We start from the raw sequence: 41,472 nt of genomic DNA on the forward strand, positions 1-41,472 counted from the left end.
AGGCTACCTGAAATTTTCAGGTAGCCTTTTTGTTGTTGGGACAATCCAGATAGCGTTACACAATAAAGGCTACCTGAAAATTTCAGCTGCAACAAAATTCAAGCCAAATAACAGGCAGCTTGTGCTTCCCGCACCTCAGCTGCAATTCAACGACAAGTTGGAACCACCTACTCCCAGTAACAAGTTGGCAAAAGGCTACCTGAAATTTTTAACTTCGCAGCAACTCGCATTGCCCGTTTCAACTGTGTTGAAGCTTATGCTTTCAGGTAGCCTTTTACCGACCGCATTACCAACGGCTGACCAACTCGCTCAAATCCGTATTTTTCGGGCCGCTGGCCTCTTTCTGTGCCGTGCCGATCATCAGCAGGCCGATGATTTTATCGTGTTCGCCGCAGCCGAAGGCTTCGCGCAGCGCGGCAGTATTAACCCACAAGCCGGTAATCCACACATTGTCGAAGCCTTGCGCCTTAGCGGCCAGTTGGGCGGCATAGGCGGCGCAGCCGGCGCTGAGCAGCTGCTCCCACTCCGGCTTCGGCTTGGGGCAGTCCAACTTGGGCTTGGACACCACGCCGATCACCATCGGCGCCATCTGCCCCACCACTTCGGCCTTGCGTGCCGCTTCGCCGCCGATTTCTTCGGCACACTGCTTCAAAATATGGCGGAATGCCTGCCGGCCGGCTTCGCTTTGCACCACCACAAAATGCCACGGCGTGAGGTTGCCGTGGTCAGGCACTTGCGTAGCGGCCTGCAAAATAATTTCCAGCTGGGCATCGTTGGGCGCGGGTTCGGCAAGGTGGCGCACCGAACGGCGGGTGGTAAGCAAATCGATTGCGTTCATGGGTTTAATCCTTAAAGTGTGCGTTGAAAACAAAACGCCGTGCTTATACCACACATTAAGGCTACCTGAAACACCCGCTCCAACCCAATCCCAACCATCCCCCCGTTGCCCGCCCCAGTTTAACGCTATAGTGAATTAAAATAAGAATGCTACCGCGTTGGCTTGCCTTGCCGTATTGCTCATACTGTCTGCGGCTCGCCGCCTTGTCCCATTCTTATTTTAATCCACTATATAATGCCAGCCGATTTCATCCCCTTAGGAGCCGACATGAGCACAAATTACCTTTTCACCCTGCCCGACCAAAACGGCAACGATTTCGCCGCCGCCGACCACCTGCCGCTGGTGCTGTATTTCTACCCCAAAGACAGCACGCCCGGCTGCACCACCGAAGCGCAGGAATTCAGCGCGCTTTTGCCCGAATTTCAGGCGCTCGGTTTTCAGGTAGCCGGCGTATCGCGCGACAGCGTGGCCAGCCACCAGAAATTCGTGTGCAAATACGCGCTGGAAGTGCCGCTCTTGTCGGATAAAGATGAAACCGTGTGCCGCCTGTTTGATGTCATCAAAGAGAAAAATATGTATGGCAAAAAAGTGTTCGGCATCGAGCGCAGCACCTTCGTTTTGGATGCGCAAGGCAACATCTCGCGCGAATGGCGCAAAGTGAAAGCCGCCGGCCACGCCCAAGCCGTACTCGACGCGCTGCGCGAAACGGCCTAGCGGAACACCGCCATGCAATACTGCTATCAAGCCCCCTTCGGCACGCTGCTGTGCCGCCTGCACGACGGCCTGCCCGCCGAAATCCTGCTGCAGCACAGCGCCGCGCCCTTCCTGCCCGCACTGCCAAACGACACCCCGCTGGCACAATGGCTGGACAGCTACTTTTCAGGTAGCCCCGCCCCGCTGCCGCCGTTTGTGCCGCCCGCAGGCACGGCGTTTCAGCAGGCCGTGTGGGCGCAGATTACGCAGATTCCGTTCGGCGAAACCCGCAGCTACCAATGGATTGCCCAGCGTATCGGCAGCCACCCGCGCCCCGTGGGCGGCGCCTGCGGCAAAAACCCGCTGCCGCTCCTGATTCCCTGCCACCGCGTGCTCTCGGCCAACGGGCTGGGCGGCTTCAGTATGGGCGGCGATGCCGAACGTAGCCTGGTAGTGAAACGCTGGCTGCTCGCACACGAAGGAGTGGCATGGTGAACCCGGCCGAACCGCTGCCCGCCGCCTGGCAAGAGCCCATCGAGCAAACGCTGGACGAGCTCTTCCTCACCCGCCGCCTCGCCGCCAACACCCTGGCGGGCTACCGGCGCGACCTGGAAAAAGTCGCGCGCCGCCTGCACGCGCAAGGTTTGGATTGGCAGCAGGCCGATGCCGATGCCTTGGCCAATGCCGTGTATGCCCCGGATGAAAAACCCGCTTCCCAAGTGCGCGCCCTCTCCGCCGTCAAACAGCTCTACGGCTTTTTGCAGCTGCAAAACCGCCGCAGCGACAACCCCGCGCAACACCTGCGCCCGCCGCGCCAAGGCCGCGCCCTGCCGCCACTGATCGGCGAAGCGCAAATCGACGCGCTTCTGGCCGCGCCCGACACGGAAACCATCTTCGGACTGCGCGACAAAGCCGTGTTGGAAACCCTGTATGCCACCGGCCTGCGCGTGTCCGAAGCCGCCCAAATGCAGCTGCAGGATTTAGACTTGCAGCGCGGCGTGGTGACCGTAATCGGCAAGGGCAACAAGCAGCGCATCGTGCCGCTGGGTGCCGAAGCCGTGTATTGGCTGGAACGCTACCTGAAAACCGCACGCGGAGAATTGCTCAAACACACCCCGTGCGATTTCGTATTCGTGGGGCAAAAACGCAGCGGCATCAGCCGCCAGCTGGTGTGGCAGATGGTGAAACGCTACGCCGCGGAAGCCGGCATCAGCGAGCTCAGCCCGCACGGCCTGCGCCACGCCTTCGCCACCCATCTGGTGAACCACGGCGCCGACCTGCGCAGCGTGCAAATGATGCTCGGCCACGCCAGCCTGAACACCACGCAAATCTACACCCACGTGGCCAACGAGCGGCTCAAACAGCTGGTGGCGCAACACCATCCGCGGGGGTAAACAAGATAGCGGATTCAAATGAAAATAGGGCAAGGCGGCAGGCTACCTGAAAGCTTTCAGGTAGCCTGCCGTGCCGTTTTGTGGGAAAATCCGTACGTTTAAAATTATTCAAATTGGGCGAAAAATATTATGTTGGACAGAGAAGGTTATCGCCCCAATGTCGGCATCATCATCACCAACCAGCGCAACGAAGTGTTCTGGGGCAAACGCGTGCAGGAGCATTCCTGGCAGTTTCCGCAGGGCGGCATCAAGCCCGGCGAAAGCCCCGAGGCCGCCATGTATCGCGAGCTGGCCGAAGAAGTCGGCCTTTTGCCGCACCACGTGAAAATCCTCGGCCGCACCCGCGACTGGCTGCGCTACGACGTGCCCGGCAACTGGGTGCGCCGCCAATGGCGCGGCGCGTATCGCGGGCAGAAACAGATTTGGTATTTGCTGCGGCTCACCGGCCGCGAAAGCGATGTGCACCTGCGCGCCAGCAGCCAGCCGGAATTCGATGCCTGGCGCTGGCACGACTATTGGGCACCCATCGACGAAGTAATTGAATTCAAAAAAGACGTATACACCAACGCCCTGCGGGAGCTTTCGCGCTTTCTGCACAATCTGGAAACCCTGGAGCAATTCAACCGGCGACACGCCGCCCTGCCCGAAGAGCACACCCACCGATGAGCGACATCCTCACCCGCATCCTCGCCACCAAACAGCAAGAAGTGGCCGCCGCCCAAGCCGCCCTGCCCTTAGCCGAACTCCGCGCCCGGGCCGCCGATATGCCGCCGCCGCGCGGCTTCGTACAGGCCATGCGCACCCAGCACAGCCAAGGCCGCGCCGCGCTGATTGCCGAAATCAAAAAAGCCAGCCCCAGCAAGGGGCTGATCCGGCCGGACTTCCACCCCGAGCAACTGGCACGCGCTTACGAAGCTGCCGGCGCCGCCTGCCTTTCCGTACTCACCGACGAACCCTACTTCCAAGGCTCGGCAGGCTACCTGAAAGCCGCCCGCGCCACCGTGGCGCTGCCCGTGTTGCGCAAAGACTTTATGGTGAGCGCCTATCAAATCTACCAATCCCGCGCCATGGGCGCCGATGCCGTGCTGCTGATTGCCGCCGCGCTCACCCCAACCCAACTGGAAGAGTTTGAAGGCATCGCCCACGAATCGGGCATGGCCGTGCTGTTGGAGCTGCACCACGCCGACGAGCTGGAAAAATGCCGCCGCCTCACCACCCCGCTGCGCGGCGTGAACAACCGCAACCTGCGCACCTTTGAAGTGAGCCTGCAGCAAACCCTGGATTTACTGCCAGAAATTGCCGGCGAAGGCCGCATCGTGATTACCGAAAGCGGCATCCGCAGCCGCGAAGACGTGCAATTCATGCGCAGCCACGGCGTGCACAGCTTTCTAATCGGCGAAACCTTCATGCGTACCTACGATGTGGGCGCGGAAGTGCAAAAACTGTTTGCTTGACTTTTCAGGTAGCCTGCCATGATGGTGCGGCTACCTGAAAACACTATCCCAATATTTCGTTTGTCTATTTTTCTCACGCAAGGAGTAGGCATGAAACGTTTAGTGATGATATTGGCCCTGCTGCCCCTGGCTGCGGCCGCCCAGCCCACCGCCCGGCAATGCCGGCAGATTAACCGCGACAGCATCGAAGTCATGACTTATCTGTTTGCCTGTACCGACAACGACACTTTCGCGCTCCCCCAAGCCGCCGAGCAGCAAGCCGACAAACTGATGCAGCTGAGCAAACCCTGCTCCAACCGCGACCAAGAAGCATGGTGGAGGCAAAACGGCGCACAGGTGGAAGCCGAGCGCAACCGTTACGACACCGGCGCCGATGCAGACACAACAGCAGTATGCCGGCAGCGCCGAGTATACATTCAGCGTCTCCTACGGCGCTACCGCTAAGCCGCCCCACCCTGCTGCGTTTAACCCCTATATTTCAGGTAGCCTGACTTACTGCCAAAGCGGGCAGAGGTTACCTGAAACAAGAAATCCTATCCAAATCCACACAGAGATACCGATATGACCAGCCCCGACAAAATCCTCATCCTCGACTTCGGTTCGCAAGTAACCCAGCTCATCGCCCGCCGCGTGCGCGAAGCCCATGTGTATTGCGAGCTGCACCCCTACGACATGCCGCTGGCCGACATCAAAGCCTTCAACCCGAAAGGCATCATCCTTTCCGGCGGCCCCAATTCCGTGTACGACAGCGAATATCAGGCCGACACGGGGCTGTTCGATTTGGGCGTGCCCGTGCTCGGCATCTGCTACGGCATGCAGTTTATGGCGCACCACTTAGGCGGCGAAGTGCAGGCCGGCAACCAGCGCGAATTCGGTTACGCGCAAGTGCAAACGCAAGACAGCGCCCTCACCAGCGGTATTCAAGACGGCGCACCGAACACCTTGGACGTGTGGATGAGCCACGGCGACAAAGTGTGCAGGCTGCCTGAAAACTTCCGCACCATCGGCAGCACGCCTTCCTGCCCCATCGCCATGATGGAAAACGCAGATAAACACTTCTACGGCATCCAGTTCCACCCCGAAGTCACCCACACCAAACAAGGCCGCGCCCTCATCAACCGCTTCGTGCTCGACATCTGCGGCGCACAGCCCAGCTGGACCATGCCGAACTACATCGACGAAGCCGTGGCCAAAATCCGCGAACAAGTCGGCAGCGACGAAGTGATTCTGGGCTTGTCCGGCGGCGTGGATTCCTCCGTGGCCGCCGCGCTGATCCACCGCGCCATCGGCGACCAGCTCACCTGCGTGTTCGTCGACCACGGCCTGCTGCGCCTGAACGAAGCCGAAAACGTGATGAAAATGTTTGCCGACAACTTAGGCGTGCGCGTGATTCATGTGGACGCCAGCGAGCAGTTTATGGCGAAACTCGCCGGCGTGACCGACCCCGAGCAGAAACGCAAAATCATCGGCGCAGAATTCATTGAAGTATTTGACGCCGAAGAGAAAAAACTCGCCAACGCCAAATGGCTGGCGCAAGGCACGATTTACCCCGACGTAATCGAATCCGCCGGTGCGAAAACCAAAAAAGCCCACGCCATCAAATCGCACCACAACGTGGGCGGGCTACCTGAAAACATGAAGCTGAAGCTGCTCGAACCGCTGCGCGACTTGTTCAAAGACGAAGTACGCGAACTGGGCGTGGCACTCGGCCTGCCGCGCGAAATGGTGTACCGCCACCCCTTCCCCGGCCCCGGCTTGGGCGTGCGGATTCTGGGCGAAGTGAAGCGCGAATACGCCGACCTACTGCGCCAGGCGGACGACATTTTCATTCAGGAACTGCGCAACCACAAAGACGAAAACGGCACCTCTTGGTACGACCTCACCAGCCAAGCGTTTGCCGTGTTCCTGCCCGTAAAATCCGTCGGCGTGATGGGCGACGGCCGCACTTACGACTACGTGGTCGCCCTGCGCGCCGTCATCACCAGCGACTTCATGACTGCACACTGGGCAGAACTGCCCTACTCGCTCTTGGGCAAAGTGTCCAACCGCATCATCAACGAAGTGCGCGGCATCAACCGCGTGGTGTACGACGTGAGCGGCAAACCGCCGGCCACGATTGAGTGGGAATAAACCTGGTTTGCAAACATCAGAAAGCCCTGCCAGATAATGGCAGGGCTTTGTTTGGGCTATGCTTGAGGCTACCTGAAAATCGGATTCTGTTGTTCTTGCTGGTCTAACTGGTACAGCAAGCTAGTGAAGTCTCCAGCAAAATCTTGTACTTCGTCAACATTTTCATGATCCCAAAGCACAACTGGGTAGTCGTGGTTAGCGATGTTTCGATTTGTATCGAAACAGAGATAGCCCCAGTCGCTCCAATGGGCAAAGGGAAGGTAACCCTTACCTAGCAAAAATGGTTGTGCATACTCAGAAAAAACCACTTCGGCAAGGCTTGCCTGCCAAGTATGAATAGGGTGTTCGAAAAACGATGCCTCCGAAATCGGTAATTCATAAAAATGTTTGTGTTTTAAAAATGTACGGTAGCTTTGGGAAAGAGGGTGTTTAGTCCTATCTTCCCATTGGGCAATTTCCTCATCACTCACTTTACTGGCAATGGGCAGCCAAAAAAACCAGTCTTCATCTTCACACACCTGATCCGATCGCATTTCGGAAGCGATGTTTCTAGGCAATGCGTTCAGTTGCCGACTAACGATTTTGTCTAAATGCTTATCAATTATGGTTGGTATGATTTGTTCGATCATGTGGATAACACTCAAATTACTTGGACGGTATTTTTGTGTAATAGCACAATCAATACTATCAATCTAAGCAATACTACTCTATATACACAAACAGCAGGAAACCCTGTTTCCAAGGTTTCCCGCTGTATTAGCTAAACCAACTTAGATTGACAACAGCCATTTCAGTGCCAGGCCGGTGCGGAATGGGCCTTCCGGTGCTTTTTGTGCATTGCCATCATCAGCATTGGCAAATTGCAGCGGATGCTGGCCGGAATAATTAGCATCTTCTGTATCGATCAGCAGAATCGGGGCTTTCCCATTCAGCTGGCTCTTCAAGAAGCTGCCACGGAAACTTTGTACCGTACCGGGCTGCACTGAGAATCTGTTGTTCAACAAGACTTTTTGGCCGTTTACTACGAGATAGAGTTTATAGCCCCAATCAGGTGCATTAGCCCAGCCTCGGTTGGCGATTTTTGCCGACCAGTGAACGATATTACTGTTTTGCTGGTCAACATAGGCACTGAGTTCTTCCACTACATAACGGTAGCCCATTCTCTTACGGACTTCTGTCATGCAGGAGCCGGATTCCCAATTACCGATAAAGGTTTTGTGGTAGTCGTAGTTCAGATACGACACATGGTATTCGGCGCCTTCCCTCAAAATATCGGCACAGCTCGTACGTGCTCCTGCCAGCGGTTTGCAGGTTTCACCGCCGAATACCTGATGTATGCTGTTTTCGCGAGCAAAGCTACGTAGCTCTTCGGATGAGCGCCCGCTGCCGCGCGGGTAATAGGTGCCCACATCGTCTTTGCTGGCCATAAAACAGTCGTTATGCATACCTAGGGAAGCGGCACCGCGAGGCAGACTGCTGTTATTGCGGAAATTCATCAAATCGCCTGGGTAACGCAGCTGAAGCTTGGCATAAATGCCGTTATTGTTGGCATTCAGCAAGGCCTTGATTACCTCGGCTTTATTTTGGTCTGTATTCAAATTATTGGCAGAGGAATGCCATTCACCCCATGCACCAATAAAGCCTGCCTGCCATACGAAAATGTTGTCACGGTTTTTAGCCAAAATCGGGCGCAGTTGCTCGATATGGCGACGAACCTGTGCCAGATTGGTATCTTGGCCGGCTGCTGTGTAGTCGTATGAAAAACGCAAAATGGCATTAACGTTTTTCATTTTAGATAAGCCCTGATCCAATGCATTGAGATACGACTGGGGCAAATCCTGATTCCGCCATTGAGATAAGTCTGCCGGCATATACATCAGGCGGTAGCCATCACGATAGGCTTTTTCCAAGTCAGCATCAGTAATTTGGGAAGGGTCTTTACCATAACGATAGAAACCGCGCCCATAACCAGGAACATCCCCCACTGCTTCTTTCAGGGAGACGGTTTTAACGTTGTTATTTCCATTATTATTGTTGCCATTATTGTTGTTGCTGGCATTGTTATTGTTAGTATTATTAGCAGCATTATTTCCAGAATTGCTGCCATTAGCAGCACCAGTATTATTATTGTTATTTGCACTGCCTCCTCCCGTACCTACGCTAATATTCCGGGTTCGGTCAGCGTTGCCTGATGTTCCCAGTTGGACTGTACCCTCATTTTGCTTTGCTGCGGTTTGATTTGCTTGCTGGTTGGAGCCGGCATTACTGGGCGTATCTGATTCGTCTTTTTTACAGCCTGCCAAAGCCACGGTACAAATCAGAACTGAAAGTAACGTTTTATTCATGATGACGATTTTCCTAAATATTTTCGCTAAATGGTCTACTTATAATATTAATACTGTGAAACATAGTAATCCTACAATGCTGTACACTTACTGTCAAAAAATTCAAAAAGATGTACGCCCTCTTTAAGAATGTGAATGCATCTGTAAGCAAGCCGTTCTGTCGAAAGAGTGCCAACCATCACTTGCTCTTTAAAACTAAAAACCGATAACGTTGTAATGCTCGGCACATCTTTCTAAATAAACTCAAACAGTTTTCAGGTAGCCTACTGCTTAATCCGTACCTTTTGCCCGATTTTCATGGAACTGTGCCTGCCAATCGGCAAATTTCCCTTGCTCGATGGCTTCGCGCATTTCGGCCATGATGGTTTGGTAGAAATGCAGGTTGTGGATGGTGTTCAACTGCGCGCCCAAAATTTCGCCGGCGCGGTGCAGGTGGTGCAGGTAGGCGCGGCTGAAGTTTTGGCAGGCGTAGCAGGTGCAGGATTCATCGAGCGGGCGGGTGTCGTGTTTGTGCTTGGCGTTTTTGATTTTGATGTCGCCGAAACGGGTGAACAGCCAGCCGTTGCGGGCGTTGCGGGTGGGCATGACGCAGTCGAACATGTCCACGCCGTGCGCCACGCCGTACACCAAGTCTTCCGGTGTGCCGACGCCCATCAGGTAATGCGGTTTGTGTTCGGGCAGTATGGGGCCGACGGCGCGCAGCATGCGGTACATTTCGGGCTTGGGTTCGCCGACGGACAAGCCGCCGATGGCGAGGCCGGGGAAGTCGAGCTGCTCCAGCCCGCGCAGGGACTGTTCGCGCAGGTCTTCGTACATCGCGCCCTGCACGATACCGAACAGGGCGTTGGGGTTGTTCAAATCTTCAAAGGCTTTTTTGCTGCGTTCCGCCCAGCGCAGGCTCATTTGCAGCGATTTTTTGGCCTGTTCGCGCGTGGCTTCGCCGGGGGTGCATTCGTCTAGCTGCATGGCGATGTCGGAGTTGAGCACGGTTTGGATTTTCATCGAGATTTCGGGCGAGAGGAAGAGTTTGTCGCCGTTAATCGGGCTTTTGAAGGTACAGCCTTCTTCGGTAAGTTTGCGCATGTCGGATAGCGAAAACACTTGGAAACCGCCGGAGTCGGTCAAAATCGGTTTGTTCCAGCCGATAAATTGGTGTAAGCCGCCGAACTGTTCGATGACTTCGAGGCCTGGGCGCAGCCATAAATGGTAGGTGTTTCCAAGGATGATTTGGGCTTTGATGTCGTGTAGATTTTGCGGGGTCATGGCTTTGACCGAGCCGTAGGTGCCGACGGGCATAAACACGGGGGTTTCGATGCTGCCGTGGTTGAGTTCGATGGTGGCGCGGCGGGCGTGGCCGTCTTTTTTGTGTAGGGTAAATTTGAGCATGGGGAGAACCCGTTATCAATAATGCGGCGATTATAGCTAAAGCATTTATTTCTTCCTACCGTGTTAGCCCGCCTTGCCATATTACCCATACTGCTGTGGCTCGCTGCCCGGCAAAAAATGATTGCTTTAACTGATACAGCAAACCGCTGCCAGCCCTGCGCTTTCTTTGCGCGAGGGGTGGGAAAACAGTATAATGCTGCCCCTTAAACAGGCACGTAGCTCAGTTGGTTAGAGCATCACCTTGACATGGTGGGGGTCGTTGGTTCGAATCCAATCGTGCCTACCAGAATTCGTGGGAACAGCAGGGGTTTCTGGGGAACTTCAGTTGTTCTTTTTTGTTTGGCCGCCCGCTATAGTTTTAACTTTGTAGCCACTCCGCTTCCTTCAGAAACATCGTTTCAGGTAGCCTCTTGGATTGCTGTTAAGGCTACCTGAAACTCCGGCCAAACCGCTGCAAGGAACCCGCCATATGCGCCGTTTACCTCCCGCGCTTGCGCTATTGCTCACATTGGCCGCATTAGCCGCCATAGCATTTGCCGGCCTGTTCCTGCTGTTTTACTTTTTCGGTTTCGCCTAATGCAACGATAAAGGCTACCTGAAACCCAAACCATTCATCCGTTTATCCATTTCAAAGAAAGACCAATCATCATGTCCCAAATCAACATCACCCTGCCCGACGGCTCCGTGCGCCAATACGAAGCCCCCGTAACCGTTGCCCAAATCGCCGCCTCCATCGGCTCCGGACTGGCCAAAGCCACCGTGGCCGGCAAAGTGAACGGCGTGTTGCGCGATGCGTGCGACCCGATTAGCGAAGATGCCGCCGTGCAAATCATCACGCCCAAAGACCCGGAAGGCGTGGAAATCATCCGCCATTCCTGCGCTCACTTGGTCGGCCATGCCGTGAAACAACTCTATCCCAATGCCAAAATGGTGATCGGCCCGGTGATTGAAGAAGGCTTCTACTACGACATCGCCACGGAAAAACCCTTCACGCCCGAAGACATAGCCGCCATCGAAGCGCGGATGAAAGAGCTGATCAATCAAGATTACGATGTGGTCAAAATCATGACCCCGCGCGCCGAAACCATCAAAATCTTCCAAGAGCGCGGCGAAGAATACAAACTGCGCCTGATTGAAGACATGCCCGAAGTGGAAGCCATGGGCATGTACCACCACCAAGAATACGTGGATATGTGCCGCGGCCCGCACGTGCCCAACACCCGGTTTTTAAAGAACTTCAAGCTCACCAAGCTGGCCGGGGCCTACTGGCGCGGCGACAGCAACAACGAAATGCTGCAGCGCATCTACGGCACTGCCTGGGCTAGCAAAGACGAACTCAAAGCCTACATCACCCGTATTGAAGAAGCCGAAAAACGCGACCACCGCCGCCTCGGCAAACAGCTCGACCTATTCCACCTGCAAGACGAAGCCCCCGGCATGGTGTTCTGGCATCCGCGCGGCTGGACGCTGTGGCAAACCATCGAGCAGCACATGCGCCGCGAGCTCGATGCCGCCGGCTACCGCGAAGTTAAAACCCCGCAGATTCTCGACAAAACCTTCTGGGAAAAATCCGGCCACTGGGCGAACTACAAAGACAATATGTTCACCACCTCCTCCGAGAAGCGCGACTACGCCGTGAAACCGATGAACTGCCCTGGCCACGTTCAAATCTTCAACCACGGCCTGCGTTCCTACCGCGATCTGCCCATGCGCCTAGCCGAATTCGGCTCCTGCCACCGCAACGAGCCTTCCGGCGCACTACACGGCCTGATGCGCGTGCGCGGCTTCGTGCAAGATGATGCCCACATCTTCTGTACTGAAGACCAAATCGCCGAAGAAACCCGCGCCTTCAACCAACTGGTGATGAAAATTTACAAACAATTCGGCTTCGAGCACGTCAGCATCAAACTCTCGCTGCGCCCCGAACAGCGTGCCGGCACCGACGAAACTTGGGATAAAGCCGAACAAGGCCTGCGCGATGCGCTCACCGCCTGCGGCGTGCAATGGGAAGAACTGCCCGGTGAAGGCGCCTTCTACGGCCCGAAAGTGGAATACCATATCAAAGACGCGCTCGGCCGCTCCTGGCAGTGCGGCACCATCCAGCTCGACTTCGTGCTGCCCGAACGCCTGGGTGCCGAATACGTTACCGAAGACAACGGCCGCGCCCGTCCCGTGATGCTGCACCGCGCCATTTTGGGCTCGCTGGAGCGCTTCATCGGCATCCTGATTGAAGAGCACGCCGGCTCCTTCCCGCTCTGGCTCGCGCCCGTACAGATGGTGGTGATGAACATCACCGAAAAACAGGCCGATTACTGCCTGGAAGTGGTCAACAAACTCAAAGCCGCCGGCCTGCGCGCCGAAGCCGACCTTCGCAACGAAAAAATCGGCTACAAAATCCGCGACAACAGCCAAATGCGCTACCCCTACCAAGTGGTGGTGGGCGATAAGGAAATGGAAAACGGCCAAGTGGCCGTACGCCGCAAAGGCGAGGATTTGGGCAGCATGCAGATAGAAGAGTTTATTGCCCGCTTGCAGCAAGAGCTGGCAGTGGTTTAAAGATTTTCAGGTAGCCTTTTATATGGCTACCTGAAAATCTTTGGGCACATAGGCCTGGCATTAATGCCCGACTTCTTCTGGAACATTGTGCCAAACATCCACGCCCTGACTGTGGCTTCCGTTGACAACCCACAAACGGAAGGCGGACAATTTTTCAGGTAGCCCTGGGCTGCATGAGGCTACCTGAAAATTCTTTTGGGCAGTATTTTAGAGGAATGAAGATGGGGCAGAAACGCTGGAAGAAGATAGCGCTGGCGGTGTTGATAGTGTTTGCACTAATCGGTATGGCTGCCACTGTGGCAGTCCTCCCGTTTGTTGGCAACTATATCAGCGATATGAATAGAGAAGTGGATACCACGCCGCTGGTTTCTGTGCCGTTCAGTACGCAGCAAGAAGGCTATCAACAGACGATGAACGATGTACCGATTCCGCATCGAGGGTTGTTTGCACTCATGGTGAGATTGAAGCCGAAAACCGGAATACATCTTTCAAAAGAAGAGATAGACAACTTGTTTTATCAGGCCAGGCATGTGCCTTTTGTGGTGAAGTATGAGGTGCAAACGGCGGGTAATCCCAGCTTGCTTTATGGGAAAGACACGGTTGTGGCTGATTTCTCCAAAGAGGAAAACGGCGATTTCATTTTCTCCGTTCACTCCGGATTTGTCCGCAAAGGGGATAGATTGATGATACGGGCGGAGAATCTTATCCAAGTGCCAGAGTTTGCGAAATTTGATGCATTTTTAGAGTTTAGAGAAAAGAGACCTGATAAATAAGTAGGCTTGGAGGGTTCTTCAGTCATTCTGCCCGCACATTAAAGAGGCTACCTGAAATACCGAAAATTTGATAAACCGTGTTCTTACCAAGGAGTCTTATCATGAAAGTTTTGGTTAATCTGTTCCATCCGCACCTTGAACGTTCTGTCGTAAACCACACTTGGGCGGAGCGCCTCGCCAACCAGCCCGGCATTACCCTGCGCAACCTGTACGATCTTTATCCCGACGGCAAAATCGACGTAGCCGCCGAACAACAGGCTTTGGCCGAACACGACCGCTTGGTGTTCCAACACCCGTTCTATTGGTACTCCACCCCACCGCTGATGAAGCAATGGCTCGACGACGTGCTAACCTACGGCTGGGCATACGGCCCGGGCGGCAACGCGCTGGCAGGCAAAGAGTGGTTGTCGGCCATTTCCACCGGTGGCCCGGCAGATTCCTACCAAGCAGGCGGCTACAACCGCTTTTCCATGAGCGAGTTTTTGAAGCCCTTGGTACAGACTGCCTCCTTGCTGCAAACCGTCTTCCTGCCGCCGTTTATTTTCCACGGCGCAGTGGTGGCCGATAGCGAAGCCATACGTGCTTCTGCCGATGCACTGCTGGACTATATCCGCAATCCGCTGCTCGACCCGCAGAAAAAGCTGGCAGCTTTGCAGGCCAAAATGGAAAGCGAAGGAGTGAAGCTGGAATAACAGCCGCAAGGAGCACCTGTTGCGCACGCAATTTGAGGCTACCTTAGAACTGCTTAATTGCATAATAAAGAGGCTACCTGAAATTTCAGGTAGCCTCTAATCTGTTTGGCAAACGGGATTACAAACCTGCTGCCGCCTTTAAAGCCGCGGCCTTATCGGTGCGCTCCCAAGTAAACTCGGGCTCTTCGCGACCGAAGTGGCCGTAGGCGGCGGATTTGCTGTAAATCGGGCGCAGTAGGTCGAGCATCTGCACAATGCCTTTCGGACGCAGATCGAAATGTTCGCGCACGATGGCGATGAGTTTGTCTTCGCTGATTTTGCCCGTGCCGAAGGTGTCGATGGCGATGGAAGTGGGCTCGGCGATGCCGATGGCGTAGGAAACCTGAATCTGGCATTGGGTCGCCAAACCGGCGGCCACGATGTTTTTCGCCACATAACGGCAAGCATAGGCAGCGGAACGGTCTACTTTGCTCGGGTCTTTGCCGGAGAACGCGCCGCCGCCATGCGGGGCTGCGCCGCCGTAGGTATCGACAATGATTTTGCGGCCGGTGAGCCCGCAGTCGCCCTGCGGCCCGCCGATCACGAAGCGGCCGGTGGGGTTGATGAGGTATTTGGTGTCGGTGGTGAGCATTTCGGGCGGCAGCACGGGTTTGATGATGTGCTCAATCACGGCTTTGCTCAGTTCTTCATGGCCGATAGACGGATCGTGCTGGGTGGAAAGCACCACGGTATCGATGCGTTTTACCTTGCCGGTTTCGCTGTCGTACACGGCGGTAATTTGCGCTTTGGCATCGGGGCGCAGCCAAGGCAGCTGGCCGCTTTTGCGCAGTTCGCTCTGGCGCTGCATCAGGCGGTGGCTGTAATAGATGGCAAAGGGCATCAGGGTGGGGGTTTCGTCGCAGGCATAGCCGAACATCAGGCCTTGGTCGCCCGCGCCTTGGTTCAGGTCGATACCTTCGCCTTCGTTCACGCCTTGGGCGATGTCGGGTGATTGCTGGTCGTAATACACGCCCACCGCGCAGCCGTTGGCATCAAAGCCGAGCTCGGAAGAGTTGTAGCCGATTTTAGCAATGGTTTCACGCGCCACTTTGATGTAGTCCACGTGTGCGGTAGTGGTGATTTCCCCGGCCAGCACGCACAGGCCGGTGTTCACCAGCGTTTCGGCAGCCACTCGGGCTTTGGGGTCTTGGGCGAGGACGGCATCGAGAATGGCATCGGATACTTGATCGGCCACTTTGTCGGGATGGCCTTCGGAAACAGATTCGGAGGTGAAGAGGTATTCGCTCATGATATGTCTTTCAGATAATAGATAAACCTTGCAGCCTAGCAAGGAGGGCTCAACGGGCAATAAAAAATCCCGCACCAGGCGGGAAGAGATATTGCCCGGCCTGATTCAGACGAGCCACATCGGCCTCTCGGCCGTCCACCTTACGCGCCGTTTGCGGCGGGCAGGTTGGCATGGATTCCCAACTCTTAATGCGCCACAGATGATAACAAATCCCGTCTGCAGCGGCAAGCGGCGGGATGGGTTTTAGGTAGCCTCGACAGGAAGCAGGCTACCTGAAAATTTGCAGGGGCGGATAAAACCAAACAGCGGCATGACCACACTGCTCTATCCCGCCAGCTCCACACACAAAAGGCTACCTGAAATTTTTAGCTTTGCAGAAACTCGGCCTTCCTTCGGAAACCTCGTTTTAACTTCGTTGAAGCTGCGCTTTCAGGTAGCCTTTATCAAACTCTGCCCTATTCACGCCATATCTTCCACCCGCTGGCCAGTGAGAGCGCGCTGGATGTTGCGGTCCATGCGTTTGGCGGCAAAATCGTCGGTGCCGGCGGCAAGGGCGGCGGTGGCGTTGCGGATGGGGTTGGCTTCGGCTTCGGGCAGTAGGCTTTGCAGGGTGGAGATTTGGGCGCGAATAGCGGCAAGGCTGCTCTCATCGAGCAGGTCACTATCCAGCTCCAACGCGGCCTCCACTGCATCAATCAGGCTTTCGGCTTCCACCACGGCTTCGGCACGGGCACGGGCGGCAGCATCGCCTCCGGCGTGGCTGATGCTGTCGGACAACATACGGGTGATGGTTTCGTCGTCGAGGCCGTAGGAGGGTTTCACTTCAATTTGCGCCTGCACGCCGGTGGTTTGCTCGCGGGCAGACACGGAAAGCAGGCCGTCGGCATCGATTTGGAAGGTAACGCGGATACGGGCGGCACCGGCCACCATCGGCGGAATGCCGCGCAGGGTGAATTTGGCTAGGCTGCGGCAGTCGGCCACCAACTCGCGTTCGCCTTGCACCACGTGGATGGTCATGGCGGTCTGGCCGTCTTTGAAGGTGGTGAACTCTTGGGCGCGGGCAGTAGGCAGGGTGCTGTTGCGCGGAATGATTTTCTCAGCCAGCCCGCCGTAGGTTTCGAGGCCGAGTGAGAGGGGGGTAACATCGAGCAACAGCCAGTCGTTGTCGCGCTTGTTGCCGGCCAGCACGTCGGCCTGCATGGCGGCGCCGAGTGCAACCACTTGGTCGGGATCTAGATTGGTGAGCGGGGTTTGGCCGAAGAAGTTGGCCACAGCCTGTTGCACATGCAGCATGCGGGTGGCACCGCCCACCATAATCACGCCGCCGATATCGCCTTTGCTGATGCCGGCGTCTTTCAACGCCTGCTTCACTGGCACAAGGGTTTGTGCCACGAGGTGCTGGGTGAGAGCATGGAATTGGGTACGGGTGAAGATGGTATCGATCGATGTACCATCGCTTAGCACGGCTTGGATACGGCTTTCAGGTAGCCTGCTGAGCTCTTCTTTGGCACGACGCACCAGGCTGAGCAGCAGGCGGCTGTCTTGGGCGTTGGTGATAGAAAGACGATTCACTTCAATCAGATGACACAGCATGCGGTGGTCGAAATCGTCGCCGCCAAGCGCAGAATTGCCGCCGGTGGCCTTCACTTCGAACAGTCCTTTGGAAAGCTGCAAAATGGATACGTCGAAGGTGCCACCACCGAGGTCGTACACCACAAAGGTGCCTTCGGCAGCATTATCCAGCCCGTAGGCGATGGCGGCGGCGGTGGGCTCGTTGAGCAGGCGCAGCACGTTCAGCCCGGCCAGGCGGGCGGCATCTTTGGTGGCTTGGCGTTGGGCATCATCAAAATAGGCCGGCACGGTGATAACCGCACCCACTAATTCGCCCCCAAGACTCTGTTCGGCGCGGGCTTTGAGCGAGCGCAGGATGTCGGCAGATACGTCGATCGGCGTTTTCGCACCTTGGCGGGTCTGCAGGTCGATTAGTTGGTCGGATTGGCCGAAACGGTAAGGCAGATGGCTGGTATCGATGTCTTCCAATTTGCGGCCGATCAGGCGTTTGGCGGAGCTGACGGTGTTGGCCGGGTCGGCAGTTTGGCTTTGCAGGGCAGCCCGGCCGGTGATGATTTGCCCATCAGCACCATAGCGCACCACCGAAGGCAGTAGGAAACGGCCTTCTTCATCGGGCAAGCAGGCAGCATGGCCGCTTTTCACGGTGGCTACCAAGCTGTTGGTAGTGCCCAAGTCGATACCGACAGCTAGGCGGTGTTTGTGCGGGGCGGCAGAGAGGCCGGGCTCGGCGATTTGTAGGAGTGCCATGGTGGTTGGTGTGTGTTTAAGTATGGGAATAAGCGGTTATTTTAACATATTGGCTGAGTGCTTCGGTCGGAATTAAACTTTTCAGGTAGCCTCAACCGGAATGGAGGCTACCTGAAAATCTTGCAGCCGACGCAAAAGCCGGCATCCACGATACCGGCTTTTAGTATGGGTAACCCCGCGAATGCCGCTTTGGCTCGATTCGCTTGAACCTTGAATCAAGGTTGGCCACTTCCGGCAGTTTCGGGTACGTCCACGAGGAACGCGCACGCCCACCACTCAATCTGCAGCCTGAAGCGAAATTATTGGTTCAAAGGAATAGTGTGCCTTCACAAACACCGCAGGGTTATAAAGAAGAATAATCGGTTTACTTTTCCAAATCAAGTGCTTTATCGCAACTTTCGATCATGGCGCTTATTCTACGCTCAATTTCGCCAATTGCCAAACCATCTTTCGCGCTCATTTTAAGCAGGTCGTGAGTGAGGTTCAGTGCGGCCATAATCACGATTTTATCGGTTTCCACAATCCGGCCGGAAGATTGGATCACGCCGATTTTCTGGTTCAGCATATGCACCGCCTGCAGCAAGGTTTCTTTCTCGCTGTTGGGCGTACCGATGTTGAACTGGCGCCCCAGGATATCCACATTGACTTGTTCGATACTCATACAACCTGCTCCTTAGCGGCGGGCACCGGCAAGCGTTGTAGCAAGGCGCGGATATCCGCGGCACTTTGCTCCAATAGCTTGCGGTAAGCGGCGTTTTCTTGCTGTAGGGCCTCAATCTGGCTGGTGAGCTCGCGCTCCATGCGTGACATTCTTTCACTATAGGCCAGTTGCAATCCATCCATAGTAGCACGATGATCATGGCGCTGTTTCTGCCAGGCCGCATCCATCTCGCTAATTTTTTTGCTCAGCGCCTGCTTTTCACGCACAGCAGCCTGATAACGGCTCCCCAGTGTTTCGATGGAGTTTTGCAAATGTTCAAGTTGATTATTCATGAATCTATCTCTTGCTAAATCTCTGGCTGCCAGAAGCAGCAACCTGGCCGCATTATACTGAAACTTGCGCCATACGGAACAAGCACTGGGAAAATTTATAATTAAATACCTTCTGTAAAATCCGCTCGCATTACGATGGCAAGATAGGTTCGGTGGTAATTATTCGCTGCGGATTTCGCGCAGCATCAGCCGCTCGGCCACATCATTCACATCAATACTGCCGTCTAAAAGCTCGTTCAGGATGCGCGTGATGGGCATTTCAATGCCGAGTTTGGCTGCCTGCGCTCCAGCTTCTCGGATGGTGTACACGCCTTCGGCCACATGGCCGAGTTCGGACAAAATCACAGGCAGTGGTTTGCCCTCGGCCAGTTTGAGGCCAACTTGTCGGTTACGCGAAAGCGAGCCGGTGCAGGTGAGGATCAGGTCGCCCATGCCGGCCAAACCCATCAGGGTGGTTTGCTTTGCACCCAAAGCCAGCGCCAGGCGGTTGATTTCGGCCAAGCCGCGCGTCATCAGGGCAGCACGGGCGTTAAGGCCGTATTGCAGGCCGTCGGCGATGCCCACCGCGATGGCCATCACATTTTTCACTGCACCACCCACTCCCACACCCACCATATCGTCGTTGGCATACAGGCGCAGCACGGCGGAGCTGAGCGCGGCGGCGAGTGATTCAATCCAAGCAGTGTTGTCGGAAGCGAGGGTAACGGCGCAGGGCAGCTGTTGCGCCAATTCTTGGGCAAAACTGGGCCCGGACAAAATACCGATGCGCGGGTTGTCCGGCAGCTCTTCACGCACCACTTGGTGCGGCAGCAGGCCGCTGCCTTGCTCGAAACCTTTGCAGGCAGTGAGCACGGGAATATCGCCCCAGCCCCATTGCCGCATGGTTTGCAGGCTGCCGCGCAAGCCGGCGGTGGGAGTGGCGATGATGACGAGCTCGGGCTTGGGCGGCGGTGTGTCGGCAATGCTGAGCGTTTCAGGGAAGGGAAAATCTTTCAGGTAGCCTGAGTTGATGCGCTCGGCACGCATGGCGGCAGCATGTTCGGTTTCGCGTGTCCACAGGCAAACTTGCTGGCCGTTTTGGGCAAAGTGGATGGCCAATGCCGTGCCCCAAGCACCGGCTCCGATGATGCAGATTTGCATGGTGTACTCCTGTGTTGATTGCTGGTGATAGAGCAAATTAACTTAACTTTCGCCACTGTGTTGGCCTTACCTTGCCGTGCTATCTGCACTGCCCATCGCTCGCTGTCCGGTATAGGCAGCATGTTAATTTGCTATAAAGGCTACCTGAAAAACGGCAAACGGGTTTTAGCTTTGCAGAAACTCCGCTTCGTTGCGTTTTCAGGTAGCCTTTTATACTCTAAATACCGGTGCTTAATCAGCCGTTAAAGCGTTTGAACGCAAGCGTGCCGTTGGTGCCGCCGAAACCGAATGAGTTGGAAATGGCTGCACGGATGGGCAGGTCGCGGGCTTCGTTGGCGCAGTAATCCAAATCACAGCCGCCTTCAATGTCTTGCTCGAAGATATTGATGGTGGGCGGTGATTTTTGATGGTACAGCGCCAACACGGAATACACGGCTTCCACACCGCCGGCACCGCCGAGCAGGTGGCCGGTCATGGATTTGGTGGAATTAACCACCAGTTTTTTGGCGTGCTCGCCGAAGGCAAGTTTCAGCGCAGTGGTTTCGTTGGCATCGCCCAGCGGGGTAGACGTGCCGTGCGCGTTCACATAATCAATGTCGCTCGGATTGAGACCGGCATCTTTCAGGGCGCGGGCCACGGCCAAGGCTGGGCCTTCGGCATTCGGCGCGGTAATGTGGTGCGCATCGGAGCTCATGCCGAAACCGGCCAGTTCGGCGTAGATTTTCGCGCCGCGTTTTTTGGCGTGTTCGTATTCTTCCAGCACCAGCACGCCGGCACCTTCGCCCATCACGAAGCCATCGCGGTCTTTATCCCACGGGCGGGAAGCAGTCGCGGGGTCGTCATTGCGGGTAGACAACGCTTTCATGGCGGCAAAACCGCCCACACCAAGCATACACACCGCGCCTTCGGCACCGCCGGCCACCATCACGTCGGCATCGCCGTATTGAATCATGCGGGCGGCATCGCCGATGCAGTGCGCACCAGTGGTACAGGCAGACACTATGCCGTAGCTGGGGCCTTGATAGCCTTTAAGGATGGTAACGTGGCCGGCAATCAGATTGATCAACGAGCCAGGAATAAAGAAGGGGTTGATGCGGCGCGGGCCGTTTTCGTGCACCACGATGCCGGTTTCCTCAATCGAAGGCAAGCCGCCGATGCCGGAACCGATATTCACGCCCACGCGGGTTTTATCCAAGGCGGCGTAGTCATCCAGCCCGGCGTCGGCCACCGCCTGCAAGGCAGCGGCGATGCCGTAGTGGATAAAGGCATCCATGCGGCGCGCTTCTTTGGCGCCGATGTAATCGCCGATTTGAAAATCTTTCACTTCGCCGGCAATTTGGGCGCTCAGTTCGCCCGCGTCAAAACGGGTAATCCGGCCAATGCCGCTCACGCCGGCCAACAGGTTTTGCCAGGCATCGGCCACGTTGTTGCCCACCGGGGAAATCTGCCCCAGCCCGGTTACCACCACTCTTCTCTGACTCATGATTGTTTATCTATCCTTCGGCCTGCCCGAAAGCAGCCGCAATAACAAAAACCCCTGCCCTTGGCGGGAAATGCGCCGGGGCAGAGGCTGATATTCTGCTGTTAAACCTGCTGCCGATTAGTTGGAGCGGGAAGTAACGAAGTCAATGGCTTGTTGAACGGTAGTGATTTTTTCAGCTTCTTCATCGGGGATGTCGCAGCCGAAAGCTTCTTCCAAAGCCATTACCAGCTCAACCACGTCCAGAGAGTCAGCGCCCAAATCTTCGCTGAAAGAAGATTCGTTTTTCACTTCGCTTTCGCTCTTACCCAATTGTTCGGCAACGATTTTCTTCACACGTTGTTCGATATTTTCCATTGCGGGGTCCTTGTCCTTAAATAAACGGGGAAAAATTTTAAAGGTAGTTCTCTAAAAATGGCATTGTAACGGATTTATATGCGTTTTGCTATCCATGCCCTGCAAAGATTTTGAGGCTACCTGAAAATAACGGTACGCATATTAGCATAGCGCACGGCCTTTGCAAACTACGCCAAAAAGCCGATATAAACAGGCAATAGCAGGCATCTGCCTTTATAGTGAAATTTCAGCAACTGCTGCAGCATTAGCCAGCCCGATATCCGCTGCCACTATTCCGCTATTTGCATACTGTTTGCCGCAAAAACACCAACACAGCAGCCAGCTCGGCGGCCACTTCTTCCTGCGAGGCATTGCCCGCATGCCCGCCGGCTTCGGGAGCGTAGAGGCGGCTATTCACGCCGATTTCACGCAGGCGGGCGTGGAATTTGAGCGCATGGGCGGGATGCACACGGTCGTCGCTCAGATTGGTGGTGATGAGGGCGGGCGGGTAGGTTTGGCCATCGTACAGATTATGGTAGGGCGAAAGTTTTTTCAGGTAGCCTCTATCCGGCTCGGCATCGGGATTGCCGTATTCTTCCTGCCACGAAGCGCCGGCTAAGAGGTGCGGATAGCGCAACATATCGGTGAGCGGCACTTCGCACACCATGCCGCCAATACTCTGCGGCGCGGCACAATAAGCAGCGGCGCATACTAATCCGCCGTTGCTGCCGCCCTGCAACACGATGCGTTCGGGTGCAGACAAACCGCGCGCGGCCAAATCCTGCGCCACGGCCACCAAATCTTCCACGCTCTTATGTTTGCGTGCCGCGCCTTGGGCGGCAGCGTGCCAAGCCGGGCCGAATTCGCCGCCGCCCCGTATATTGGCCAACACAAACGCACCACCCTGCGCAAGCCAATGCCGGCCGATGATGCCCAAATAATGCGGCAGTTCCGGCACACCGAAGCCGCCGTAGGCATACACCAGCGCGGGCGCGTCCGGCTCACCACCGCCCACGTGATAATACGGAATGCGCTCGCCATCGGCCGACACCGCGTGCAACTGCCGCACGCTCAACCCCTCCGGATCAAACTGCGCAGGCTGGCGACGCATCACACACCACTCCTGCCGATGCAGATCCAGCGTATAGAGCGTGAGCGGCGAAAGGAAGCTGCTGGCCGCGATATACAGCACATCGCCGCCCCAAGGCTGGTCGGCAAACTCCAGCACTCCCGCTCCCTCCAGCGGCAGTTCGGGCACTTCGGCCGGCTGCCACTGCCCCTGCTGCAAACGCCAAGCCTTGAGGCTACCTGAAACATTATCCAGCAAGGTAGCCGCCACAAAATGGCGCGTGGTTTCCACGCCCTCCACCGACTGCCCCGCCTGCGGCGCAAACAGGCATTGCGCCTGCCCCAGCACGCCCTTGTTCAGCTTCACCGCCACCAGGCTGCCCGCCGCATAGCTTTGATTGGCCCGCAGCCAGTCGTGCTTGAGCAACACCAGCAGCCAGCCGCCCAAATAACCGCAAATTTCGCAAGTTTCAGGCAGCCCCAAAGGCAGCAGCACCCCGTCGGAGGCTACCTGAAAATATCGGCGGCTGAAAAAGCCCGTGCTTTCTTCCAGCAAATCCAGCGGCGCACCCTGCGCATCCAGATAACGCCAAGCGTGCACCCACACCGACTCCGCCGCCGTTTGCAGCAGCGGCTGCGCCTCCTCGAAGCTCTGCCCGCGCCGCAACAGCCACGCCTCGCGCGGATAGCCCGAAGCCGTGAGCTGGCGCTCGTCCCAAGCCGGGCACACCCACACGCTGTCTTCATCACGCCAGGCAATATGGTTTTTGCCCGCCGGAAAGTGAAACCCGTTGGGCACCACTTGGCGCGTTTCCAAATCGAATTCCAGCGTAAACGCCGCATCGCCGCCGCCCGGGCTGAGCGAGAGCAACACCCGATTCGGCTGCTCCACATAGTGCGACACGCCGTCTAAATACACATCCTCGCCCAGCACCTCATCGAAATCCGCCACCGAAAACAACACCTCCCATTCCGGCAGACCGGCACGGTACGAAGCCGCGCTGCACACGCGGTACACGCCCTTTGAAAACTCCTCGCTCTGATAAAAGTGATACATCCGCGCGCGGTGCTCCTGGCAAAACGGAATCTGCTGCTCGTCTTGCAACACCTCCAAAATATCGCGGCGCAGCGGCTCGTAATCCGGCCGGCTCTCCAGCCAGGCTTGCGTTTGCGCATGTTCGGCAGCGGCAAAAGCAGCGGTTTCGGGAGCATTGAGATTTTCAAACACGGCATAACGGTCGGCAGACATTTTCAGGTAGCCTTTGGCGGGTGGTTTCGGAAGGCGGGCATTGTAGCAGTATTGGCGAGAAGGAAAGAGAAAGGCTACCTGAAAAGTGTACCGTGATTTGAACTACATTAGCGGTTCGCGCTTTCAGGTAGCCTTTGTCCTGCCGCTTGGTGTTACACGCGGCGGATGCTGTCTTTGTAGTGTCCGGCGCGTTCGCCGCCGATCAGACGCGGGCGGCTGGCCAGGGCGCAGACGTGGGCGGCGCCCAGTTCGCGCTGTTGCGGGCGCAGGGGGATTTGCACGTGTTTGATGTGCATACCGATGGAGGTGTCGCCGATGTCGAGCCCGGCGTGGGCGGTGATGAATTCCACTTCCACCGGGTCGCGCATATATTTGAAGGCAGCCAGCTGCGCACTGCCGCCTGCGTGCAGGCCGGGCAATACGTTCACGATTTCCAGCCCGTATTTTTCGGCCAACTCACGCTCCACGGCCAAGGCGCGGTTGATGTGCTCGCAGCCTTGCACGGCGAGGTAGATTTTGCGTTCGTTCAGGATGTCGAGCAGGGTTTTCACGATCACTTCGCCCACTTCCTGATTGGAATTCTTGCCGATGCGGCCGCCGATCACTTCGCTGGTAGAAAGGCCGAGCACGAAAATCTGCCCTTCGCCGATGGCGGATTGGTGCAGTATATCAAGCGCAAGGGCGCGGGTTTGTTCGGCTAATTGGGTTAGATCCATGAGATGCCTCCTTCGTTGTGTTGCCGCACTCTAAATTCAGCGGTCAGAGAGATTCTAACAGCTTCGTGCGGCGGCGGTTTTGATGGAGGCTAAGATACGGCTCGGCGGTTGGCAAAAGGCTACCTGAAATTTCAGGTAGCCTCTTTTCCTTTCCTGCCCACTGGCTATTCTTCCTCCCCGCCCAGCTCTTTCACCAGCCGCCGTTCATACACGGATTGCGCCAGCGTGCCGGCGTCGATGTATTCCAGCTCGCTGCCCAGCGGCATGCCCTGAGCCAGGCGGCTCACTCGGTAGGGCAGGTTTTTGAACAGCTCGGCCAGCACATAGGCGGTGGCGTTGCCTTCGGGAGTGAAGGCGGTGGCGATGATCACTTCTTCCACTTCGCTCTCTTGCAGGCGGGCAACCAGTTTGTCGAGCGCGATATGCTGCAAATCCATGCCCTGCGCGGGGCTGATTTGCCCCATGAGCACGAAATAGAGGCCGTCGTGGCAATGGGCGGCTTCCATGCCGGCCACGTCGGCGGGCAGGTGCACAATCATCAGGCGGCGGCCGTCGCGCGCGGGGTCGGCGCAGATGGCGCAAAGCTCGCCTTCGCAGAAGGTGTTGCACAGGCGGCAATGCTGCACGGCGGTGAGGGCATGCTGCAGGGCGGCGGCCAGCTCGGCAGCGCCTTCGCGCTTGTGGCGCAGCAGCTCGTAGGCCATGCGGCGGGCGGATTTGGGGCCGACGTTGGGCAAAACTTCGAGGGCTTGGGTGAGGCGGGTGAAGGCATCGGTTTTTTTGCGGGTCATAGTTTGGGTTTCAGGTAGCCTGCTCACTCTTCCGGGTCGGTATGCAGGTAAGACAGGAATTCTGTGAACGAATCGGCGATTAGGATGGTGTTTTTCACGAAGTTGGCTTCCGTGCTGATGTTGTCGCTCCACACGTCACGCACATAGTAGTAAATCCTGCCGCTGTTTTTGTGCAGGCAAATGTAGTTGCCACCCCAATCAAAGGCGTAGGGGATTAAGTCGGGCGGCACTTCCATTTTTCCCCATTCGTTTACCGCCCTGCCTTCCAAGGTAAAGTCGGGGTCGTCACCAAAATCGCGGACGTATTTGACGGCAATGAAATCTCTGATTTCGATATAGTCGTAATCGATGTTTGGGTTTTCAAATATAGGTTTGTTGGGTGTGCCGCCGTTCCACTTCAGATAGTGCGCCTTAAAGTCTGCGGGGAAGAAGACCCCTAATTTGTTTTCCACTTCCCGAATTTCTTGTTCGGAAATATTTTTTTCGCAATCGTGAAATTCCAGCATTTTTGTGCCGCCTCCTGAATCAATCGGTATGTTTTCAGGTAGCCTTTCTTTGGTCAGGCTACCTGAAATCCTGCGGCTATTCGCTGGCTTCGCTGCTGTCTTCCGCTGCGGCCGGGCTGTCGGACGAGGGTGGGGGCGGCAGCAGGTTGTTGAGCGTGAGGGCGGCGGGGTTGAGCGTGGGATGTCCGCTGAAGGAGGCACTGTAGCCGCCGGTGCTGTTGCCGCGGATGGTGGTTTGCACGCCCAACGGGAAGGTGGCGAGGTCGCTGATGTGGCCGAAGGGAAAGCCGGTGAGCACGGGGATGCCGCTGATGCGGCGCAGGGTGCGGATCACGCTGGAGAGGTCGTAGCCGCCGTCGTACACGTCGCGCGCGCTGCCCATGCGGAAGTTGCCGAGCACGATGGCCTGTTGCCGTTTGAGGATGCCGGCCAGATGCAGGGTTTGCAGCATACGTTCGAGGCGGTAGGGCTGTTCGCCCACGTCTTCGAGGAAGAGGATGCCGCCTTCGGGCTGCGGCAGGTAGGCCGAGCCGGCCAGGGAGGCAATCACGCTGAGGTTGCCGCCCCACATGGTGCCGTGCAGGGTGGGCACGTTGGCGGCCTGTACTTCCGATACTTGAATGCTCAAATCGGCGCGGGTGCTGCCGTCGATAAAGGCTTGCATGGTGTATACCGAGGGCTGGGCTTTGCCGAAACCGCTATAAAGCATGGGGCCGGCAAAGCTGCACATATTGCCTTGGGCGAGCAGGGCGAGCTGGATGGCGCACACGTCGCTGAAGCCGAAAAGCTGGGTGCCGTGTTCGCGCATACGTGCGCCAAGCGATGGCCAGTCGATATGGGGCAGCAGGCGTACTGCGCCGTAGCCGCCGCGCATGCCCATCAGCACTTGCGGGGTGGGTACTTTGCCGGAAGCCACATCTTGGAAATCGGCGATGCGTTCGGCATCTGTGCCGGCAAACCGCTGGCTGCGGCGCTCCACGGCCTGCTGGTTGGTGATGGTGAAGCCGGCGTTATACAGGCGCAACAGCCCGGCCTGCGCCTGTTCGGCTCGGGGCGCGAAGCCGGAAGGAGCTACCACGCGCAAGGTGGTGCCGCTACCGCTGCGGGCGGGGCGTGCCGGTGTATTGCCGCTGCCGGTTCTGTTTTGGTTGGACGGCGATACGGGCATCGCCGGCGTACTGCACGCCTGCAACACGCCTGCCCCGGCCAGAGTGGCGGAGGCGCTGAGAAAACGGCGGCGGGAAAGATGGGGGAACAGCATGACGGGTTTCCTTAATTCGGTTGAGGTGGTGTTGGGAGCAGGCAACCTTGGGGCTACCTGAAAGCGTTTATGCCAAATCAAATTCTTGTTTCATCCGCTCTTGTTCTTTTTCGCTGAACAGGCAGATGCACAAAGCCTGGCAGTCGTATCTGCTCCAGCCGTTTTGTGCTTCAAAGTCAAACAGGGCTTGCGACAGGGCTTCATTATTGTCTGCCACATTGCCGAATGCGGCTTGGAGCGTTGCCGCAGCCACCGGCTCGGGCGTGTCGATCAGCATAATGCCACAATGATCGGCCAATTTTAAAGGCTCGGATAACGGCAAGGTGAAGTAGGTTTTGCCGTTCCAATCCTGCAAAACAAGTTGGTTCTCGCGCACGGCAAAGAATGCGTCCGTGCCGAGCAGATACCACAAGTTTTCATATTCGCCCTCAATCGCATAATCTGCAAATTCTTGATGGAATTCGTTGAGGAAATTGTCTTGGCCGTTATCAAACAAAATGAGCGAGCCGGGCGAAATCGTCAATAAATACGGCTGTTTCAGCATAACTTTTCCATTCCATCATTCACAACAGATACTGCCGTTAAAGCAAACCTGCGATAGCGGTTTCAGGTAGCCTTTACATTGGGCAGGCAGGCATTATACCAGCCCGTCTGTTTCTTCCTCCTTAGCCAACAGCTCGGCCACCTGCCGCTGCCAGCCTTCCGGCAGCTCGGGCACGGCTTCGCGGCGTGGCGCAGCCCAAATCGAATCGGGGAAAAACGCATCGTTTTCAAAGCGGGCAATCACATGCCAATGCAGGTGCGGCACTTGGTTGCCGAAGCTGGCCAGATTGATTTTAACCGGGTGCAATACCCGACGCATCGCCGCTTCGGTGCGCCACACCGCCGCCATCATTTCCTGCCGCTCTGCTGCAGGCAAATCCGTCATCTCGGCCACATGGTCGCGCCAAATCACGCGGCAAAACGCGGGTGCGGCGGGCGTGTCGTTTACGGCAATCACACGCAGGCGGCTGTTTTGCCACAGCACGGTTTCATTTTCGGCACGGCACAGCGGGCAGGAGGCGGGCATTTCGGTTCCTTCAAGGTGGTTTAACGAATCGGGACAAGGGTATAGCACGGCGGCGGGTTTGCCAAGTGGAGCGACAGAAAGGCTACCTGAAAGCGCAGCTTCAACGAAGTTAAAACGAAATCTTGGCGAAGCCAAGGCTAAGTTTCTGCGAAGCTAAAGCGCCGCTTCAACGAAGTTAAAACCAATGCCAATCCTCTTTCAGGTAGCCTTTACCTCGCCCGCCGGATTGGCTATATTCAAGCTATAGATTCCTTCCTACTGCGTTGGCTCGCCTTGTGGGAAGAAATCATGATTTTAGCCATATTCCCCCTCCCAAGGATTTCCCCATGCGCTTCTTCTACCGCCAGCAGCAATCGCGCCACCGCACCGTGCGGCTGGTGGTGTTCTATGTGCTGGCACTGATCGGCACAGTCGCCATCACTTCCGCCGGGCTCGGCAGCCTGCCGTTTTTGTTCGGCGCCAAAGTACAGCACAGCCTGTGGTGGTACTACCTGCCGCCCGCCCTGTTTGTGTGTGCGCTCACCATCGGTCTGAGCCTGCACCGCCTGCGCGAGCTGCGGCGTGGCGGCGAAGCGATAGCCAAGCGGCTGGGCGGCGAGGCCTTGCAACTGACCGATGCCACCTTTGCCGAACGGCGGCTGCTCAACGTGGTAGCGGAAACTGCGCTTTCCGCCGGCCTACCCACCCCGCCGGTGTACCTGCTGCGCCGCGACGGCAGCATCAACGCCTTTGCCGCCGGCATGAGCCCGCGCAGCGCCGTAATCGGCGTTACCCAAGGCGCCATCAACCTGCTCACGCGCGACGAACTGCAAGCCATCGTCGCCCACGAATTCAGCCACATCCGCAACGGCGACATGCGCCTAAACTGCTACCTGGCCGCCTGGCTGCACGGCCTGCAGGGCATCGCCAGCAGCGGGCGCTATTTCCTCTACGGCCGTGACAATGAACATTATCTGGAATACCGCCGCCGCAAAAATGTAGACAACCATCCTTTCGACAACGGCGTGGAAATCGTGATGCAGTCCCTGCCGCTGCAAGCCCTTGGCGTCCTCCTGATTGCGCTTGGCTCGGTAGGCAGCGTGTTTGCCCTCTGGCTGCAGGCCGCCGTGTGCCGCGAGCGCGAATTTATGGCCGACGCTTCTGCCGTGCAGCTTACCCGCCAAACTGCCCCGCTGATCGAAGCCCTGCGCAAAAGCGCCCGCACCGCCTCCTGCCGCCTCGCCTCCCCCGAAGCCCACGAATACGCCCACCTGATGTTCGGCCGCATCCGCCCCGGCGGCCTCGCCGCCACCCACCCGCCGCTCATCGAACGCATCCGCAGGCTCGATGCCGCCGCCGCACGCCGACTGGCCGGAGAACTGGCCGACGACGACAGCTTCGCCCTGCCTTCCCCCGTTCATCTCAGCTTCGCCGCCCCGCAACCGATGAGCGCCGAAGCAGAAGAAGCCGAACACCTCTACCGCCATCGGCAGGCCCTGATGCAGGCGCGCATCCACCGCCACCGCCCGTCCGCCCCGTATCTGCCCCTGCAAGCCGACTGGCAGGCCGCCGCCTACGATGGCGAATATGCCTCTGCCGCCCTGCTCTGCCTGTTTCAAGTGCCCGCCCTGCCCGCCAGCTGCTGGCACCAGGCCGAACACAACGGCGGCATCAGCCCCTTCGTTTGGCAGCAGCTTGCCCGCTTACAGCAGCATCCCCTGCTGCCCAGCACCGAGCTGCTCGAACACCTCCTGCCCGCCCTCGTGATGCAAGAAGACCATGTCCTGCAAGCCCTGCTCGACCAAATCCGCAACCGCTTCCGCCAACACGGCACCAACCTCGAGCAAACCTACCTCTGGCTGCTGCTCAAAGCCTATCTCGCCCCTACCCCGCCGCCCGGCCGCCTCACACAACACCCAGCTGCCGAAGCCCTAACCCGCGCTGCCGAGCTCTCGCCCAAACAACTGCAAACCGCCGTGAAAGGCGCGCTGCTGCTCACCGAGCCCGCCAAAATCGCCCTGCTGCGCCCCCTTGCCGCTACCCTCCCCGTTCGCCGCCCCCTGCTCTGGCGCTACCTCTGCGTGCGCCTCGATGTCGGCGCCTGGCACTTCGGCCTGGCTGGCAGCAAAAGCTAAAGGCTACCTGAAACCTCTCTGCTGCCGTTTTTCAGGTAGCCTTCAGCCAAACGAAAACACATCCCAAAAGGAAAGCCATGAAACGCCTGCCCGCTCTCCTCTCCTGCCTTTTCCTCCTTACCGCCTGCCAGAAAGACCCCGCCATGCCCACCGCCGCCTCCAGCCCGCAGCCTCTGCAAACCAGCGAACCACAAACCAGCGAGCCGCAAATTACCGAGCCGCGAACCAACGAAGAAATCCGCGCCACCGCCGAAAAATTCCTCGCCCAATACCGCTATCTCGATGCCGCCTCCTGGGCATACGAACTCCAACAGCGCGGCGTGCCCCTGCCGCCGCACCTGCAGGCCGTGCTGGACGAAATGCACTACGACCCCGAAGCCCCGCTCTCCACCGGCAGCATCTTCGCCCTCAGCCCGCAGCAAATCGCCCGCCTGCAACCCAAAGCCGAAAACGGCGACACCGCCGCCGCCATCCGACTCTCCCAATACTACCGCATGGCCTCCGGATTCACCCCCGAAGACCAACGCCTGGCCGCCTACTGGGAAGCCAAAGCCGCCGGCGCCAGCCAAGCGCAATAAAACCACAGGCAAAAAAAGGCTACCTGAAACGCAACGCAGCAAGGTTTCTGCGAAGCTAAACTTTCAGGTAGCCTTTGTTTTGTTCAACCCGGCACACAGCCGGGCTGCCGGTTCGGGCAATTAGAATTTCACGCGCACACCGGCGGAAACTTCGTGGGAGTCCACTTTCACGCCGTCGAATTTGCCCCAGTAGTTGTAGCGGTAGCCTGCATCCAGAGCGATATTCTGGGTGATGTCGTAGCCCACGCCGGCCACGATGCCGACGCCGGTTTTAGTTTCGCGGTGGTGATAGTGCTCGGTGTAGCCAGTGCCGTTTTCAGTGGTGTCGAACGATACGCGGTTAAGCGCTACGCGACCGCCCACATAAGGTTTCACCGGAGCATTCAGGTCGAAATCATAAATGGCGGAAACACCGAAACTTTGGAATTTGGCTTCGGCATCATAAGTGGTCGAGCTGCTGATTCGGCCGCTTTCGCTGCGGGATTTGTAGTGCGTATAGTCGGCAGCCACGCGGAAGTTGCCGAAATCATAACCGGCAGAAAGGCGCGGGCTGAAGCCTTTGGCCGTGGCGCTTTCGCCATAAACCTTGCCTTTTACCGAAGCATGGCCCAGGTCGCCTTGAACATAGAAACCTTGGTTGTCGTCAGCCAAAGCGGCGGCAGGAACGGCAAGGGCAATCAATGTAGCCAGAATTTTTTTCATGTTGCGTTTTCCTCATAGGAATAAAGATTATTTGAATAACCGGCATACTTTTAGGAAAGCTGCCGGCAGCCGGATTGTATGGTGTTGCAGCGATATTAACAATCTTTAAAACATTCTAATGGCAGATTGTCTGAGCTTTTACCACAACCTTGACCAAGCTCGCCCATAAAAAGGCTACCTGAAACGCAATGCAGCAAGGTTTCTACGAAGCTAAATTTTCAGGTAGCCTGCTCTTATCCAAACAGCTTACAGCACGTACCGCGCCAAATCTTCCTGTTCGGCTACTTCGGCCAGCCGCTCGTCTACATAGGCGGCGGTAATTTGCGTGATGCCTTGCGGGGCGTGGAAAGATACGTCTTCCAGCAGTTTTTCCAGCACAGTGTGCAGGCGGCGGGCGCCGATGTTTTCGGTTTTCTCGTTCACTTGGAAGGCGATTTCGGCCAGGCGGGTGATGCCGTCGGGAGCGAAATCGAGCTCTACGCCGTCGGTGGCCAGCAGGGCTTGGTATTGCTTGGTGAGGCTGGCGTCGGTGCTGGTGAGGATGGCTTGGAAGTCTTCCACGGTGAGGCTGCTCAATTCCACGCGAATCGGGAAGCGGCCTTGCAGCTCGGGAATCAAGTCGCTGGGTTTGCTTAGATGAAAGGCGCCGGAAGCGATGAAGAGGATGTGGTCGGTTTTAATCATGCCGTATTTGGTTTGCACGGTGGTGCCTTCCACCAACGGCAAAAGGTCGCGCTGTACGCCTTGGCGCGACACGTCGCCGCCGTGCCGGTTGCTGTCGGCCGCGATTTTGTCGATTTCGTCGAGGAACACGATGCCGTGTTGCTCCACAGCGTGCACAGCCTGCTCGCGCAGTTCTTCTTCGTTAATCAGTTTGGCGGCTTCTTCGTCCAGCAAGAGCTTCATGGCGGCCGCTACTTTGATTTTGTGCGGTTTGGTGCGGCCTTTGCTGAGATTGGCAAACATGTCTTGCAGCTGGCTGCTGAATTCTTCCATGCCGGGCGGGCCCATCACTTGCATGGACGCGGGGGAGGCCTGGCTCAGTTCGATGTTGATTTCTTTATCATCCAATTCGCCCCGGCGCAGCATTTCGCGGAATTTTTTGCGAGTGTGGCTTTCGGGCTGCGGTTCGGCCGGTTCGCCTTCGAAGCCGGTTTGCGGCGGATGCGGCAAGAGCGCGTCGAGCACGCGATTTTCGGCAGCATCTTGGGCGCGGTCGCGGTTTTTACGCACAGCCTGTTCGCGCAAATTCTTCAGGGCGATTTCCATTAAATCGCGCACGATGCTGTCCACATCACGCCCCACATAGCCCACTTCAGTAAACTTGGTGGCCTCGATTTTGATAAACGGCGCATTGGCCAGCCGCGCCAAACGGCGGGCAATTTCGGTTTTACCCACGCCGGTGGGGCCGATCATCAGGATATTTTTCGGCACGATTTCGCTTTGCAGCGGCTCGGCCACCTGGCTTCTGCGGTAGCGGTTACGTAAGGCCACGGCCACGGCCTTTTTGGCCTGCTGCTGGCCGATGATGTGCTTGTCCAGCTCATGGACGATTTCTTGCGGGGTCATCACGGAAGTGCTCATAAAACGGCTCCCAAATAGCTTGATCAAATATAGGGCGGATGAATTTAACTTTAGCCACGGCGGCTTGGAATCGAAAGGCAATCTAATCCGCCATCACGAACAGCAGGCAAATGGCACCGCTGCTGCGAAAATCAAGGGCAGCTGACTAGTTTGCCCGAGAGTTTGGTTTCAGGTAGCCTGTTGGCGTAGCATCTACCAAGAAAAAGGCTACCTGAAAATACGGCGCAACCCCGCACCCAAAGCGAGCCGCTTGCGGCATACCGTCCACCCAATACCACGGTAAAACGGTATTTTTTCAACAAATGCTTGCGCCCGTATGGCAAATTACCCTAAAATCCGCTGTTTTCTTATTGATCAAATTTCCCGAAGGAAGAAGGAATAATAATATGGTAGTTATCCGTTTTTCGCGCGGCGGCTCCAAGCATTCTCCGTTTTTCAACATCGTGGTAGCCGATTCACGCAACCGTCGTGACGGCCGCTTCATCGAGCGCGTTGGCTTCTACAACCCCGTAGCCAACGAAAAACAAGAACGCGTACGCCTGAACACCGAACGCCTGAACTACTGGGTGAGCCAAGGCGCGCAAGTAAGCGATGCCGTTGCCCGCTTGGTAAAAGAGCAGCAGAAAGCCGCTTAATTCTGGAATACCCGCCATGAGCCGCAGCCAAGACAACTGGGTAGCCATGGGCTATGTGAAAGGCGCTTTCGGCATCAAAGGCTGGGTAAAAGTGGCCGCCGATACCGAATATGCCGACAGCCTGCTGGACTACCCTGTATGGCAGCTGAGTAAAGACGGTGTTTCCCGCAGCTACACGCTGGACAACGGCCAGGTGGCCGGCGATGAATTGCAAGTAAAATTCGCCGAAATAAGCGACCGTGATGCTGCACAGCTGTTGCGCGGCTACACCATCGAAATCAAACGCAGTGATTTTGAGCCCGCCCAAGAAGGCGAATACTACTGGGCCGACTTGGTCGGCTTGACGGTATACAACCGGCAAAACGAGCTCATCGGCACAGTAAGCAGCCTGATGGAAACCGGTGCGCACGATATTTTGGTGGTAGATGGTGAGCATGGCCGCAAACTAATTCCGTTTGTCGATCACTACATCGACAATGTGGATTTGGAACAAGGCAGCATCATTGCCGATTGGGGCTTGGATTACTGATGTATATCCAAGCCGTTACCCTGTTTGGCGAGATGTTCCGTAGCATCACCGACTACGGCGTAACCAGCCGCGCCCTGCAACGCGGCTTATGGCATTTCAACAGCATCAACCCGCGCCAGTTTGCCGACAACAAATTGGGCTACATCGATGACAGACCTTTTGGCGGCGGCCCCGGCATGATTATGATGGCTGAACCGCTACAATCGGCAATCGATGCCGCCAAAGCGCAGCATAACGGTAAAGTGATTTACCTCAGCCCGCAAGGCAGCCCGTTCACACATCAAAAAGCAGCCGAACTGGCTAAACTAGATGGCTTGATTTTGGTGTGTGGTCGCTACGAAGGCATCGACGAGCGTCTGCTGAGCAGTGCCATCGATGAAGAAATCAGCATTGGCGATTTTGTGGTATCCGGCGGCGAATTGCCGGCCATGATGCTGATGGATGCAGTGTTGAGGCTGATTCCAGGCGTGCTGGGCGATGCCGATTCGGCCGGACAGGATTCGTTTGCCAACGGCCTTTTAGACTGCCCGCACTACACCCGCCCGATAGAATTTCAGGGCATGACTGTGCCCGCTGTATTGCGCAGCGGCAACCATGCCCTGATTGTGGAATGGCGCTTAGAACAAGCGTTACGCCGCACCCTGCAGCGCCGACCAGACCTTTTGGCCGGTCGCGCATTAACCCCAGAGGAATCTAGGCTCCTGCAAAAAATCCGGCAGGAGGAACGAGATATCCCATCATAAACTTAAGGACTATAGCAATGAACTTGATTCAACAGCTCGAACAGGAAGAAATCGCCCGTTTGAACAAAACCATCCCCGAATTCGCTCCCGGCGACACCGTATCCGTTTCCGTGCGCGTAACCGAGGGTAACCGTACCCGTCTGCAAGCCTACGAAGGCGTGGTAATTTCCCGCCGCAACCGTGGCCTGAACAGCAACTTCATTGTGCGCAAAATCTCTAGCGGTGAAGGCGTAGAACGTACTTTCCAACTGTATTCTCCCAACGTGGAAAAAATCGAAGTGAAACGCCGCGGCCACGTTCGCCGTGCCAAACTGTACTACCTGCGCGGCCTCACCGGTAAAGCTGCCCGCATCAAAGAAAAACTGTCTGGCCGCAAACTGGAAGATTAATCTTTGCTGTCATCGAAAACCTGCCCTCTGCGGCAGGTTTTTGTTTGCGACTTGACTCTCCAATTGTTTTGTCTTATGTATAGGAGTATTGGAATAACACAATGAATACAAATCACAATACTGCATAATAAAAGACTGCCTGAAAGTTCAGCTTCGTAGAAACTCATAAACCTATTCTGCAGCGCCCATTACCTTTGTTTTCGCGAAACTCACCCCATTCATTTTCAGGTAACCTATACGCAACCACATGCCACCATATTCCCAGCTTGTTGCTTACACGCCGCCTTTTACCTTTGCGCCCATCAGCCCGCTTTTTCAGGTAGCCTGTTTCCACTTAAAATAATGCCCTTTCACTTCACCGCTTTTGCACCATGACCACACAAATCGGCATTGATTTAGGCACCACCAACTGTCTCGTCGCCCAATTCATCAATGGCGAAACCCGCCTGATTCCCAATCGGCTCGGCCACACACTCACACCTTCCGTGGTAAGCGTGGCGGACGACGGCACAATACTGGTGGGGTTGGCCGCACGCGAGCGGCTGCGCACCGCCCCGCAGGCCACCGCCTCCGCCTTCAAGCGCTTCATGGGCACCGACAAAATCTTCCGGCTCAACGGCAAGAAATTCCGTGCCGAAGAACTTTCCGCACTGGTGCTGCGCCAGCTTAAAGAAGATGCCGAAGCCGATTTGGGCGAAGAAGTGCGCGATGTGGTGATTACCGTGCCGGCCTACTTCAACGCCATCCAGCGCCAGGCCACTCGCAACGCCGCGCAGATGGCCGGGCTCAACGCGCTGCGCCTGCTCAACGAACCCACTGCCGCCGGCTTGGCCTACGGCCTGCAGGAAAAGCCCGACGACACCCGATTTTTGATTTACGACCTCGGCGGCGGCACGTTCGACGTATCCGTGCTCGATTATTTCGACGGCGTGGTGCAGGTATCCGCCAGCGCGGGCGACAACCACTTGGGCGGTGAAGACTTCGTGCAGGTGTTGCGCCAGCTTTTTCTGGCCAAATGCAAAGAATTGAGCGACGAAGAACGCGCCCGCCTCGCCGACAGCAGCGAACTGTGGCAGGCTTTGGAAACCGCCAAACGCAGGCTCGGCGAAGAAATGCAGGCCGAAGTGCAGGTGAACGTGGGCAACCGCATGGCCGCCGCCGCGATTACCCGCCAAGAGTTCCAAGAAGCCGCCAAACCGCTGATGGCGCGGTTGCGCCAGCCGTTGGAACGTGCACTGCGCGACGCCAAGCTGCACCCGAGCCAAATCGACAGCATCATTCTGGTGGGTGGCGCCACGCGGATGCCGGTTGTCCGCAACACCATCGCCCAGCTGTTCGGCCGTATTCCCAAAGCCTCGGTCAATCCCGATGAGGCCATCGCGCGCGGTGCGGCGGTGCAGGCCGCCCTGCTGGCGCGCGACAGCAACGTGGAGGAAGTGGTGCTCACCGATGTGATGCCCTTCTCGCTGGGCGTGGAAGTGTCCGAACAGCTGCCGGACGGCAGCGTCACACACGGCATTTTCAGCCCGATTATCGAGCGCAACATGCCCGTGCCCGTATCGCGCGTGGCCGGCTATTCCACCATGAACGACCGGCAAACCGCCATCACGCTTCGCGTGCTGCAAGGCGAATCCGTGCTGGCCAACGAAAACCTCGAGCTCGGCCAGCTCGAAGTGCGCGTGCCGCCGCGCCGCGCCGGTGAAGTGAACATCGACGTGCGCTTCAGCTACGATGCCAACGGCCTGTTAGACGTGGACGTGAGCAACGAAGACCTCAATATCAAAGTCAACCAAACCTTCCGCCACAACAGCATCAACCTGAGCGAAGAAGAAGTGCAGGCCGCGCTCGAACGCCTCGCCGCGCTCAAAGTCCACCCGCGTGAGCAGCAGGAAAACATCTACCTGCTGGAAAAAGGCAAACGCCTGTATGAAGAATACCTCGGCGAACGGCGCCAGGCCATCGGCCGCGCCGTAATGCAGTTCGAGCGCACGCTGGAGAGCCAAGACGCCAACGCCATCCGCCACGCGCAAAAAGAATTCGGCGAATTCCTGCGCCACTTCGACGGCGGCTGGCTGCTCTAGGGCTACCTGAAAACCGCCAACCGGGCATTCATGCCCAAACCCGCACGGAAAACAACAAGCAGGCTACCTGAAAACGAACAAAGTGGGTTTCGCTATAGTGAATTAACAAAAACCGGTACAGCGTTGGCTCGCCTTGCCGTAACGTGTGTACTGTCTGCGGCTCGCCTCCTTGTCCTGATTTAAATTTAATTCACTATAAAACCCACACCCCCTGTTTTGGCGAAACTCGCCTTGCTCGTTTTGGCGAAACCCACTTCGTTTTCAGGCAGCCCCCACACCACACCGGAACCCATCATGGATTGCTGGCACATCCTGCAAATCGAGCCCACATCAGACGAACGCGCCATCAAACGCGCCTACGCCAAACTGCTGAAAACCACCCGCCCCGACGACGATGCCGAAGGCTATCAGCGCCTGCGCGAAGCATTTGACGAAGCCCTCGCCATCGCCCCCTATCTCGCTGGCGAAGCCGCGCCAGAATGGTCGTTCCCGGCAAGCGAATGGCTACCTGAAAACGAGCAGGGCGAGTTTCGCCAAAACGAACGAAGTGAGTTTCGCCAAAACGAGCAAAGCAGATTCGGCCAAGCCGATTCCCATCATGCTTTACCGCCTTGGCAGGCCGGCAGCCACGACGAACACCACACCTACCGGTTTTCAGGTAGCCCTAATCCCAATACGGCCGAAAACGAAAGGCTACCTGAAAACGGAAATCTGCCCGAAGCAGACGAACTATTTTCAGGTAGCCCCCACCCCTACGGCAGCGACCCCTGCGCCGCCCTGCTCAGCAATATCGAAACTTACTTCACCCGTGGCGGTGCGGCCGAGCTCGAAGCCGCCTGGCCGCACATCCGCGAACAGCTCGAGCAGCTGCCCCTGGGCGAAACCGAAAATGCCTCCCGCCAATTCGCCGACTTCCTGCGCACCCACCAAATCGACGACTGTATGCTGTGGGCGCAATGGTCGGATTACTTTGGCTGGCACCATCCCGACTTCCGCAACAACATCTTCACCCCGGCCGAGCTAGAACAGATCAAGGAATACCGCAGGATAGCGGCCAAGCTGGCCAAACATCGTGCCAAACCGCAGCACCCACACTCCTTCGTTCCGCCCATCGGCCAGGCCGCAACACAGCTGCTGACGCAATGGCGGCAGTGGTTCAAGCAAGGTGGTAGTGAAGAACTGCTGCGCCGCTGGCCAGAAACCAGCCGGATGCTCGACAATGCACCGCCACAGGAACATCGTGATGTGGCCGCAGCCTGCCTCGATTTTCTGCACCACAACCAAATCCGCCACCCACTCTTGTGGGCGCACCTGGCCGACTACTCCGGTTGGACGCACGCCTTCTTCCAAGAAGTGCGCGACCCGGAAGGCTTGGCGCGGCTGGAAGAATACCGCCGCACCGCCGACATCATTCATCTGTTCGAGCCGGAAGCTGCCGGGCCGGACGAAGACGGCAGCAAGCCGGAAAAGCGCCTGCCCGTATCCGCCCTATTCGCCCGCTTCCTCGGCACACCCCCCGGCCTGATGCGCCGCCTGTTTGCCGCCTTTGCCGCCATGCTGCTGTGGCCGGAATTGTCCGACGAAGCCAACCGCCGCCAACGCCTGCTGCTGCACACCTACCGCCCGGCCGTACACAAGCGCTATGATTTCTGGCACGGCTGCCGTATTGCCTGGGTGGTTATCTGCATCCTAGCAGCCGTGATTGGCAGCTTGGCCGCAGGAGGAAGCCCGAATGGCGGTATTGACTTACTTGCCGACTTTATGTTGGTGGTAGTCATCCTGGCTGCCATGCAGGTTGTTTATGCTGTGGGCAGCAGCAATATTTATTCAGCCTTAGAGTCGCTCAATCCCGGCTTGGGTGAAAGTTTTAATCATTTCAAATACCGCACAGGCTGGGGCAAAGCCATACATTTACTGCTTTCTCCGGCCATCCTCGTGCTTTTTGCCCCTGTGCTGCCCGCTGAGCCTTGGTGGAATATCGGCTACCTTGCCGTCCTGTTGGCCTGTTGGACATATTATTTTTGGCATCTTGAAGAGGACACGGCCGGCTGGAGCACCAGCAATCTCTGCTTGCTCGGCCTCGCCTTCCTGATTTTCTCTTTTCCTATACCGAAAGGTTATGGCCGCTATATCTTGGCTGCCACGCTGCTTTGGCTCAATGGCAACTTCTATCTGCTGTTTGACCGCCCCGCCTGGTTGGACAAAATCGAGCGGCTGATTCGGCAGGCGCTCAGTTTGCAAACCCTCCAACGACTGCCGTGGCAGTTGCTATTGCTAACGGGTGTGGCCAGCTTGGGTGGTTCGATACTGTCCGGCAATCAGTTGCTCGGTTTAACCATACTGCTCCTGCCATGGCGCATCATTTTTGCCGCTTTGCTGTGGCTATTGCTGCTGCCCGTACACACTGCACGGCTGGCCATGCAGGAGAAAAGTGGTGTATTGCTGGAAATCGGCACCGGCGCAATCATGCTGCTGGCTCTGTTGAACTGGTCCAATCTCAGCCCGTATCCCGACAACCTGCTGCTGTTCTACCCCGCCATACTGCTTTCGATCCTGCTGCGCCGTATGGTGCTGTGGCTGATATGCCGGTTGCTGAAAATCGGAGCTAAGGCTGTCTGAAATACAACAGGCTACCTGAAAACCGCCCCGCCCGTTTTTCAGGTAGCCTCCATCCCACCCGCTACACCTCCCTAACCACAACATGTCCGCCTTTCTCCGCCCCCGCCTGCACATCCTCGCTCTGCTTGCCCTAGCTGCAATGCTGATCGGCCAGCTTGGCAGTCTGTTTTGGCCGGCCGAACTATTCAGCCATTTCCTGCCCCACTACGCTGCCGTCTTCATTCTCGCCGCGATTTGGCCGCGCCCGAAGTGGCGTGCACTGTGGCTCGTGTGTGCTGCCGCATCTCTGCTATGGCTGGCTCAGCCCTTCGCCCTGCCCGATGCCCCAGCCGGCGGCACACGGCTGGTTTGGTACAACGTCCATCTCGATAATCCTGCCGCCGAAGCAGAAAGCACCGCCCTCTTAGCCGAGCAGGCCGACCTTCTCACGCTGGGCGAAATCAATCTCGACAACCCCGGCTGGCAAAGCCTGCGCCAAGCCTATCCACACGGCTGCCAACACCGCGAACACAGCCCCTTCGCCCTCGCCCTGTGGAGCAAACAGCCGCTGGCCGCCTGCGAAGTGCGCATGATTGGCGACTACCCCTATATCCGCGCCCAAACTGCCGACGGCACCACCCTCTACGCCCTACACCCGCCGCCACCCATCAGCAGCGAACTGGCCGGGGCGCGGCAGCACTACCTGGCCGAAACCGCCCGCGCCCTTGCCGCCGAACCGCGCGCGCTGGCTGTGGGCGACTTCAACAGCAGCCCGTTTTCCCCGCTGTTCCGCCGTTTCCTGCAAGAAGGCGGCAGCCGCCCCGCCACCCGCTACTTCACGCCCACTTGGAAACCGTTTTTCCTCAATATCGACCACGCCTTAGCCAAAGGCCTAAACGTTTCCGCCCACCCCTTGCCCTGGCAGCACTCCGACCACCGGCCGCTCTTGGTGGAATACGCCCATCAATAAAGTAAAAACAGCAAAGGCTACCTGAAACCGCCATTTCGTTTGGGGCTGTACTAGATTAGCAGATATGTTACC

At 57.0% G+C, this 41,472-nt stretch carries 40 protein-coding genes, 1 tRNA gene and 1 other RNA gene; 20 read left to right on the plus strand and 22 right to left on the minus strand.

Annotation, left to right across the window (positions count from 1 at the left end):
• Positions 1–286: 286 nt before the first annotated feature.
• The gene (locus HMPREF2541_RS10300; RefSeq protein WP_003824964.1) at positions 287–838 is read right to left on the minus strand and encodes a nitroreductase family protein; all 552 of its coding nucleotides are present in this window, start codon (positions 836–838) and stop codon (positions 287–289) included.
• A gap of 267 nt (positions 839–1,105) precedes the next feature.
• Between HMPREF2541_RS10300 and HMPREF2541_RS10305 the strand changes: the two genes are divergently transcribed.
• The 7 genes from HMPREF2541_RS10305 (at position 1,106) to guaA (ending at position 6,509) form a co-directional block, all read left to right on the plus strand.
• Positions 1,106–1,552 carry a peroxiredoxin gene (locus HMPREF2541_RS10305; RefSeq protein ID WP_035581312.1) on the plus strand — a complete coding sequence of 149 codons (447 nt, stop codon included), beginning with the start codon at positions 1,106–1,108 and terminating at the stop codon, positions 1,550–1,552.
• A 12-nt stretch (positions 1,553–1,564) separates the two neighbouring features.
• Positions 1,565–2,026, plus strand: coding sequence for a methylated-DNA--[protein]-cysteine S-methyltransferase (locus HMPREF2541_RS10310; RefSeq protein WP_003824960.1), 462 nt, complete (start codon positions 1,565–1,567; stop codon positions 2,024–2,026).
• The gene (gene xerD, locus HMPREF2541_RS10315; RefSeq protein ID WP_003824958.1) at positions 2,020–2,925 is read left to right on the plus strand and encodes a site-specific tyrosine recombinase XerD; all 906 of its coding nucleotides are present in this window, start codon (positions 2,020–2,022) and stop codon (positions 2,923–2,925) included. The genes HMPREF2541_RS10310 and xerD overlap by 7 nt, the downstream gene beginning before the upstream one ends.
• A gap of 129 nt (positions 2,926–3,054) precedes the next feature.
• Positions 3,055–3,591, plus strand: a complete 537-nt coding sequence (locus HMPREF2541_RS10320; protein WP_003824957.1) for an RNA pyrophosphohydrolase — start codon at positions 3,055–3,057, stop codon at positions 3,589–3,591.
• A complete protein-coding gene (gene trpC / locus HMPREF2541_RS10325; RefSeq protein ID WP_003824956.1) occupies positions 3,588–4,379 on the plus strand; it encodes an indole-3-glycerol phosphate synthase TrpC in 792 nt (263 codons plus the stop codon). The genes HMPREF2541_RS10320 and trpC overlap by 4 nt, the downstream gene beginning before the upstream one ends.
• Positions 4,380–4,469: 90 nt before the next feature.
• Positions 4,470–4,823, plus strand: a complete 354-nt coding sequence (locus tag HMPREF2541_RS10330; protein ID WP_035581309.1) for a hypothetical protein — start codon at positions 4,470–4,472, stop codon at positions 4,821–4,823.
• Between the two features lie 117 nt (positions 4,824–4,940).
• Complete coding sequence (gene guaA, locus HMPREF2541_RS10335; RefSeq protein WP_064103556.1) at positions 4,941–6,509, plus strand: glutamine-hydrolyzing GMP synthase; 1,569 nt, start codon at positions 4,941–4,943, stop codon at positions 6,507–6,509.
• 68 nt (positions 6,510–6,577) lie between these two features.
• Here the strand turns inward: guaA and HMPREF2541_RS10340 are convergent, their stop codons facing one another.
• The 3 genes from HMPREF2541_RS10340 to tgt form a co-directional block, all read right to left on the minus strand.
• The gene (locus HMPREF2541_RS10340) at positions 6,578–7,138 is read right to left on the minus strand and encodes an SMI1/KNR4 family protein (protein ID WP_003824950.1); all 561 of its coding nucleotides are present in this window, start codon (positions 7,136–7,138) and stop codon (positions 6,578–6,580) included.
• Between the two features lie 141 nt (positions 7,139–7,279).
• Entirely contained in the window at positions 7,280–8,854 is a 1,575-nt protein-coding gene (locus HMPREF2541_RS10345) for a DUF4874 domain-containing protein (protein WP_080543263.1), read from the minus strand.
• 270 nt (positions 8,855–9,124) lie between these two features.
• Positions 9,125–10,240: a tRNA guanosine(34) transglycosylase Tgt gene (gene tgt / locus HMPREF2541_RS10350; RefSeq protein ID WP_070543492.1), complete on the minus strand. Its 1,116-nt coding sequence runs from the start codon at positions 10,238–10,240 to the stop codon at positions 9,125–9,127.
• A gap of 209 nt (positions 10,241–10,449) precedes the next feature.
• Here tgt and HMPREF2541_RS10355 point away from each other — a divergent pair.
• From HMPREF2541_RS10355 to HMPREF2541_RS10370, 4 genes are all read left to right on the plus strand, one after another.
• A tRNA-Val gene (locus HMPREF2541_RS10355) sits at positions 10,450–10,526 on the plus strand.
• Positions 10,527–10,888: 362 nt separating this feature from the next.
• Positions 10,889–12,796 carry a threonine--tRNA ligase gene (gene thrS / locus HMPREF2541_RS10360; protein WP_070543494.1) on the plus strand — a complete coding sequence of 636 codons (1,908 nt, stop codon included), beginning with the start codon at positions 10,889–10,891 and terminating at the stop codon, positions 12,794–12,796.
• Between the two features lie 221 nt (positions 12,797–13,017).
• A complete protein-coding gene (locus HMPREF2541_RS10365) occupies positions 13,018–13,569 on the plus strand; it encodes a hypothetical protein (protein WP_035581305.1) in 552 nt (183 codons plus the stop codon).
• 101 nt (positions 13,570–13,670) lie between these two features.
• Positions 13,671–14,261 (plus strand): NAD(P)H-dependent oxidoreductase, encoded by a 591-nt coding sequence (locus tag HMPREF2541_RS10370; protein WP_003824939.1) that lies wholly within the window; start codon positions 13,671–13,673, stop codon positions 14,259–14,261.
• A 118-nt stretch (positions 14,262–14,379) separates the two neighbouring features.
• Here the strand turns inward: HMPREF2541_RS10370 and metK are convergent, their stop codons facing one another.
• From metK to HMPREF2541_RS10445, 16 genes are all read right to left on the minus strand, one after another.
• A complete protein-coding gene (metK, locus tag HMPREF2541_RS10375) occupies positions 14,380–15,549 on the minus strand; it encodes a methionine adenosyltransferase (RefSeq protein WP_064103559.1) in 1,170 nt (389 codons plus the stop codon).
• Between the two features lie 49 nt (positions 15,550–15,598).
• Positions 15,599–15,721, minus strand: coding sequence for a hypothetical protein (locus HMPREF2541_RS12550; RefSeq protein WP_256374335.1), 123 nt, complete (start codon positions 15,719–15,721; stop codon positions 15,599–15,601).
• Between the two features lie 287 nt (positions 15,722–16,008).
• Positions 16,009–17,868 carry a Fe-S protein assembly chaperone HscA gene (gene hscA, locus HMPREF2541_RS10380; RefSeq protein WP_003824930.1) on the minus strand — a complete coding sequence of 620 codons (1,860 nt, stop codon included), beginning with the start codon at positions 17,866–17,868 and terminating at the stop codon, positions 16,009–16,011.
• Between the two features lie 168 nt (positions 17,869–18,036).
• Positions 18,037–18,215: non-coding RNA, 6S RNA (ssrS, locus tag HMPREF2541_RS10385), on the minus strand.
• Between the two features lie 17 nt (positions 18,216–18,232).
• On the minus strand, positions 18,233–18,529 hold the full coding sequence (locus HMPREF2541_RS10390) for a cell division protein ZapA (protein WP_003824927.1): 297 nt from the start codon (positions 18,527–18,529) through the stop codon (positions 18,233–18,235).
• A complete protein-coding gene (locus tag HMPREF2541_RS10395; protein WP_003824925.1) occupies positions 18,526–18,861 on the minus strand; it encodes a hypothetical protein in 336 nt (111 codons plus the stop codon). Before HMPREF2541_RS10395 ends, HMPREF2541_RS10390 begins: the two co-directional genes overlap by 4 nt.
• Before the next feature lie 159 nt (positions 18,862–19,020).
• Entirely contained in the window at positions 19,021–20,001 is a 981-nt protein-coding gene (locus tag HMPREF2541_RS10400) for an NAD(P)H-dependent glycerol-3-phosphate dehydrogenase (RefSeq protein ID WP_003824923.1), read from the minus strand.
• Between the two features lie 235 nt (positions 20,002–20,236).
• Positions 20,237–21,484 carry a beta-ketoacyl-ACP synthase II gene (gene fabF / locus HMPREF2541_RS10405; RefSeq protein ID WP_003824919.1) on the minus strand — a complete coding sequence of 416 codons (1,248 nt, stop codon included), beginning with the start codon at positions 21,482–21,484 and terminating at the stop codon, positions 20,237–20,239.
• A gap of 117 nt (positions 21,485–21,601) precedes the next feature.
• Positions 21,602–21,838 carry an acyl carrier protein gene (acpP, locus tag HMPREF2541_RS10410; RefSeq protein WP_003824915.1) on the minus strand — a complete coding sequence of 79 codons (237 nt, stop codon included), beginning with the start codon at positions 21,836–21,838 and terminating at the stop codon, positions 21,602–21,604.
• A gap of 277 nt (positions 21,839–22,115) precedes the next feature.
• On the minus strand, positions 22,116–24,140 hold the full coding sequence (locus HMPREF2541_RS10415; protein WP_035581302.1) for a prolyl oligopeptidase family serine peptidase: 2,025 nt from the start codon (positions 24,138–24,140) through the stop codon (positions 22,116–22,118).
• 146 nt (positions 24,141–24,286) lie between these two features.
• Complete coding sequence (locus HMPREF2541_RS10420; RefSeq protein ID WP_049258144.1) at positions 24,287–24,850, minus strand: TIGR01440 family protein; 564 nt, start codon at positions 24,848–24,850, stop codon at positions 24,287–24,289.
• A gap of 164 nt (positions 24,851–25,014) precedes the next feature.
• Positions 25,015–25,641, minus strand: coding sequence for a recombination mediator RecR (recR, locus tag HMPREF2541_RS10425; RefSeq protein ID WP_035581300.1), 627 nt, complete (start codon positions 25,639–25,641; stop codon positions 25,015–25,017).
• Between the two features lie 23 nt (positions 25,642–25,664).
• On the minus strand, positions 25,665–26,147 hold the full coding sequence (locus HMPREF2541_RS10430) for an SMI1/KNR4 family protein (RefSeq protein ID WP_003824905.1): 483 nt from the start codon (positions 26,145–26,147) through the stop codon (positions 25,665–25,667).
• Positions 26,148–26,223: 76 nt separating this feature from the next.
• A complete protein-coding gene (locus HMPREF2541_RS10435; RefSeq protein WP_035581297.1) occupies positions 26,224–27,408 on the minus strand; it encodes an LD-carboxypeptidase in 1,185 nt (394 codons plus the stop codon).
• A gap of 67 nt (positions 27,409–27,475) precedes the next feature.
• Entirely contained in the window at positions 27,476–27,952 is a 477-nt protein-coding gene (locus tag HMPREF2541_RS10440; protein ID WP_003824903.1) for a hypothetical protein, read from the minus strand.
• Positions 27,953–28,045: 93 nt separating this feature from the next.
• Positions 28,046–28,477, minus strand: a complete 432-nt coding sequence (locus tag HMPREF2541_RS10445; protein WP_003824902.1) for an HIT family protein — start codon at positions 28,475–28,477, stop codon at positions 28,046–28,048.
• A gap of 326 nt (positions 28,478–28,803) precedes the next feature.
• Between HMPREF2541_RS10445 and HMPREF2541_RS10450 the strand changes: the two genes are divergently transcribed.
• Entirely contained in the window at positions 28,804–30,591 is a 1,788-nt protein-coding gene (locus HMPREF2541_RS10450) for a M48 family metalloprotease (protein ID WP_070543495.1), read from the plus strand.
• 77 nt (positions 30,592–30,668) lie between these two features.
• On the plus strand, positions 30,669–31,169 hold the full coding sequence (locus HMPREF2541_RS10455; RefSeq protein ID WP_035581293.1) for a hypothetical protein: 501 nt from the start codon (positions 30,669–30,671) through the stop codon (positions 31,167–31,169).
• Between the two features lie 120 nt (positions 31,170–31,289).
• On the opposite strand, the gene HMPREF2541_RS10460 is transcribed toward HMPREF2541_RS10455, so the two are convergent.
• Both HMPREF2541_RS10460 and hslU read right to left on the minus strand, forming a co-directional pair.
• On the minus strand, positions 31,290–31,871 hold the full coding sequence (locus HMPREF2541_RS10460; RefSeq protein WP_003824899.1) for an opacity family porin: 582 nt from the start codon (positions 31,869–31,871) through the stop codon (positions 31,290–31,292).
• 246 nt (positions 31,872–32,117) lie between these two features.
• Positions 32,118–33,455: an ATP-dependent protease ATPase subunit HslU gene (gene hslU / locus HMPREF2541_RS10465; RefSeq protein ID WP_246824992.1), complete on the minus strand. Its 1,338-nt coding sequence runs from the start codon at positions 33,453–33,455 to the stop codon at positions 32,118–32,120.
• Positions 33,456–33,841: 386 nt separating this feature from the next.
• Between hslU and rpsP the strand changes: the two genes are divergently transcribed.
• The 7 genes from rpsP to HMPREF2541_RS10500 all read left to right on the plus strand — a co-directional run bounded on the left by rpsP (position 33,842) and on the right by HMPREF2541_RS10500 (position 41,400).
• The gene (rpsP, locus tag HMPREF2541_RS10470) at positions 33,842–34,090 is read left to right on the plus strand and encodes a 30S ribosomal protein S16 (RefSeq protein ID WP_023887900.1); all 249 of its coding nucleotides are present in this window, start codon (positions 33,842–33,844) and stop codon (positions 34,088–34,090) included.
• 16 nt (positions 34,091–34,106) lie between these two features.
• Entirely contained in the window at positions 34,107–34,619 is a 513-nt protein-coding gene (gene rimM, locus HMPREF2541_RS10475; protein WP_070543497.1) for a ribosome maturation factor RimM, read from the plus strand.
• Positions 34,619–35,362, plus strand: coding sequence for a tRNA (guanosine(37)-N1)-methyltransferase TrmD (gene trmD / locus HMPREF2541_RS10480; RefSeq protein ID WP_070543499.1), 744 nt, complete (start codon positions 34,619–34,621; stop codon positions 35,360–35,362). Before rimM ends, trmD begins: the two co-directional genes overlap by 1 nt.
• Positions 35,363–35,379: 17 nt before the next feature.
• Positions 35,380–35,751, plus strand: coding sequence for a 50S ribosomal protein L19 (gene rplS / locus HMPREF2541_RS10485; protein ID WP_003824892.1), 372 nt, complete (start codon positions 35,380–35,382; stop codon positions 35,749–35,751).
• 371 nt (positions 35,752–36,122) lie between these two features.
• Positions 36,123–37,832, plus strand: coding sequence for a molecular chaperone HscC (locus HMPREF2541_RS10490; protein WP_064103562.1), 1,710 nt, complete (start codon positions 36,123–36,125; stop codon positions 37,830–37,832).
• Positions 37,833–38,126: 294 nt separating this feature from the next.
• Complete coding sequence (locus HMPREF2541_RS12075) at positions 38,127–40,451, plus strand: J domain-containing protein (RefSeq protein WP_064103563.1); 2,325 nt, start codon at positions 38,127–38,129, stop codon at positions 40,449–40,451.
• Positions 40,452–40,533: 82 nt separating this feature from the next.
• Complete coding sequence (locus tag HMPREF2541_RS10500; RefSeq protein ID WP_035581284.1) at positions 40,534–41,400, plus strand: endonuclease/exonuclease/phosphatase family protein; 867 nt, start codon at positions 40,534–40,536, stop codon at positions 41,398–41,400.
• Positions 41,401–41,472: the final 72 nt, after the last annotated feature.

The organism is Eikenella sp. HMSC061C02 (assembly GCF_001809035.1).
GTDB lineage: Bacteria > Pseudomonadota > Gammaproteobacteria > Burkholderiales > Neisseriaceae > Eikenella > Eikenella corrodens.

What these genes read in the sequence shown, in the direction of transcription:
- HMPREF2541_RS10300 (WP_003824964.1), bottom strand. Translation starts at nt 838, where the DNA reads ATGAACGCAATCGATTTGCTTACCACCCGCCGTTCGGTGCGCCACCTT.
- HMPREF2541_RS10305 (WP_035581312.1), top strand. Translation starts at nt 1,106, where the DNA reads ATGAGCACAAATTACCTTTTCACCCTGCCCGACCAAAACGGCAACGAT.
- HMPREF2541_RS10310 (WP_003824960.1), top strand. Translation starts at nt 1,565, where the DNA reads ATGCAATACTGCTATCAAGCCCCCTTCGGCACGCTGCTGTGCCGCCTG.
- xerD (WP_003824958.1), top strand. Translation starts at nt 2,020, where the DNA reads ATGGTGAACCCGGCCGAACCGCTGCCCGCCGCCTGGCAAGAGCCCATC.
- HMPREF2541_RS10320 (WP_003824957.1), top strand. Translation starts at nt 3,055, where the DNA reads ATGTTGGACAGAGAAGGTTATCGCCCCAATGTCGGCATCATCATCACC.
- trpC (WP_003824956.1), top strand. Translation starts at nt 3,588, where the DNA reads ATGAGCGACATCCTCACCCGCATCCTCGCCACCAAACAGCAAGAAGTG.
- HMPREF2541_RS10330 (WP_035581309.1), top strand. Translation starts at nt 4,470, where the DNA reads ATGAAACGTTTAGTGATGATATTGGCCCTGCTGCCCCTGGCTGCGGCC.
- guaA (WP_064103556.1), top strand. Translation starts at nt 4,941, where the DNA reads ATGACCAGCCCCGACAAAATCCTCATCCTCGACTTCGGTTCGCAAGTA.
- HMPREF2541_RS10340 (WP_003824950.1), bottom strand. Translation starts at nt 7,138, where the DNA reads ATGATCGAACAAATCATACCAACCATAATTGATAAGCATTTAGACAAA.
- HMPREF2541_RS10345 (WP_080543263.1), bottom strand. Translation starts at nt 8,854, where the DNA reads ATGAATAAAACGTTACTTTCAGTTCTGATTTGTACCGTGGCTTTGGCA.
- tgt (WP_070543492.1), bottom strand. Translation starts at nt 10,240, where the DNA reads ATGCTCAAATTTACCCTACACAAAAAAGACGGCCACGCCCGCCGCGCC.
- thrS (WP_070543494.1), top strand. Translation starts at nt 10,889, where the DNA reads ATGTCCCAAATCAACATCACCCTGCCCGACGGCTCCGTGCGCCAATAC.
- HMPREF2541_RS10365 (WP_035581305.1), top strand. Translation starts at nt 13,018, where the DNA reads ATGGGGCAGAAACGCTGGAAGAAGATAGCGCTGGCGGTGTTGATAGTG.
- HMPREF2541_RS10370 (WP_003824939.1), top strand. Translation starts at nt 13,671, where the DNA reads ATGAAAGTTTTGGTTAATCTGTTCCATCCGCACCTTGAACGTTCTGTC.
- metK (WP_064103559.1), bottom strand. Translation starts at nt 15,549, where the DNA reads ATGAGCGAATACCTCTTCACCTCCGAATCTGTTTCCGAAGGCCATCCC.
- HMPREF2541_RS12550 (WP_256374335.1), bottom strand. Translation starts at nt 15,721, where the DNA reads ATGCCAACCTGCCCGCCGCAAACGGCGCGTAAGGTGGACGGCCGAGAG.
- hscA (WP_003824930.1), bottom strand. Translation starts at nt 17,868, where the DNA reads ATGGCACTCCTACAAATCGCCGAGCCCGGCCTCTCTGCCGCCCCGCAC.
- HMPREF2541_RS10390 (WP_003824927.1), bottom strand. Translation starts at nt 18,529, where the DNA reads ATGAGTATCGAACAAGTCAATGTGGATATCCTGGGGCGCCAGTTCAAC.
- HMPREF2541_RS10395 (WP_003824925.1), bottom strand. Translation starts at nt 18,861, where the DNA reads ATGAATAATCAACTTGAACATTTGCAAAACTCCATCGAAACACTGGGG.
- HMPREF2541_RS10400 (WP_003824923.1), bottom strand. Translation starts at nt 20,001, where the DNA reads ATGCAAATCTGCATCATCGGAGCCGGTGCTTGGGGCACGGCATTGGCC.
- fabF (WP_003824919.1), bottom strand. Translation starts at nt 21,484, where the DNA reads ATGAGTCAGAGAAGAGTGGTGGTAACCGGGCTGGGGCAGATTTCCCCG.
- acpP (WP_003824915.1), bottom strand. Translation starts at nt 21,838, where the DNA reads ATGGAAAATATCGAACAACGTGTGAAGAAAATCGTTGCCGAACAATTG.
- HMPREF2541_RS10420 (WP_049258144.1), bottom strand. Translation starts at nt 24,850, where the DNA reads ATGGATCTAACCCAATTAGCCGAACAAACCCGCGCCCTTGCGCTTGAT.
- recR (WP_035581300.1), bottom strand. Translation starts at nt 25,641, where the DNA reads ATGACCCGCAAAAAAACCGATGCCTTCACCCGCCTCACCCAAGCCCTC.
- HMPREF2541_RS10430 (WP_003824905.1), bottom strand. Translation starts at nt 26,147, where the DNA reads ATGCTGGAATTTCACGATTGCGAAAAAAATATTTCCGAACAAGAAATT.
- HMPREF2541_RS10435 (WP_035581297.1), bottom strand. Translation starts at nt 27,408, where the DNA reads ATGCTGTTCCCCCATCTTTCCCGCCGCCGTTTTCTCAGCGCCTCCGCC.
- HMPREF2541_RS10440 (WP_003824903.1), bottom strand. Translation starts at nt 27,952, where the DNA reads ATGCTGAAACAGCCGTATTTATTGACGATTTCGCCCGGCTCGCTCATT.
- HMPREF2541_RS10445 (WP_003824902.1), bottom strand. Translation starts at nt 28,477, where the DNA reads ATGCCCGCCTCCTGCCCGCTGTGCCGTGCCGAAAATGAAACCGTGCTG.
- HMPREF2541_RS10450 (WP_070543495.1), top strand. Translation starts at nt 28,804, where the DNA reads ATGCGCTTCTTCTACCGCCAGCAGCAATCGCGCCACCGCACCGTGCGG.
- HMPREF2541_RS10455 (WP_035581293.1), top strand. Translation starts at nt 30,669, where the DNA reads ATGAAACGCCTGCCCGCTCTCCTCTCCTGCCTTTTCCTCCTTACCGCC.
- HMPREF2541_RS10460 (WP_003824899.1), bottom strand. Translation starts at nt 31,871, where the DNA reads ATGAAAAAAATTCTGGCTACATTGATTGCCCTTGCCGTTCCTGCCGCC.
- hslU (WP_246824992.1), bottom strand. Translation starts at nt 33,455, where the DNA reads ATGAGCACTTCCGTGATGACCCCGCAAGAAATCGTCCATGAGCTGGAC.
- rpsP (WP_023887900.1), top strand. Translation starts at nt 33,842, where the DNA reads ATGGTAGTTATCCGTTTTTCGCGCGGCGGCTCCAAGCATTCTCCGTTT.
- rimM (WP_070543497.1), top strand. Translation starts at nt 34,107, where the DNA reads ATGAGCCGCAGCCAAGACAACTGGGTAGCCATGGGCTATGTGAAAGGC.
- trmD (WP_070543499.1), top strand. Translation starts at nt 34,619, where the DNA reads ATGTATATCCAAGCCGTTACCCTGTTTGGCGAGATGTTCCGTAGCATC.
- rplS (WP_003824892.1), top strand. Translation starts at nt 35,380, where the DNA reads ATGAACTTGATTCAACAGCTCGAACAGGAAGAAATCGCCCGTTTGAAC.
- HMPREF2541_RS10490 (WP_064103562.1), top strand. Translation starts at nt 36,123, where the DNA reads ATGACCACACAAATCGGCATTGATTTAGGCACCACCAACTGTCTCGTC.
- HMPREF2541_RS12075 (WP_064103563.1), top strand. Translation starts at nt 38,127, where the DNA reads ATGGATTGCTGGCACATCCTGCAAATCGAGCCCACATCAGACGAACGC.
- HMPREF2541_RS10500 (WP_035581284.1), top strand. Translation starts at nt 40,534, where the DNA reads ATGTCCGCCTTTCTCCGCCCCCGCCTGCACATCCTCGCTCTGCTTGCC.